Origin of the sequence: Novosphingobium sp. PP1Y, assembly GCF_000253255.1 — a bacterium.
Classification (GTDB): Bacteria; Pseudomonadota; Alphaproteobacteria; order Sphingomonadales; family Sphingomonadaceae; genus Novosphingobium.
In genome coordinates this window covers 805,607-863,277 of the sequence record NC_015583.1, presented here as the reverse complement: position 1 = coordinate 863,277, position 57,671 = coordinate 805,607, and the positions used below count along the sequence as shown (strand labels likewise).

The window sequence follows — 57,671 nt, the reverse complement described above, 5'->3', positions numbered from 1 at the left end:
AATCTGGAGACAGCCTGGCAGGCGGGCGAGACGCGGCCCACGCATCGGCGTCCCTATCGGCGAACCAAGCCCTATCCCAAAAGGCCGAGCATGCTCGATCCGTTCGAGGCGCAATCCGCGCGTGGATCGCGGCGGACCCGACGCTCTCGGCAGCCGCAGTGTTGCAGCGGCTTATGAGCGCCGATCCGTCACGCTTCACGAAGAAGAGCGAGCGAACGGTGCAATTAGCCGTGAAGGCGTGGCGCGCGGAAATCACCGGGCAGATCATCCTCAATGGTGACTGGATGAAGGGCTTCGCCCTATCTCCACCCGCCGCGGCGGGTGGAGATAGGGCGCACCTCGCAACCGCTCAGCCCGGTAACAATCTTCGGTGAGGCAACACGAGGGGTCAAATCCTCAGTTCGTTTGACAATTGACAAGCTTTGCCAATCTTTGCTATTTCAGGGCATGGAGGTTGCCATGGCTACGATGAACATCTCACTGCCCGATCCGATGAAGCAATGGGTGGAAGCGCAAGCTGATACTGGTCGGTATAGCAATGCCAGCGACTATGTGCGCGATCTTATCCGCCGTGACCAGGAACGCGCCGACAAGATTGCCGCCATGCAGCGCCTTGTCGACGACGCCCGAGCTGGCGGTCTGAGCGATGAGACGATGGCGGATATCCGGGCGCGAGCGATCAGCCAGGCAGGCCTGCAAGCCGTAGCCATCCGGTGAAGGCCGCGGCGGCCGTGGCTAGGTCGCCTTTGGTTTGGCGATGCGCTTTGCTGCGGCGTTGCGCCTGGCGGCGATACGCGCGAGTGATGCCTCGATCGGCAAGGTGTCGAGTTCGCCGGGGTCGTAGCCATCGAGCCAGTCGTTGATTTCGGCATGCTGCTCGTGCGTGGGATCGGACCTGATCTCCAGCATGTCGTAGAATCCCGAGATGCCTCCGCAATCCTCGGGAGGACAGTCGCGCTGGCCGTCGATGAAGCGCGGATAAGCGAGAGCCGGGTCACCCTGTCGATCATCGCTCAGGGTGAGCGTGTGCTGCCGGTCGTCACCAAAGTCGTAGGAATACGCAATCGTGGTCGTGCCGGGAGCGAGAACATCGCGCAGGCGGACGCGCGCGGCAATCTTGCGCGGAGCGGTTCCCCAGTCGTCTTCCATCGGGAGGCCATAAGTCTGACCGTCAATGCGCATCTCCCAGAGATGGTAATCGAACCATCCCATCGCGGCCTGGACGATGTCGTGCAGAACCTTGAGAGTGACCGAGGTCGGCACTTCGACCAATCGCCAAATCGGCGGGTTGCTGTCCTTAAGCTCAATGCGCAGCGTTGCGATCTGCAGAAAACTGTCGATGGCCGTGGGCCTGTCTGTCGATCGGGCGGTCATGCCACCTGCGATAGCACTCCGGGCCGGACTTGCCAGTTCCAGGGAAGCAGTTCGTCGAGTCGGTTGACGGGATGCTCGGCAATGCGGGCCAGGACATCGGCCAGCCAGGCTTGCGGATCGATGTCGTTGAGCCGGGCGGTCTGGATCAACGAGTAGAGTACGGCGGCGCGCTGTCCGCCGCGATCGGAGCCGCAGAACAGCCATGCCTTGCGCCCAAGGGCCATCGCCCGTTCATTCTGCCCATGTCGGCGAAGAGCGGGAAGTTCACTATCTTTGGCATCCCTATTTTGGGCGGAAAGTCAGCGTTCGGCGGGTAGAGGAACGAGCGACCGGCAGGTTCCTTAGGGTGGAAGGCCCGTCTGGCATTGTCGTTTCAATGCCGGAGTGGATGGTGGATCCCGTCGCCTGCGCCGAGATGAGAATCGGCCCGCCCCAAGTTGATGTCGCGGCGCTGACCGAGCTGAACGGGCTGGTCACCGCGGTGGCTGCTTCACCAAACTCCCAACGCGATGATGGAGTCGCATGGGAGGAAGTCGATGAACAAGCACGACAGGCCCGCACCGGCCTCGGGCAGACAGATGAGCCTGATATTCGAGCCCCGCAGGGTGGACGGGATGAACGATGCGGAACGGGCGAAGGCCGTAATCACGCTCGCTCAAATCCTGATGCAGGCCGCCGGCCTCGTCGTCGAGGAGTTCGGCGATGACCGACGCTAATCTGATCCCGGCGCAGCTGCTGAAGCGCAAGGCCGTCGTCTATGTGCGTCAATCGACACAATCCCAGGTCATGGCCAACCTGGAAAGCCAGCGACGGCAATACGACCTCGTCGACGTTGCGCGTCAGCACGGCTTCACCGATATCGAAGTCATCGACGATGATCTCGGACGATCCGCGAGCGGAACCGTTGCGCGGCCCGGCTTCGATCGTTTGGTCGCATCGTTGTGCGCGGGCAAGGTGGGTGCCGTGTTGTGCCTTGATGCGTCCAGGCTCGCGCGAAATGGTCGCGACTGGCACCATCTGCTGGAACTGTGCGGGCTCGTTGAAGCCCGTGTCATCGATCATGATGGCGTGTACAATCCTTGCCAGCCCAACGACCGCCTGCTCCTGGGAATGAAGGGGAGCATCAGCGAGTTCGAGCTCGGCGTTCTCAGGACGCGAATGCTCGATGCAGCAAAGTCGAAGGCGCGCCGCGGCGAATTGCGCTTGTCTGTCCCGTTCGGCTACATTTGGCACCGCGAAGCGGGCTTGGACCTCGATCCCGATCTACGCCTGCAAGAGGTAATCAGGCTCATCTTTGCGCGCTTCCGAGAGCTGGGCAGTGCGCGTCAGGTGCTGTTGTCGATGAAGGCCGATCAAATCCACTTCCCGCGACCGTCGGACGAAGGCCGCATGACCAGCTTCACATGGTTGCCGATCCGCTATCGCAACGTCATCGCCGTTCTCAAAAACCCCTTCTACGCAGGCGTTTACGTTTACGGAAAAAGCGAGAAGCGAACCTCCATTGTCGATGGGCGAGCCCGGCGGAGCTACGGGCACGGCAAGCCGGTGGGGACCTGGGAAGTCTTCATCAAGGATCACCATGAGGGGTACATCAGCTGGGAAGAATACGAGCGCAACCAGAAGCAGCTGGCACTCAACAACTATGGCAGCGCCGGCGGTGTGAAATCCGGCCGAGGAGGCCGAGCGCTACTCTCGGGCATCATGACGTGCCGACGGTGTGGACGGCGACTGACGGTCACCTATACCGGAAACCCGCAGAGCCGACCGGTGTATCGCTGCGACAAACCAAACCTGATGATGGGCTTGCCCCGATGCATGACCTTCGGCGGTCCACGGGTGGATGCAGCAGTTGCGCGCGAACTGCTACGCGCGGTAGAACCCTTGGCGATCGAGGCCGCGTTAGAGGCGGAGCGGATGCACAGGGAACGACAAGAAGAGCAGCGCCAGATTCTCGACCTGGAACTCCAGCAGGCGCGTTACGAGGCCCGCCTTGCCGAGCGCCGCTACGCTGCCTGTGATCCCGATAATCGCCTGATAGCGGCGCAGCTGGAGAAAAACTGGGAAACCGCATTGCGGCGCATCCGTGATCTGGAGGCGCGCCAGCCCGCAGAAAACCCGTCAACCATCGAGGTCGATCAGGGTGCGTTCGCCAATCTGGCGGAAAACCTGTCGGCGGCGTGGAACGCTCCGGATGTGACGATGCGCGCTCGCCAGCAACTGCTACGCACATTGATCGCCGACATCGTCGTCGATGTCGATGATGCCGTGCGTGACGTCGTGCTCACAATCCATTGGCGGGGCGGTCAGCACTCGGAACTGCGGGTTCGCAAGCCGAAAGCCGGCGAGCACGGTTGTGCAACAGCGGAGGATGCGCTGGAGGTGATGCGCAGCATGGCGGGCCGTTGGTCCGACGAGCATATCGCCGCGACGCTCAATCGGATGGGCTTGCCTACAGGCCAGGGCAAAACCTGGACGGCGCACCGGGTCTACTCTGTTCGGCGCGTGCGAGGGATCGATGCCTACCGGTCTGCGGTGAAAGACGGCGAATGGCTCACCATGACTGAGGCGGCCAAAGCGCTTGGCACCTCAAGCCATACGGTAAGACTTCTCATCAAAACCGGCGTGCTTCCGGCGGTGCAGGTCGTACCGCGCGCGCCGCATCAAATCCGCTCCGCCGATCTGATGTCGGAAGCGGTAAAATCTGCGATGGCCCGAAAGGGTCGCCCGTGTCGCGTTGTTGACGCGGATATGCTTCCAATGTTTACAGATACTTGAATATGGAGTGCATAATGAAACACGCTTCGGCAACGCAGCGCAGTGCCCGTTCGGCGGCGTTGTTGGTGATGCAGATCCGACCATCGCCGAGGAACCTCGTGAAGGCATCCCAGCGTCGGAGCATGTAGTTTATCGCCTTGGCCAGATCGTGGCTGCGCGAGAGCTTCGCGAGCTGGGCGGCGAGCCAGGCGTGCAGATCCGCGATCAGCGGGGCGCTGCGGTCCTGCCGGACGGCGAGGCGTTCCGCTGCTGCCTTGCCACTGATGCCACGCTCGATCTCGAACAGGGCATCGAGGCGCTGCACGGCTTCCAGCGCGATCGGATAGATCATGCCGGTGCGCTCACCGCGGCTCTTCCGGCGCGCGGCGGCCTCGACGTCGGCGAGTTCAAAGAACTTGCGCCGTGCGTGTGCGAAGCAGCCGGCCTCGATCACGGGCGCAGGCTGACGGCCGGGCGCGTAGAGCTCGTTGTAGCCGCCATAAGCATCGGCCTGCAGAAGCCCTGCCCAGGACGCCAGATGCGCCCGAGGATGCTCGCCGCGCCGGTCGCGGGAATAGTGGAACAGGGCTGCGGGCGGATCGCTGCCGGCAAAGGGCCGGTCATCGCGAACGTAGACCCAGAGCCGCGCGGTATCGGTCTTGCCCTTGGCAAGGACCGGCACGGTCGTATCGTCGCCATGCAAACGCCGTGCAGCCAGGACATGGGCCTCGATCCGTCGGTAGAGCGGCATCAGCGCGAAGGCCGCCGCGCCTACCTGATCGGCCAGCGTCGAAGTGCTGAGTGCCACGCCTTCGCGGGCAAAGCGCTCGGCCTGGCGGTTAAGGGGCTGGTGCTGGCCATACTTCTCGAACAGCAGCATGGCGAGGAAACTGGGCCCAGCCCATCCGCGCGGTACCACATGGAACGGCGCCGGGGGCTGCGTGATCTCCTCGCAATCCCGGCACGAAAACTTCTCGCGCACCGTCTGGATCACCTTCCACTGGCGCGGGATCACTTCGAGCGTCTCGGTCACATCCTCGCCGAGCTTCGACAGGCGCGCGCCGCCGCAGGACGGGCACGAACACGGCGCGGGAATGACGACGCGCTCGCGCGGGAGATGTTCGGGGAACGGCTTGCGGCTCGGCCGCTTGCGCGCGAAGGCGGCGACATGGGCTGTCCTGGCGGCGGCAACTTCGGCGGCCAGATCATCCTCGCAGGCATCGGCCTCGAGGTCTTCCAGCTGAAGCTCAAGCTGGTCGAGAAGCCGACGGCTGCGCTCGGCGCTGGCGCCATATTGCTCGCGGCGCAGCTTGGCGATTTGCAGCTTGAGGTGGGCGATCATCGCCTCGGTCGCGCTCTCGCGGGCCATGGCATTGGCGAGGCGCGCTTCGGCATCATCGGCGCGTTCGAGCGCGGCGGACAGCAGCGCCTTGAGCGCTTCGGCGTCGTCCGGGAGGGGCGATGCGGCGGTGTCCATGACGAGCATGGAATCACAGATCGGCGCAGCATTGAAGCCGAAAATGCGCCGGAAGGCGAAGAAAGTGGCCGGCCTATCCGGCGCTCTGCGGGCGCCAGGAATACTGCGGGTTACGCTAGTCGATCCCCTCCAGCAGGCAGGACAATTGCGCGTTGGTCAGCGAGACGATCCCGTCCTTCGCCGAGGGCCACACGAAGCGTCCCTTCTCGAGCCGCTTGGAATGAAGGGATATGCCGATACCGTCGTGCCAGATGATCTTGATCAGCGATCCCGTCCGTCCGCGAAACACGAACAGGTCGCCCCCGTGTGGGTCGCGCTTCAGGCCCTGCTGGACCTGCAAGGCCAGCCCCTGCATCCCTTTGCGCATGTCCGTGTGCCCCATGGCGATCCACACCCGCGCGCCCGTTAGTATCACCGCAGCGCCTTCAAGGTCGCGCTGACCAGTGCGGCGGGCGCTCCGGCCGAAATGCGAACGCTCCGGCCTTCGCCCAGTTCGACGGTGATCACGGGACAGCGATCACAGCCGTCCACCTTCTCATCCTTGGCGAGGACCGCCTGGGCAAAGGTTGCCTCCACCATCGGAAGGGATGCCCCTTCGGCCTGTTCGCGTCGCAGATTACGCCGCCAGGTGTAGATCAGGCTGGTCGAGACGTCCCGCCGCCGGGCTACGTCCGCGACACATGCGCCCGGCGCGAAAGCCTCGGCCAAGATCTGGAACCGTTCCTCGTCCCGCCACCGACGCCGCCGCTCCGGCCCCGTCATTACCGTGATCTGCCCCATGCTGCGCTCCTAAGCTCGCTCATACGAGCGCTCTTAAGACCGGTCGTTCACTAACCGGACAAGGCGGGGCTCACCGGATGGGTACTGCAAGCCTGACTGTGCCACGTTTTCACTTAACACGCGCCGCAGCCGACGATCTGACAGCCATTTTTCTGGAAGGCATCGAGCAGTTTGGCTTGCCGCAGGCTGACGGTTATCACGAAGGGCTGAGTGCGATTTTCGCGTTTCTCGCAGACTATCCCCATGCCGCGCGCTTGCGAGAGGAAATCTCGCCGCCAGTTCGCGTGCATCCCTACAAGGCCCACCTGGTGATTTATGATGTAGGAAATGAGGGCGAGGTCATCATTCTACGCGTCCGGCATGGTCGGGAAGATTGGACATCATCGAATTACGACGGTTAGCCGTGAAAAGGTCCGCGCTGGCGGCCAATCCGCAGAGATTCTCGCCACACTTAGCGTTTCTCATGCCGACCAACTCTCGCCGTTCCGCTGCGCTCTCTGGAACGTCAGCTTACACCTGACCGCAGACCATAGGCAGCGAGGAGTTGCAGGATCGCATGGTCCCGTAACCCTGCCGGTGACTTGTCCTTCTCGGCACTCTCCAGCACGGCGATGATCTGCCCGCGGTCCAGGACCGAAGGTACGCCTTCATATGCATAAAGCGTCGGTGCCAGGACATGCCCGGACAGATCCGTCGTAACGCGACCTGTGACATGGAGGTAGCGCAGTAACGCGCGAAGCCGCTCTGCGACAGACTTCAGCGAGCAGCGCCTCAATTTCGGCGCGCGCAAATCCATGTAGTGGTCAATGTCAGTCACGCTCAGAACCGCCAAACCGTCGAGCCCATGATCGATCTGCCAGGCAAGGAAGTTCCGGGCTTCCCACATCAGCGCTGCAACGCTGGAACAAGCCAACCCGCGTTCCTCACGCAGCCAGATTTCGTATTCGGCGCAGATTGAAAATCGGACCTCATCGGCCTCGCAGGCTGGCTTGATGGCTGGCGGCCATTGGCCGTGAACAAGCCGCAACAGTGCGTGAATTCCGGAGCGTGGGACCTCGTGCCAGCGCGCGCTGGGACCTCGACCACGCTGCTTTTCGAACTGGACGATTGCGTGCCGCAGATATTGTTCCACATGCAAGTCGATCACGTCCGCGACCGTGATGCCCCGCTGCCCCAGATAATCGAGAAATCCAGACGCGTAGGCGCAGTAGTTCCTCACCACCACCGGGCTGTATCGCTGACCGATAAGCGACGACTTGAGTGCGGCGATTAGTTCATGATGGTTATCCGACATTGGCGGCTCCTCTGCTGGTCGATTGACCCGCAGAGGTTCGGCTCCAAATAATGCGAAGCAAGCCGATCCAAAAACGGTGAAAATCCGCCAATCAGGCCGCGTTCCTCCGCATTATGGGAACCTCGTGATTAGTCATATTATGGCGAGGTGAGCATAACTTGACGAAAGGCTTCACGTAAGCAGGCGGGATGAGCCGCACCTCATGGCCCACCTTGCCGATCTCGCGGCCCCAGAAATGGGCGCCGCCACAGGCTTCCATGGCGACGACGCAGCGCGGCAGCTGACCGAAAAACGCCAGCACCTGGTCTCTCCTCAGCCTTTTGCGCAGAACCGCTCGGCCCGCGCCGTCAGCCCCATGTACCTGAAACACGTGCTTTGCCAGATCGAGTCCGACCGTGATAATCTCTAACATGACCGCTCTCCTTTGTGGATCGTTGCAGACCCACCTTGGCACAGAGATGCCGTCGGGGGGCGGTCACATCATCAGAGCCTTCCCCTTGCCCCTCTCCCCAACCTCACAGTGCAAACGAACAAAAAAATGGCGGGCACGACAGGAATGTCGTACCCGCCATTTGAGGGTGGGAGGGAGAAACTAGAATTTGATCCCCGCGCGCACTCCGTACGTCCGTGGGTCGGCAACGGTGATATAGGCAAACGATCCGGTCGACGCCGACGTCACCACGATGCTGTTTTCCAGGTTTTTGGCAAAGGCCTGAAGATACCAGCGATTGTCCGGTGCGTTGTAGGCGACTTGCACGTCCGTCTTGGTATAGGACGGAACGCGGAACTGATTGGCCGTGCCGAGCGCGGCGATCTGATAACTGTCCGAAACCCGCGTGCGAGCACCGAGCTGGATATTGCCGCCATTCGCAAGATTGATCTGATGTGTATATCCGGCCGCGACAACCCATTCGGGCGAACGGTCGAGCGCTCGGCCAGCCCAGTCGTCGGTCGGGGTAAGCAGGAACTCGGTAAAGCGCGCATCGAGCCAGGCGACGCTAAGATCTAGTTTACCTCCGTCATAAGGTTCGATGACGGACTCCGCTTCGACACCGTCGACTTTCGCCTTTCCGGCGTTGGTAGTTACGCGGCAAGGCCCCCCGCAAAGCTGGGTCAGCTGGCTGAGCTGGATGTTGGTATAGTCGTAGTGGAAAGCCGAAAGGTTGAGGCGGACCCGGTTGTCGGCAAAGCGGGTCTTGAGACCCACCTCGTACGCGGTCAGCTCTTCAGGCTGGTAGTAGAGCGCGTCGCGTGTCTGGGCGCAACCGGGGGCGGTACCCACTTCGCAACCGTCGTTGAAGCCACCGGCCTTGTAACCAGTCGAGACGACCGCATAGAGCAATGAACGACTGTCGAGGTCATAATCGAGGCCTGCGCGCCAAGTAACCTTCGAGAACGTCCCCTGCGCATTGTTTGGGGCCAGCGTGTCGCCCGCCTGGTCGCACGCGGGGGTCTGACAGGTGACCGAGAAGCCGACGCGCGACTTTTCATCATGCGAATAGCGAACGCCGCCAGTGACCCGAAGCGTGTCGGTCAGGCTGTAAGTCGCCTGTCCGAACAGCGCCTTCGATTCGGCGATAGTCGGATCCTGCGGGAAGCCGCGGGTATAGCCCCTGGTCCCCGGCGTGGGTGACGTGAAGCCGAAGATGTAATACCCGATGGCCGACTTTTCCTTGAAATAATAAACCCCGGCCTGCACCTTCAGCGGACCGGCGTTGCCGGCAGAAAAGCGGAGTTCATGGCTCGTCTGCCAATAGCTTCCATCGAAATCGTTCGCGGCGGTACCGGCGCTGCGAACGATGACGAAGCCCTGCTCGTCGCGGTCGAATTCGCGATACGAACCGAGGTAATTCACCGTGACCGGGCCGAGATCGTACTCGAAGTCGCCTAAGACGCCCCAGGTACTGTTCCGGCGATCGAGCGAACCCGAAAACGGCAGGCCGAACGTCATAAGGTCGTCGGCGCTCTTGTCCGCACCGTTGTAGATCGGGGTCGATCCGGAAGTCGCGTAGTTGGAGTAGAAGTTCGAGACGGGAAGGATATTTGCGGTCTGGCCGCGCATCCGCGAGTAATCACCGCGGAGCAGCAGCGACCCGTTGCCGAAGTTGAACAAAGCCGACAAACGACCCGACAGGTTGTTCTTGTAGGGATCAAGGGAGGCATCGAACGCCGGACCGGCGATCATCGTGCTGTCACGATAGTCGTAGTTCGCCGCCGCGCGCACGGCGATGTTGTCACTGACGGGCAGGTTGACAACGCCAGTCAGCTGGCGCGTGTCGTAATTGCCGTAAGTCGCGTCGACCGAACCCGAAAAGCCCGACACGCTCGGCTTGTTGGCAATGATGTTGACCAAACCGGCGGTGGTGTTGCGACCAAACAGGGTTCCCTGCGGACCGCGTAACACTTCAACCCGCGCAATGTCGAAGAAGCTTACTTCCTGAACCTGCGGACGGGCGATGTAGATACCGTCGACCATAAAGGCGGCCGACGGATCGCCCTTTTCGGTGCCGTCAGAACTCGAAACGCCGCGAATCGTGATCTGCAGTCCGTTGGCGCGATCGATCGAGAGGTTGGGAACCTGCTCTGCAAGCGTCGTAGGGTTGGAAATACCGGCAGCAGTCAATTGCTCGCCGCTGACGGCGCTCAGCGCGACAGGCGTCTTTGAGGCCAGTGATTGCGATCGGGTCGCAGTTACAATGATGTCGCCGCTGGCTTCGTAGTTATCGTCTTCGACGGCATCTTGGGCATAGGCGGCGTTAATGGTTCCGGTCGCAATAGCGATCGCGATTGCCACTGCCGATGTACGGATATGATTCATCTGGCTCATCCCTCATGTATTGTTAAGCCGGAGTGATCAAGGAAGTGATCGGGCGACTTTGAGCTTAGCAAACGACAAAAGCCCTTCACCCGACAAATGCTGCCTTTTAACTTCCAAAATGTAACGCTTGAGGATCGCGGCCTTCGGCGATGAGCAAGGTCCCTTCCGTCGCGATAAATCGGTCCTTGCGCCGGTCAGGCGAACATCGGCCCACTGTCGGTTTCGTAAGCGAGAACGTCGGCCAAGAACTCTAGCGAAGTCCGAACTTCCGCGCGGCTCAGCACGCCGCCAAGCGAGATGCGCACGGCCTCCGGCGGAGAATCGCCGACGACGAATGCGTCGCTTACAACAATGCCGATGTCGGATGCGCGCATCCTCGCAGCGAAGGCGGCGCGCTGCCACGGCTCGGGCAGAGCCATCCACAAATGAAAGGCTTCGGGGTGCGAGCGAACATGCTGCCGCGGCAGTATTTCCGCGACCAGCCGTTGGCGAAAGGCGCATTCCTTGCGGATCGCTTCGATCACCATTCGCGCGGTGCCGTCCTCGATCCATGTCGTCGAGACCGCTGTTGTCAATGGCGAGGCCATGACCGCCAAGGTCCGCAGGAGGTTGGCCACCGGCCAGAGCCGCCGCTGATCGGGCGCGACCAGATAGGCGATGCGCAATCCCGCCCCGACGCACTTCGACAGGCTTGCGACGTAGTAGGTGATGTCGGGGGCCAATTGCGCGAAAGCGGGCGGTGGTCGCCGCAGCAGCGCGGAATAGGCATCGTCCTCGATGATCGCGACGTCGTGCCGACGGGCTATTTCGATGACCTTGACCCGCCGTTCCTCGGGCATCGTCGAAGTGGTCGGGTTCAGGAGCGTTGGGTTGAGGTACAGCACCTTGGGGCGATGTTCCACACACAGAGTCTCAAATGCGTCGGGCTCGATCCCCTCGTCGTCGAGCGGAACGCCCACGAGCCTCAATCCCAGCTGGCCTGCAACGGCCTTGATGCCCGGATAGGTCAGTGCCTCGCAGAACAGGATGTCGCCCGGCGCAGTCAGGCTTCGCAGGATGGCGTGAAAGGCGATGTGCGTGCCCGGGCAGATGACAAGCCGCTCGGGATCGACATTGACACGGCGCTCTGCCAGCAGCCTGACCGCCGATTCGCGCTGGACCCAGGTGCCACCGAACGCTTGGTATCGCATCAACGTGGGTAGGTCCCTCGTAGCCTTCAACATGGCGGACTGCATACGGTCGACCAACTCGCTGTTTTCCGGCTCGGGCGCGAGGTTCATGGTCAGGTCGGCAACCGAGGGACGTGCCGCAGGCTTGCGGCGACGGGGTTGCCCAACGACGAAAGTGCCCTGCCCGACCCGCGATTCCACCAGGCCACGCTTCTGTGCCTCCACATAGCCGCGTGCGACCGTCGTGAAGTTTATGCCCATCCGCTCGGCCAGTTCGCGCTGCGGAGGAAGCCGCTCAGAAATGAGCAGCTTTCCTTCACGCACGTCGGAGGCGATGGCCTCTGCTATTGCACGGTAATAAGGCTTCCCGAAGGCCTCGATGTCGGGCGTCCACTTATCTGACATGCTTTCTCCCCTGACGCACGATACGCTGCAGTCAAAATGCAGTCAATGCGCCATTTTGCCACAAATTGCGATGATCCTGCACGCTTGGTCTTCGCATCAAAACCGACCAATCCACCCAATTTCCCCGCTATATTCTCAATTCATCGTGAAAAAATAACAGATTGTCCTGCAACATGGCGATAATTGAATGCATTTTTATGTTTTAAGAAAAACAGTCAATTGACAACATATCGCGCTACAATCACTTTTTGATGGAGCCGACAATGAGTCGGTCGATCCAGCAAAAAGGACCGATCCATGCCCAAGATTACCGCCCCCGCCCACCAGACCGGCGACTTCCTCGTCGACTACGAGGAAAAGGTTTTCGAGGACGTCAAGGCCGAGCCCGGCGAGAAGGCGCTCGTCACGTTCCACACCGTCGCGTTCGAGGGCTCGATCGGCCTCGTCAACCTGCTCCAGGCGACCCGCCTGCAGCGTAAGGGCTTTGAAACCAGCGTCCTGCTCTACGGCCCCGGCGTCACCCTCGGCCTGCAACGAGGCTTCCCCAAGCTCGGCGACGAAGCCTTCCCCGGCCACCTAGCGATGAACAACCAGATCGAGAAGTTCATGAAAGAAGGTGGCAAGGTCTATGCCTGCCGCTTCGGCCTCCAGGCGCTCTACGGACACGGCGAAGGCTCGCTGATCCCCGGTATCACGCCGATCGCACCGCAGGACGTGCTCGACCTCATCCTTCTGCATCGCCGCGACAACGCCTTCATCCTCGACACCTGGACCCTTTGAGGAGGCCGGGTCGATGGAGGACAACGGATACGACAAGCGGGTCGTGCGCGTCGCCGCGGTGCAGGTCGCACCGGTGCTCGACCGCGCGGGCGGAACGCTCGAACGCGTGCTCAACGCCATCGCCGAAGGCGCGGACAAGGGCGTACAGTTCATGGTCTTTCCCGAGACTTTCCTGCCCTACTATCCGTACTTTTCCTTCATCGACCCGCCCTACCGGATGGGCGCGAAGCACCTCGAACTCTACGACCAGGCCGTCACCGTGCCCGGTCCGGTCACCCAGGCCCTTTCGGCCGCGGCGCGCCGCCATGCCATGGTGCTCGTCGTCGGCGTGAACGAACGCGATGGCGGATCGCTCTACAACACGCAATTGATCTTCGATGCCGACGGCACGCTAGCGCTCAAGCGGCGCAAGATCACGCCCACCTATCACGAACGGATGGTGTGGGGTCAGGGTGACGGTTCGGGGCTTCGCGCCGTCGACACCGCTGCAGGCCGCATCGGCGCGCTCGCCTGCTGGGAACACTACAATCCCCTCGCCCGCTATGCACTGATGGCCGATGGCGAGCAGATCCACGCCAGCCAGTTTCCCGGATCGCTCGTCGGCCCGCTGTTCCGAGACCAGATCGAGGCGGCGATCCGTCACCATGCGGCCGAGAGCGCCTGCTTCGTCGTCAACGCTACCGGCTGGCTGACCGAAGAGCAGCGCACCGCGATCGATCCGAGCGGCCAGCATCACAAGGCGCTCGCCGGCGGTTGCAACACAGCCATCATCTCGCCCGAAGGTCAGCATGTCGTTCCCCCGATGACAAAGGGCGAAGGCCTGCTCATCGCCGATTGCGACCTTTCGCTGGTGATGAAGCGCAAGCGGATGATGGATTCGGTAGGTCACTACAGTCGCCCCGAACTGCTCCGCCTCCAGATCGAAGACCGCCCCTTCCCCGCTCTCAACCGCGCCCAAGCTCACCCGTTCACGGAGACCCAGGATGGCCCAAAAGATGACCGATGCGACAACCGCGGCGATGATCGCACAGTTGCAGTCCTCCGGAATCCGGCTGGCTGATCCCCGCTCGGGTGCGTCGAGCCGCCGCGGCGGGGCGGGTCCGTCGGATCACAAGGCCATCACCATCGACGGCGTGACCGTGATGGTCCCCGTCCACACCGCGACCGCCTTCGACAGCCCGTTCGAAGCCAGCCGTCCCGATGCCGACGGCAACGCGACGCTGACCTGCGAGGGCCGCGCGCTGGGCACCATCGCCTTTCCCCCGCAGCCCCAGTTTTACGCGCTCGAAACCGCTGACGGCGTGCCCTATTCGCAGATCGCCACGCTTCATGGGCGCGACGTGCTCGCCACTACGGTCCTGCAGACCTGCATCCGCTACCAGAGCCGCACCAAGACCTGCCAGTTCTGCTCGATCGGCCAGTCTCTCGCCGCCGGGCGCACGATCGCGCAAAAGACCCCGGCCCAGCTTGCCGAAGTTGCCCGCGCGGCGGTGGAACTCGATGGCGTCAAGCACATGGTGATGACCACCGGCACCCCGCCTACGCCCGATCGCGGTGCCGCGGTCCTGGTCGAAAGCGCGCGCGCCATTCGCGCCGCGGTAGACCTGCCGATCCAGGCCCAGTGCGAACCGCCAGACCACGATGGATGGTTCACGACGATGCGCGATGCGGGGATCGACACGCTCGGCATGCACCTCGAAGTGGTGACCCCCGAAGTGCGAGCCCGGATCATGCCCGGCAAGGCCAGCGTGCCGATCGAACGCTACATGGAAGCCTTCCGCGCCGCCGTGCCCGTCTTCGGCCGGGGCCAGGTCTCCACCTATATCCTCGCCGGTCTTGGCGACACGCGCGAAGCGCTGCTCAAGATCTCGCAAGAGCTGATCGATATCGGCGTCTATCCCTTCATCGTGCCCTTCGTACCGATTTCGGGCACCCCGCTCGAAAGCCATCCTTCGCCCGCGCCCGCCTTCATGAGCTCGGTTCTGGAGCCGCTGGCCCGGATGCTGGCCGAAGGGGGACTGGCGGCAGAAAAAGTCAAGGCTGGTTGCGCTCGATGCGGGGCCTGCTCAGCCCTCTCGACCTTCGAGAAGCTGAAGCAGCCGGCAGGGCAGGTGGCGTGATGGAGCTTGTCGCCCCGCCGCCCTATCTCTCTGCCGACTACATCGTGCGGTTTGCCACACAGGAATGGGAACTTGCCGGTGCGGCAGCACTGCGCCACGCCGTCTTCTGCGAGGAACAGGGCCTGTTCGCGCTTCACGACCGTGACGACATCGACGAGCAGGCCTTGCCGATCATCGCCCTTTCGATGATCGGCGGACAGCCTGACGAGGTTATCGGCACAGTACGCATCCACAACCCCGAACCGGGCATCTGGTGGGGCTCGCGCCTTGCGGTCACCGCCTCGCACCGCAGGGTAGGCATGATCGGCCCGGCGCTTATCCGCCTTGCCGTATCGACGGCCCATGCCCGCGGTTGCGTCCGCTTTTTCGCGCAAGTCCAGGCCCGCAACGAGCTGCTTTTCCGCCGCATGAAGTGGCAACACCTCGACCAGATCGAGTTGCACGGCAGTCCCCATGTACTGATGCAGGCTGACCTTGCCCACTACCCGCCCATCGCCGACGGCGTTGCCGGGCTGCGGGCCGAAGTGCGCCGGGCAGCATGACCGACATCGTCGACCTCGCCGCACAGATCCGCGCCAGCCGCGGCCTGTCGCACAAGGCAGATATCGCGCCCGTCATGGCCGCACTCGGCATCGGCAGCGACGACACGGTTCCCGTGGGTGACGATGCCGCCGCCATCCCCGATGGCGAAGGTCACCTGCTGCTGGCCATCGAAGGCTTTGTCGAGGACTTCATTGCCGCCGATCCGTGGTTCGCCGGATATTGCGGCGTTATGGTCAACGTCAGCGACATCCTCGCCATGGGCGGGCGGCCGATCGCCGTCGTCGACGCCTTCTGGGCCAAGGACGAGGCCACCGCAATCCCGATGCTGTCAGGCATGCGAGCGGCCGCGCAACGCTATGGCGTTCCGGTGGTCGGCGGACATTCAAATCTCAAGGCGAACGGCGGCCAGCTTGCTGTCGCCATCCTGGGCCGAACGGAGCAGGTGGTTACGAGCTTCGGCGCACGCCCCGGCGATAACCTGCTGATCGCGACCGACATGGCTGGTCGCTTCCGCGAACCGTTCCCTTGGTGGGATGCCAGCACCAACGCCGGCGACGCGCACTTGCGCGAACTCATGCCCGTCATGCCCGATCTTGCCGCACAGGGCCGCCTGACCGCGGCGAAGGACATCAGCATGGCCGGCCCCATCGGCACTGCGATCATGCTAGCTGAAGCATCACGAGTCGGCCTTTCGATCGACCTCGACGCTGTGCCGCGGCCTGCCGGCATCGACTGGGATCGTTGGGCCAGCGCCTTCCCCAGTTTCGGCTTTGTCATGACCGCGCGGCCCGAAAACGTCGCCGCCGTTGTCGGCCGCTTCGCCGCTGCGGGGGTCGCTTGCGCCCCATGCGGCACCGTCACCGCAAGCCCTGACGTGTCGATTACCTCGCAAGGGGAACGTGCGCTCGTCTGGTCTGCCGCAGAACGCCTGATCGGCTGCCATTCCGTCCCGGAGACTTTCCATGCCTGAAATGATGTTTCGCGTCCGCTGGCCGGACGGCGAGCTCGCGACCTGCTTTTCACCATCCACGATAGTCGCCCAGCGCCTGATCGCGATGCACGACTATCCCGTTTCAGAGTTCACGCAAGTCGCGCGCGCCGCGCTCGAGGAAGCCAACGTCCGCGTCCGCGCCCGGTTCGGCATGGGCTGCGCCCACGCCATCGCGCAGATCGAACAGATCGAACTGCGCGCCGCCGAATTCGCTTCCGATCCCGACGCGACCGTCCGCGTCGAGGGCTTCGACCAATAACCCTTGCCAGCCAGGAAATTGCCATGACCAGAACCACCGAAGAAACGCTTTCCGCGCCGCCCGTCGCTCATCTTCCGGTTATCGTTGTCGGAGCGGGCCAGGCCGGGCTGTCGACCAGCTATCTGCTCAAGCAGCAGGGCATCGATCATCTCGTCCTCGAGAAGAACCGTGTCGGCCACAGCTGGGCGAACGAGCGGTGGGACAGTTTCTGCCTCGTGACGCCCAACCGCCAGTGCAACCTGCCAGGCTACAGCTACGGGCGCGAGTTCGGCGGCACGGATCCGCACGGCTTCATGCTTAAGGACGATATCGTGAAATTCGTGCGCAACTACGCCGAATTCGTGGACCCACCGCTCCGCGAAAGCGTGGCAGTCAGGTCGGTCCACCCGCTCGACGGCGGCGGCTATACGGTGGCGACCAGCGATGGCAGCTATACCGCCGACTATGTCGTTATTGCCATCAGTGGTTACCACACGCCGATCATCCCGCGCGCCGGACAGGGCCTGCCCGATGGCATAACCCAGATCCAGTCGCTCGATTACCGCAACCCCCAAGACCTGCCCGAGGGCGAGATCCTCGTCGTCGGATCGGGGCAGTCGGGCTGCCAGATCGCAGAGGACCTGATGCTGGCGGGGCGCAAGGTGCACCTGGCCGTGGGCGATGCACCCCGCGCGCCGCGCATGTACCGGGGCCGCGATGCGACCGACTGGTTGGAGGAGATGGGCCACTACGACATGCCGATCGACGAGCACCCGTCGAGTGAAAAGGTCCGCCAGAATGAGAACCACTATCTGACCGGACGTGACGGCGGGCGCGAGATCGACCTGCGCGATTTCGCGCTGCGCGGGATGAAGCTATACGGCATGCTTGCCGGTATCGAGGACGGGGTGGTGCGCTTCCAGCCCGACCTCACCCACCACCTCGATGCCGCGGACGCGACCTACCTACGCATCCGTGGAACGATCGATGCCTATATCGAACGCGAAGGCATCGATGCGCCCGAGGCCGCTCCGTACACGCCCTGCTGGTCGCCGGAGGAAGAGCCGTCCGAACTTGATCTTGCAGCGTCCAACATCTCGACGGTGATCTGGTGCACCGGCTTTCGCATGGACTTCGGCTTTATCGAAGCGCCGGTATTCGACGACCGCGGCTATCCCAGCCACGAGCGCGGGGTGGCCAGTGCCGATGGGCTCTATTTCCTCGGTCTGCCCTGGCTCTACACTTGGGGATCGGGCCGCTTTGCCGGGGTCGCGCGCGATGCCGCGCATGTCGTGGACCACATCGCAGTTTCGCTGCAGTCGGAACTTTCCCGGTCAGCCGTCGCCTGAAGAACTTGCCGCCTATGTACCTTCTCGAACAGCCCATGAGCGGCACGGACGCGGATGCAGCCGAAGCCCTCACATGGCCATCGCTCCTGCCGGTAGTCACCGGAATGCCGCAGTTGTGTCGTGCAGGGCTGTCCGAGAACTGGCTGTTCAAGGCCTGCGGGCATCGCCACTGGCTGGCGTTGTCGGCGGCCTACGGCCTCAGCTCGCCCGATTTTCGCGGCACGGACGGTCAGCGGCTCTACCCCGCCTTCACATCCATCGATCTGGTCGCACAGGGCGCGGGCCTTGGCGCGGTGGGAGAGAATGTCCGCATCGATTTCGCCTTGAGGCTCGAGCGTATCGGCCGCACGCGCTTTCGCAGCACGATCGCGGTCAGCGCCGACGGCCATCCGCTGGCCCAACTGACGATGGATTCGGCATTCGTGCACAGGGCGATCGCGGGGGCAAACAATTCGGCCACCCGAAGCGGTGTCGCGTTGCCGTGTCGGCTGCGCCTGCCCGCAGCCCACACTACAAAGCCTTTCCGTATCCATGCATGGGAAATGATGCTGGGATTCGCGAGAACGGATCGCCTCGTTCTGGCCAGCGTCACGCTCGACCCCGTTCCGCACGAGGATTTCAACGGTGCAGATTTCCTCTACTTCTCTGCCTTCCAGGCGATGCTTGACCGAGCCGAATGGACATGGTTCCGCACGACGGAAGGATTGCCGACCTCCTGTCGGCGCAGTATCTTCTATCTCGGCAATGCTGAACTTGGTGACCGGATCCAGCTTCACTTGTGCGGCCTTCGCGAACATGGCGGCGCCTCGCGCGATCACTGGGTGGAAATCCAGCGCGAGAGCGACGGCAAACTGATCGGGGTGGCGTTTAGCATGCGAAAAATGAACGCCGATCTACGCTAACCATGTCCTTCAGCGGCACGGCTCTGTTGCGAAGATTGACTGCAGCCGAAGGAGGTTTCTGCCTCTCGGCGATCAACCGGCTGCAACGAAGTGCTGGTTGAGCAGTTCCATGGTTTCGGCCAGGGCGCAGGGCCTTGCCCAGAAAGCGTTCGCAGCTTTGGCACTGCGCGTCGGCGAAAGGTAGAAATCGATCGTGTCGCCCCGCTTGTCGACCGCCCCGTACAGGTAGATCCACTCGCCCCAAACCTTGATGTAGGTTTCATCCAGGCGCCAACTCGGATCGAAGCCGCGCCGTCAGAGCCAGCACAGACGCTTTTCCATTTCTGGCGCATAGCGCTGAACCCAGCGATAGATCGTCGTATGATCGACCTCAACGCCGCGTTCCGCCAGTATTTCCTCAAGATCGCGGTAGCTGACCGGATAGCGACAATATCAACGAACCGCCTATAGGATCACCTCGCCCTCAAAGTGCCGCCACTTGAATCCGGCATCAGTCCTTCCGTTCCATCTCCGGCACGCCATTCTCATACTTCAGAATTTTTGCAACAGAGCCGAAGACCGCATCTGAGCCCGAAATCAACAATGCCATCACAATCACATCGCGGGTGCCCCCCACGCAGAATGAAATGCGCCGCGTCACTATCGTACAGTAGGCAGATCTACCTCAATGAAGACAGCCGGTTCGCTCCCGGTATTCAACAAAGCATGGCCGCTTTCGAACGCACGATACGCCTGTCCTGCAGTCAAAGTGCGAGGTTCGCTTCCATCGTCGCGAAATTCGATCAGTGCACCGGAAAGGATATAGGCAACCGAAGGTCGCTCCAGGTGACCATGCATTGGTAGGCCGCCTCCGGGGGCAAGCGTAATCTTGCGCATCCGTAATTCACGGTCTTTGGACATGTCGAAATCCTTGGGCAAGTCCACGGCGGCAATTACCGAGTTGGACAATCCCGTACGTTCTTTCGGCGGCACAAGCGTTTCCGCGGAAAGACAAGAACTAGCGCTCAACCCACCAAGGGCAAGCAGGAACATTTTCGACTTGTCTATCATCATCTTGATGCCTCCGGAGGCTTGGTACTGATGGTTTGATAGGAAAAAAATGGCAGGCAGGTCACTTTACAATTGTGGTGATTTGCCTTGCTCTTTTGTACTGCTTGGCGTCGCTTAGATAGTTTCTGACTGGGCGCACGTGGCGCTCAGCCACTCGCGAAACAGCCTTACTTTGCGTTCTTCCGTTCGCGTTGCGGGTACTACGAAATAATAGGCCTCATCGGTTTCCGCGATGACATTTGATGGCGCGACCAAGCGCCCCTGTTCGATGTCAGCTTCGACAAAATCAGTTTGCGCCATGGCGAAGCCAATGCCTTCTATTGCGGCCTGATAAGCCATGCTTGAATTTTCAAAACGTAGTTCCTGACTGCCATCTGAGACCTCGCAGCCGGCGGCTTCAAGCCAAAATGACCAGTCCCTTTTTCGAGCAAGTGAGTGAAGCAGAACGCCCCGGCGCAACGCTTCCTCGAACGAGCTGCCTCCCAGTCGTTCGAGTAGGGCCGGCGCGCAGACAGGCGTAAGTCTTACCCCGAGCAATCGGGTGGCCTTCAGTTCCGGCCAGTCGCCCTTACCTACTCTTACAGCGGCGTCGATGGACTCAATATCGAACGAGACCGGCTTAACCGATGCCGTGATCTGCACGTCCAACCCGGGATAGAGCTTGCGGAAACTGGGCATGCGCGGAATCAGCCAACGCAGTGCCATGGTCGTATAAGCTTGGATATTCAGCATTTCGCGCGGCCGCTTTGCGCGTAGCCCTGCGGTTGCCTTGTCGATCAGATCAAACGCAGGAGTAATGTCCTTTAAATAACGTTCTCCCATCGGGGTCAACTTGATTGCACGATGATGACGCTCGAACAGGATTACGCCGGTCGTATTCTCCAACAGCTTAACCTGACGGCTCACTGCCGCTGGTGTCACGTGCAACTCGCTTGCGGCCGCAGAGAGGCTGAGATGCCGCCCCGCTGCTTCGAACGCCTTCAGAGGGTTGAGTGGAGGAAGTCGGCGCAAGTACAAATCTCCAACTTGAGGTGAAGGGTAGCGTAGCGTCTCTTCGAGACTAGTTATGCATTACAAAAAGTCAAACATCTCGAGCAAATTATCGAGTGAGCTCTGAGGCCGGTACGATATGATCACAGCGTCACCTTCTCCTTCCGATAGGAGCGGTTGCGTACCTTTGCCGAACCATTTGCGATGGAGATTCAAACGACTGATATGGCTTGTCGATCGGTCTATGTCCCGTTTAATCGCGCAACGGTGCTCCGAATTACGGCACCCCTACTGGTAACCATGTTGATGGTAGGGCCTGCCTCCGGCGCAGATCGTCGGTCGCAGCCAGAGATCGCGGGTGGTGGCGTACCGGTACTCAAGATTGACGGATTGCGGTTCCGCGATCTGGACCGGGACGGTCATCTATCACCTTTCGAGGATTGGCGCATTCCGCCGGAGCGTCGCGCGCACGATTTGGTCCGTCGCATGACCCTTTCCGAGAAGGCAGGTGCGATGATGCATGATGCACTGCCGGTGAAGGATAATATCTACGATATGGAGGCCCTGCGCACGCTGGTGCTCCAAGACAAGATGTCCAGCTTTATTGGGCGGCTGGCTGCTGACGGGCGCATACTTGCGCAGCAGGCCAATGCCGCACAGGCGGTGGCGGAAAGCGCACGCATCGCCATTCCGCTGACCATTAGCACCGATCCGCGTAGCCATTTTCAGGTTACAGACGGGGCAAGCGTTGCCGCCGTTTCCATGTCGAAATGGCCCGAAACCACCGGCTTTGCCGCTATCGGCGATCCCGCCTTGGTGGAGCATTTCGCGTCGATCGCGCGACGTGAGTATCGCGCGGCAGGCTTCAACATGGTTCTTGCGCCGCAGGCTGATCTGGCGACCGAACCGCGATGGCCGCGCATCAACGGAACCTTTGGCGAGGACCCTGTGCGGGTGCGCGCCATGGTAGCGGCCTATGTCCGTGGTTTTCAGGGCGGTCCGCGCGGGCTGGCTTCGGGCGGAATACCTGCGGTGGTCAAGCATTGGGTGGGCTACGGCGCATCCGACAAGGGCTATGACGGGCACAGCCATTACGGCCGCTTCGCGACGCTGGACCGCCAAAGCCTGAAAATTCACGCCGATGCTTTCAAGGGCGCCTTTGCCGCAGGGGTCAGCGGCGTCATGCCCGCCTATTCGATTGTGCGCGTCGGGAACGAGAGTAATTCGCGCTTCCCGCCCGTGGGTGCTGCATTCAACCGGCATCTCATCACCGACCTGCTACGCAAGCGTTACGGCTTTCGGGGCATAGTGCTTTCAGATTGGGGCATTACCCGCGATTGCGGAGACCTGTGCCGTAACGGCTTTCCCGCCGGTGTCATGCCGACACGCGAAGGTTTCTCTACCGCCTGGGGCCAGGAGGATGCGCGTGCGGAAGAGCGCTTTGCTCGGGCCGTGGCGGCAGGGGTGGACCAGTTCGGCGGCGTTTCTGACAGCGGCCCCCTGGTATCGGCTGTATTGCAACACTTCATAAGCGAGGCCCGGATCGACAGGTCCGTCGAGCGAATTATGGCGCTGAAGTTTCGGACGGGCTTGTTCGAAAATCCCTATGTCGATCCGAATGAAGCCGATCGCCTGTCAGACGCATCGCAATTCCGTTCCGAAGGCCTGAGAGCGCAGGCGCGCGCGCTTACCATTTTGAAACGGGATCCAGCCAACATGCCTTTGCCGCGTGGGCGCAAGGTGTGGTCACTGGGACTGGCAGCGGACGTTGCGAGGGCGCATGGCCTGGTTCCCGTTGAACGACCGGAAGAGGCTGACTTCGGCATTGTCAGGCTTGCTGCACCCTGGAAGGGCGAGCATCCCCAATACTATTACGGTTCGCGTCAGCATGAAGGCAGCCTGGCGTTTCAGGGAAATGATCCTGTTTATGCCCGCCTGCGTGAGGCCGCAGAAAAAATCCCGGTCATCGCGGTCGTCTATCTGGACCGACCGGCGATACTGTCGCAGCTCGTTCCGCATGTATCCGGTCTTGTCGTCGATTTCGGCGCCAGTGACGAAGCTCTGCTTGACGGGCTTTCCGGTAAGGTCATGCCGGAGGGCCATCTACCCTTTGAACTTCCGTCCTCCGAAGCGGCGGTAGAGAACCAGCGGGGCGATCTGCCCCATGACAGTGCCATGCCGCTATTTCCGATCGGTTTCGGTCTTTCCCTGACCGGCACGGCTAACAATGAAAAGGTTACGCCATGACAGTATTCATGCCGCGCCTCATTGGTGCCGCGCTCGCCAGTGCGCTTCTGCTCGCTGCCCCGGTTCCCGCCGAAGCAAAGGGGACGTCTACGCTCGTGGCCGAGCGCGGGAATTTCTATGTAGGTGGGCGCGATGTGGAACGTGATAGTTCGATCGTGCGCATTCAGTCGATGTTCGTCGAATACATGATCCCCGCGCGGCGTACCAGGAAAACGCCGATCGTGCTTGTCCATGGTAATTACCAAAGCGGGGCGGGCTTTCTCTCCACGCCCGATGGGCGGTCGGGCTGGGCTGAACGGTTCTTGCGCGCGGGCTATGCCGTTTATATCGTGGATCAACCCATGCGGGGACGTTCGCCCTATCATCCCGAGACAGATGGTCCTGCTTCGGTGATGACGGCAGCGCAGCTGGAACGGCTGTTCACCGCGCCGGATCCCGCAACATCGGCCCCCCAGACAAAGCTGCACACGCAGTGGCCCGGGACGGGACGGGCAGGCGATCCGGTGTTCGAGCAGTTTCGGGCTTCCCAGCAGCCGTCGGTGCAAGGGCCGGCAGACAAGATCGACGCCATTGTGCGGTCGGCCGTGAATGACCTATTGCATAAAATTGGCCCGGCCGTGGTGCTGACCCATTCCCGCGCCGGTACTTTCGGCTGGGAAGCCGCCGACGATGCGCCGGAACTGGTAAAGGCCGTGATAGCCATAGAGCCCAATGGGCCGCCCTTCTTCAATCCGGACGGGGCCGACGGCAAGGAGCCGGCAACAAGGGCGCGGCCATGGGGCGTGACCTATGATCATATGACCTTCGATCCGCCGGTCGCTTCGCCGGATGAGATCCGGATCGAGCGGGAGAAAAAGGCGGACGGGCCCGACCTCCTGCCCTGTTGGTTGCAGAAGGATACCCCTCGCACGCTTCCACACCTTGCAAAGGTGCCGGTGCTGATAGTGGTAGGCGAGGCATCCTATCATGCCCCCTATGACCACTGCACTGCGCGCTTTCTGAAGCAGGCGGGCGTGCCCGTTACCTTCATGCGATTGGAAGACAAGGGCATCCGGGGGAACGGACACATGATGATGCTCGAGCGCAACAGCGATGCCATCGCGGACCAGCTTGTCGGGTGGCTGAACAAGACGGCGCATTGAGCCACGAGCGGCGATGTGACCTTCGGGAAGTGATTATTCGCCCATTGGAAATGGTGCGACAGGAGAGGAATTGACATGGCGGAAGCCTTTCTTTGTGATGCTGTGCGGACGCCTATCGGGCGCTATGGCGGCGGGCTTGCCACGGTGCGGGCAGATGATCTTGGCGCGGTTCCGCTGAAGGCGCTGATGGCCCGTAATCCTTCCATTGATCCGGCGCGGATCGATGACGTGTTTTATGGGTGCGCCAATCAGGCTGGCGAGGATAATCGCAACGTCGCCCGCATGAGCTTGCTGTTGGCCGGCCTGCCTGCCTCCGTTCCCGGCGTTACGGTCAACCGCCTGTGTGCGTCGGGCCTGGAGGCGGTGGGCGCAGCGGCCAGGGCCATCCGCGTGGGCGACATTGCGTTAGCAATTGCCGGGGGCGTCGAAAGTATGTCGCGGGCGCCGCTCGTGATGGGCAAGGCACTCGGCGCGTTCGACCGCGCACAGAAAATCGAAGATACGACCATGGGCTGGCGCTTCGTCAATCCGGCGCTTAATGCGCTTTACGGGACGGACACGATGCCGCGCACGGCCGAGACTGTCGCCAGCGAGTTCGCCATTTCGCGCGCCGATCAGGACAGCTTCGCCTTGCGCAGCCAGCAAAGGGCGGTTGCGGCCCGCGAAGCCGGAATTCTGGAGCAGGAAATAACCCCTGTCCTGGCGTCGGCAGGAAAGCACGGCGAAAAGGTGGAGATTGCCACTGACGAGGGGCCGCGCCCCGGATCCACGCTTGAAACGCTCGCCGGGCTCAAACCGCTCTTGGGACCGGAAGGAACGATTACAGCCGGCAATGCCTCCGGTATCAATGACGGTGCCGCCGCCATCATCTTGGCAAGTGAAGAGAGTGCGCGAGCCCACGGGCTGGTGCCGCGCGCCAGAATTCTTGGCATGGCGTCGGCAGGGGTTGAACCGCGTATAATGGGGATCGGCCCGGTGCCGGCCACGCGCCGACTGCTGGAGCGATTGGGTCTGCGGATCGAGGATTTCGACGCGATCGAGCTGAATGAGGCCTTTGCTAGCCAGGCACTGGCGGTCTTGCGTCAGCTTGGCTTGCCCGACGATGCGCCGCATGTGAACGCCAATGGCGGCGCGATCGCTTTGGGGCATCCGCTGGGCATGAGCGGCGCGCGCATTGTTATGGCTCTGCTCGGTCAGTTGGAACGTACCGGCGGCCGCCTAGGCCTGGCTACTCTGTGCGTCGGCGTCGGGCAGGGTCTCGCGCTGGCCGTGGAACGCACCTGATGACCACCCCGACCTCTTGCGAAGGAAACCCATGACCAGTCCCGTCACCGTTTCCACCCATAACGGTGTCCTCATCGTCAGCTGCGACAGCCCCCCCGTCAATGCCCTGGGCGCCGGAGTACGGGCAGGCCTGCTTGAAGGTCTAACGCTTGGACTTGATGATCCGGGGGTGGAGGCGATTATCTTCGCCTGCGCGGGGCGCACGTTCTTCGCGGGCGCGGACATTGCAGAGTTCGGCAAACCCATGAAGACGCCGTCGCTGTCCGATCTGGTGGTCTGCATCGATAATGCCCACAAACCCGTGATCGCCGCGATTCACGGTACGGCGCTGGGCGGCGGCTGCGAACTGGCGCTCGCCTGTCATTATCGTGTCGCCACGAGATCGGCGAAGATCGGCCTTCCGGAAGTAAGACTGGGGCTTGTGCCCGGAGCTGGCGGAACCCAACGCCTGCCGCGTCTAGTCGGCATCGCGATGGCGCTGGAGATGGCTGCTCTGGGTGAGCCCATGTCAGCTGCGCGGGCAAAGGACATCGGGCTGGTCGATGCGGTGACAGCTGATGGCGCGCTAGTGGAACATGCCCTAGGTCTTGCGCGGACCGTGGCGCGCCAGCGCCCCTTGCCTCGCGTCTCGGAACAAAGGGTCGTGCCGGATCCCGAAGCCATCGCGCAATTCCGCCACACCCACGCCCGCCGCATTGCCGGCCTTCATGCATCCACGATGGCGATCACCTGTATCGAAAAGGCGGCCGAGCTACCTTTCGCGGAAGGCCTTGCATTCGAACGCGCCACGTTCATGCGCTTGATGGCCGATCCACGATCGGCTGCCCAGCGCCATGTCTTCTTTGCCGAACGGCAGGCTGCGCGGATCGACGGTATCGGATCGGATATCGCTGCACGCTCTGTCGAAAGGGTCGGCATCATCGGTGCCGGCACGATGGGCAGCGGCATCGCTATCAATTTCCTTTCGGCAGGGCTCGCTGTGACGCTGCTCGAAACTTCCGCCGATGCGTTGAAGCGGGGGCAGGAACAGATTGCGAATACCTTCAGTAGTAATGTGGCAAAGGGGCGAATGACCGCGCGGCAGGCCGAACAGGCTCTAGCACTGCTCGACGTGAAGTTAGATTTCGATGCACTCGGCGCATGCGACCTGGTGATCGAGGCCGTGTTCGAGAACATGAACATCAAGAAGGACATTTTCGCCCGGCTAGATCACGTGGCGCGGGAGGGGGCGATCCTGGCTTCCAATACCTCCTATCTCGATCTGGATGAGATAGCCGCTACCACATCCCGGCCCAGCGACGTGGTTGGCCTGCATTTCTTCTCTCCCGCGCATATAATGAAACTGCTCGAAGTGGTTCGCGGCAATTGCACGGCGCCAGATGTGCTTGTCACCGCCATGGCGTTGGCACGGCGCATCGGCAAGGTCGCCGTGGTGGCTGGAGTGACTCCAGGCTTCATCGGCAACCGCCTGCTGCGCTGCAGGCAAAACGAGGCCATGAACCTGCTGCTTGAAGGTGCCACGCCCGAGCAGATTGACTGCGTTCACCGGAATTTCGGAATGCCGATGGGCCCCTTTCAAATGACGGACCTCGCGGGAGTGGATATCGGCTGGCACCGCGATCCCGCGCGGGTCGAAACCATCCGTGAGGCACTTTGCGCGGAGGGACGCTGGGGCCAGAAGACCGGCGCGGGTTTCTATGACTATGACGAGCGCCGCAAGCCGCACCCCTCGCCGCGCGTGGCAGAAATCCTGCAGGAATTCCGCAAGAAGCGCAAATCTTCCGAACGCGCGATCAGCGATGACGAAATCCTCGCGCGGACGCTGTTTCCCATGGTGAACGAGGGCGCCTTGCTCCTACTGGAAGGCAAGGCGCAGCGTGCGTCGGATATCGATGTGGCATGGGTGTACGGCTACGGCTGGCCAGCGTGGCGCGGCGGGCCGATGTTCTGGGCGCGGGAGCAGGGTTTCGAAAAGATCGCCGCCGCGCTGGAGATGTATGGCTTTGTTGTCGCGCCTAACCTGCGGGACGTTCTCGAGACGCCATGACGGGCGACGGTTCTGGCCGCATCGGATTACAAAAAGTCAGCCTTGGTGACAGGATAAATTGCGTGAAAGTCGAACCACGCTGCTGCATCTCGAAATAGAACGGTCTGCGCGAAATCGGCCGTCGGCAAGATTCCATAATATAATGTGGAGAGTGGTTCATGATAGAAGTGGCATCGATGGCAGGAAGGAATGGGGCAGTCCTGCCTGAGGAGGACCACTCCAGACAGAGTCGAAGAGCCGCGGTCGGTAGCGTCGTTGGTAGCGCTATAGAATGGTACGATTTTATTCTCTATAGTATTGCTGCAGGACTTGTTTTTCCTAAGGTCTTCTTTCCCGAATCAGATCCCTTTACCGCCCTGATAAATTCGTACGGCATCTTTGCGGTAGGTTTTCTCGCCAGGCCGGCGGGGGCGATAATTTTTGGCCATCTGGGTGACCGGCTGGGCCGTAAGGGAACTCTGGTGGGGACGCTGATCCTGATGGGGATCGGCACCTTTTCCGTCGCGTTTGTTCCGGGGCACGAAACGATCGGTGCGTGGGGCGCGGTAATCCTTGTCATTCTGCGCTTCGTGCAGGGCGTGGGAGTGGGAGGCGAGTGGGCTGGCGCGGTCCTTGTCTCGCTGGAATGGAGCAAGCCGCGCAGCCGTGGCCTTTCCGCCAGCTGGCCGCAGATTGGCGTTCCATTGGGCCTGGTTCTGGCAAATCTCGTTTTCGCCCTGGCCAGCTATCAAAGCGGCGATTCCTTTCTCGACCGGGGCTGGCGCTTGCCATTCCTGTTGAGTGGCGGACTGGTCCTGATCGGTCTGTACCTGCGCTTCGCGCTCGACGAGACGCCGGTGTTCCGCAAGATGGAGGAAGAAAAGAGAATTGAGAAAGCACCGGTAGTGCAGGCGGTGCGCAAGACCTGGCGCAAGATTCTGACGGTTTCCTTCCTGCGCATGGCTGAAATGTCCATGTTCCAGATCATGACCGTGTTCGTATACACGTATTGCACGCAGGTTCTGGGGTTTGAGCGTTCCTTCGTGCTGGTGGCGGTCATGACTGCCGCAATTCTCCAGGCTATTTCGATTCCCGTGTTCGGCGCGATGTCCGATCGTGTCGGCCGCAAGCGTATTTTCCGCGCCGGGGCCCTGGCTGCATTGCTGTTCGGTTTTGTCTATTTCACGGTCCTTGGCACCGGCCATCCCAGCGCCGTGTTCGTGGTTATCGCCCTGTCGCTGGTTCCCCATGCAATGATGTACGGGTCCGAAGCGGCGCTAGTGACGGAAAATTTCAGCAGCGAACTGCGCTACAGCGGTTCTTCCCTTGGCTATCAACTGGCCTCGCTGATTGGAGGGGGGCCCACGCCCTTCATCACGGCCAGCCTCTTCCATTTCGATCAATCTGGCTATGCGATTGCCGCCTATCTGGGGGCGACCTGCCTGGTCTCGCTCGCGGCGCTGTCGTTCCTGCGCGAGACGCGGGGCTCAGCCGATTGAACGCCTACATTACCCAGGAGTGATTCAATGAACGACCATCGGCCAGTGACAACCCTAACCGACGACGCGGCCATTCTTATGGACGTCGCAGAGGGTATTGCGACAATTACTCTCAACCGTCCGCACGTCCGCAATGCCATCGACGATGAAATGCGCGCGGATTTCGTAAAGGCGTTGGATCAGGTGGCGAAGGACGATGCCATCCGCGCGCTTGTGGTGACGGGAGCCGGGAAAGGCTTCTGCTCCGGCGGCGACGTCAAGAACATGAAAGCGCGTCTTTCCGCTCCAGCGGGCCAGATCGCAGGCAATGGCTGGCGCCGGCAACAGCGCACGCATCATGCCATGGCAGCGCTGCACACGCTTCCCAAGCCGACCATCGCGGCGGTAAACGGCGCTGCGATGGGCCTGGGCTGCGATCTGGCCTTGTGCTGCGACTTCATCATCGCTGCCGATGCGGCGATTTTCGCCATGACCTATGTCTTGCGCGGCCTGATTCCCGATGGCGGTGGCCTGTATTTCCTGCCGCGCAGGGTGGGGCTGAGCATGGCCAAGCAACTGATCTTCTCGGGCCGCCGGCTGGCTCCGGCTGAGGCGCTGGAAATCGGCATGATCGATCGCGTCACAAGTTCGGACCGCCTGCTGGACGATGCCCGCACTTGGGCGGCCGAGATTGGTGCGGGGGCGCCTACGGCGCTGGCCCTTTCCAAGTCGATCCTTGACCAGAGCATGGAGCTTACCATGGATCAGGTTTTCGCCATGGGCAGTCAGGCCCAGGCTATCTGCTATACGTCGTCGGAACACCTGACTTCGGTTTCCGAGTTCCTGGCCCGTTCCAGCGGGGAAGCCGCGCGATGAATGCCCTTGCGGCCTTGCTGCGGCCAAGAAGCGTCGCTGTGGTCGGGGCTTCGGCCGATCCCGGGAAGATGACCGGACGGCCAGTGCCCTATCTTGTCCGGCACGGGTTTCCCGGGACTATTTATCCGGTCAATCCGCGTGCTTCCGAAATTGGGGGGATCAAGGCCTGGCCGGATATCGCTTCCCTGCCGGAGGCGCCTGATGCTGCGATTATCCTGCTTGCCCCCGATGCGGCGATAGAAGCCGTGCGAGCCCTGTCGGCGCGGGGCACGAAAGCAGCGATCGTCCTGGCCAGCGGATTTGCGGAAGGTGGCGCTGAAGGGCAGGCCCGCCAGGCCGCGCTGCGTGAAGCAGCCGGAGCCATGCGCATCCTGGGGCCGAACACGATCGGCCTCGTCAATCTTTCCGATCGTGTCACGTTGTCCGCATCGGGTGCGCTTGAGGCCCCCGGTATGGCCGCTGGCGCTATCGGGCTCATTTCCCAGAGCGGTGGAATATTGGGCTCGCTTCTGTCCCGGGCCATAGACCGGGGCATCGGCTTTTCGAAGCTGATCGCCACCGGCAATGAAGCTGATCTGGATAGTGCCGATTTTATTGAAGCTCTTGTCGAGGATGACGCGACCCGCGTGATCGCCCTCTACATGGAGGGACTGCGCCGGCCCGATGCCTTTCGCCGCGCCGCACTGGCTGCGCGGGCAAAGGGAAAGCCGGTCGTGGTATTCAAGGTCGGTCGATCGGAACTTGGTGCAAAGGCCGCAGTCTCCCACACGGGCGCGCTGGCGGGGGAGGACCGGGTTTATGATGCGATGTTCCGCCAGCTGGGTGTCATTCGCGTAACGACGTTTTCCGACTTGCTGGATGTCCCCGCCGCGCTTGCGGCAAATCGGTGGGCGCCGGGGCGTAATGTCGCGGTCCTCACGTCGACGGGCGGCGCGGCAACGCTGCTCGCCGACGCCTGCGGCACGGCGGGTTTTGGCTTGCCCGATCCTGATGAGACGACCTCGTCGCAACTGATCGAAAAAGCGGAGGTGGAATCATCTGCCGCGTCGCATAATCCCGTCGACGTGACACTGGCAGGTTTGAAGACTGACCTGTTCCGCGAATCCATCCGCACCCTGCTGGCGAGCCCATCCTATGATGCGGTTGTTGTGGTGATTGGTTCTTCGGCGTTGGCCCAGCCGGATATCGTTGCTCAGGCCATGCTCGATGCGCAGTCGTCCAGCGACAAGCCCTTGCTTGCCTACGTCAGTCCTCATGCGCCGACAATTCTCCAGCGGCTTAACCAGGCGGGTATCCCTGCTTTTGCCAATCCCGAAAGCTGCTCCACCATTCTGGAGGCGCTGCAAGCTGGCTCGATGACGGAAACGGTCCGTTCGGCACGTCCTGCAGCGACGCTTCCCGATCTACCAGACGCCGGCGGAATGCTGGACGAGGCGCGGAGCAAAGCGCTATTCGCCGCATTTGGCGTAAACGGCGTGCCTGAGCAGGCCTGCGCCGACGCTAGTGGGGCCGAGACGGCTGCCCGCGCGATGGGTGGCATGGTCGTCCTGAAGCTGCTTGATGATCGCGTTGCCCACAAGAGCGAGCTGGGTGGCGTGCGCATTGGGCTGCAGGCAGATGAAATCGCCGAGGCCTGCACTGATATCGACGCCTCGCTTTCCCGCAAAGGGCTGGGCAAGGCGCAGGGCTTTCTGGTTCAGAGACTGGTTTCGGACGGCATCGAGATGATCCTGGGACTTCGCCGCGATCCGCAGTTCGGGCAGATGGTCTTGCTGGGCATGGGCGGCGTGACGGCCGAATTGCTGCGCGACAGCACGATCAGGGTACTCCCGATCAGTCGGAAGGATGCCAGAGCCATGGTCGGAGAGCTGCGTCTGGCGCCCTTGTTGACAGGCTTTCGTGGTTCCGAACCTCGCGATGTCGAGGCGTTGGTCGACGCGATTATGGCCTTTGCCTCCATGGGCGAAGCGCTTGATGAGCGGATCGTGGAGGCGGAAATCAATCCTCTCTTCGTGATGCCGCAAGGCGAGGGCGTGATAGCCGCCGATGGTCTTGCCGTCCTTGCACCGGCCTGACACTTGCTGATGCGGCCGGGCGGCAAAGCGCCGCCCGACCGCATCACGCTGATCTACGCTAATCTGGAAAGCCAGCAACGGGCCAACGAAAATGCCCTGCCCTAAATCCCGCTTTCGGCAGCCCTCCAGGGCAAGGTCATCATACAGATAATGGCGGAGAACATAGCAGTCCGAGTCACCGAGCGAGTTGCTGCAGCGACCGATTCGCCACCGATGATGTTCGCGATTGCAGACGCGCAAGCGTCATTCGTCTCGCGCATCCGCATCCTCGGTTACCTCAAAGGTTCTGAATGGCGAGGCAACTGATCTGAATGCATCTCGAAGATCGCCGGCCAAGACTGTGCCCCAATACCCCTTTCACGCAGGAAATGGGCGTCGGGCACTATGGGCATCGATTGCCTTTTCGACTCGCCCCGTCGCCAGGTCAGGCCAGAGCGCGCAATGCTTGCGCAATTTCAAATTTTTCGAAAATCATCCTGAACGCTTGAAACCAACGATCTTGAGCGACACACACGGGGAAAAAGGCTGCCAAAGATCCTCAATCAACCACATCAGACTTTCCATGCAGAAGCCCAAAAAAGGGTTTGAACATTTTAATATAAGCCACTGATCCACGAAAATTCACAAGCAAAATTGCCTAAACACCCTCAATACGGCGATTGAAAAAAATCCGATGTGCAGTAAAGTTCGACGGCACTTAAGCCTCATAATATTCTCTTCGAAACGCGTTTAGCGCGGCTTTTAACTTGCGCGCCAAATAATCTGATTCGCGTTCAATTTCTCATTGGGTTGATCAGGCTCACTATTAGTCGCAATTTTCTTTTCCTCTTCTTGGCAGCAGCGATGGCGGACAGGAGGCATCGGGCCTCCGTTCAATCAGTCCCGTGTTTGGGACCGAGGCCGGAAGATGCAGCGCCCATGTCCCGCCAAGTTCAGCCCGGAGCCTCAACAGTTGGTCACAAGCCGTGGCCAGTCCGCAATGCTCGGAGCGCCCGTAAAAGGGCCATATTTCGGCTTGGAATTAAGCGCTTACCAAACACCTCTGCGCACTCGAACTAAGAAGAATGACCGGCGGACCAAAGGCGATAGATCACATATTTCTCGTTCACGGTACTTGGGCGAGACCTAGTCATCTGGAACTGAAATAGATAGCATTGTATGCATGTCATGGGGATAGACATGGGGCGCAGGCAATGAGGGGAAGGCAGGCAGAGGCAGTTGTATTGAGCGAAGAGGAGCGAAGCTTTCTCGAAGCTCAGGTCCGCCGCCACAAGGCGCCTCGTTCGTTATCGGATCGCTGCCGAATGGTGCTGCTGTGTGCGCAAGGGCTTTAAAGTAAGGAAGTAGCCGAACGCCTTGGTGTCCACGAACACACGGTAGGAAAATGGCGCCGGCGGTTCGCGGCTGATGGCATTGAAGGGCTAACCGACGAATATCGTGCGGGGAGACCCCGCACAGCATCGGATGCGCAGGTAGCTCGGGTGATTGAGTCCAGACTGAACACCACGCCGAAGGACGCCACGCATTGGTCGATCCGCTCGATGGCAGCCGAGTCTGGGCTGTCGCACACCACAATTCGCCGGATCTGGGGGCGTTTGGCCTGCAGCCCCATCGGTCTGAAACATTCAAGCTTTCTACCGATCCACTGTTCGTGGACAAGGTGCAGGACATAGTTGGCCTTTACCTGTCGCCGCCGAACCGGGCGATCGTGCTGTGCGTGGATGAAAAGTCTCAGATCCAGGCGCTGGATCGCGAACAGCCGGTCCTGCCCATGGCGCCAGGGGTGCCCGAGCGGCGGACCCATACTTACGTCCGCAACGGCACGACTTCGCTGTTTGCGGCGCTCGACATCGCCACCGGCGCGGTGATCGGCAAGTGCTACAAAAGACACCGGGTCACCGAGTTTCTCGACTTCCTCAAGAAGATCGACGCCGCGATGCCCAAGGGCCCCGACCTGCACCTCGTGATGGACAACTATGCCACCCACAAGACCCCGAAGATCAAGGCCTGGCTGGCACGTCGCCCGCATTGGCATGTGCACTTCACACCCACATCAGCGTCCTGGATCAATCAGGTCGAGCGCTGGTTCGCCGAATTGACGCGCAAGCAATTGCAGCGCGGCGTTCACCGATCAACCGCGGAACTCGAGGCCGACATCACTGCTTTCATCGCGGCTCACAACGAAAATCCCAAGCCTTACAAATGGGTCAAGTCCGCCGACGATATCCTCGCCTCCGTCAAACGGTTCTGCCAAAAAACAATGAGCCGAACTTCGGATTCAGATGACTAGGACCAGCGGCCGTCGAACGCCGCGCCAATAGGCCGGACAGATGACCATACCCCGACAGATCAGATCATCAACTCCATTTAACCCTCGCAGCGCAGGAGCCATCCACAGATGACAGCACCGTTCAGAGCGATGGAATCACGATCTCAAGCACAGCGCTGCGCCTCTCGTCCCGTACCACCGTCAGCGCTTCCTTGATCGCAGCATCAACTTCGGTCGGCAGCGTCAGGCGCTTACCCCATGCTCCTCCGGCTGCGGCCGCAATGCCGACATAGTCGGGCGCGGGTTCGAAGCTGACGTCGATGTTCTCGGCTGCGGCCGCATAGCCCGACGGATGCACCGCGAGTGTCGACAGCTTCGGTGATTTCCACCCGCCGTTATTGAACACGACATGGAGAAACGGCGTGTCGTAGCGGCGCGCCATCCAGTGCACGCTAGTGGGCACTGAGAACATGAACGAGCCGTCTCCGGTCAGAGCGATCACGGTCTTGTCCGGCTGCGCAAGCTTTACGCCGATCGCCGCGCCGCCGTGCCAGCCGAGTGACCCGCCGCCGCTGGTAAACATCGATCCTGGACGGGTCGGTGCGAGATGGTTGAAGATCGCCTGATAATTCGAAATTCCCTCGTTCACGATCAGCGTGGTTTCGTCGACGTGCCGCCGCAGCCGCGAGAGAAAGAATTCAGAGGTCAGCGCCCTGCCCTCGCCCGCCGCCTCACGTGATTCGAGGACCTCGGCACGCTCGCCATGAAGCCGCATATAGTGCGCGGTCCGCTCGATCAGCGCGTCCTCGTCCACGGACTGCGTATCGAGCCAGGCGTGAAGCTGTGCGAGACAAGTGGCCGCATCGGCCTGGAACGCGGCAAGCGCGGGTATGTCGGCCAAGGGCATCTGCTGTTTGAGCGGATCAACGTCGATATGATAGATTTTCGCATCGCGCGCCGGGCGATTGACCGTCGGAATCCAGGGCACATCGCTGTCCATCACGAGGATCACGTCGGCCTCCGCCAGCGCGGCGTTCTGCACGGGTTCGTTCCACTGATTGCCCAGATAGAACGGATCGTTGTGCGGATAGTTCATCCAGGTTGGAACCGATTCCAGCACGCCGATCCCCATCCGGTGGCACAGCGCGGTCAAAGGCTCGACGGCATCCGGATTGCGTCCGAGATAGGTCGTCACCACCAGCGGGCGGCGGGCGGCCAGCAACGCGCGCCCGATCGTCTCGACACCTTCGGGCGGAAGCGCCGCCGGAATCAGCGGCTGGTGCCGCTCGATATCGTTGCCACGCGGCTCGACGGGGGCTTCCATGACCTCGCGCGCGCCCATCAGGTAGGAAGGGCCCTTGGGGTCGGTCCCGGCGAACTGCAACGCGCGGTGGACAAGATGCTTGACGTTGTGACCTGAGCGGATCTCGTTATCGTACTTGACGTAGCCGCGCACGATGCCGCGCTGGTCATGAACATCCTGTATCCATTGGATGAATTCGTTCCGGCTGCCGGTCATCTCTCCGTCCTGTGTGAACGGCGAGGCACCCGCGAAGATCAGCATCGGCGCCCGCCCCTTGGCCGCGTTGTGGACAGCTCCGGCTAGCGCCTGCGTGCCACATTCGACGTGCACGACGACCGCCTGCGGAACGCCGCTGGCCTGCCAGAACCCATGCGCCGCGCTCATGCCGACCATCTCGTTGGGGCAAGTGAAGATGCGCGGGATCGCACTTTCCTCGCTGCGGGCCCTGGCAATCGCCTCGACCATGGCGGGATGGTCACTGCCGAAGTTTGCGAAGATGCAGGAAACCCCGGCCTCGGTCAGGGCATCAAGAAACGCACTGCTCGTCGTATACATCTTCCGCTCCTGTAACTGCCGGAGATTGGCAAAACTAGCGCTCGCAGAATCCCTATTGCACGGCCCGGCCATCTCTGGCAACATAGTTTTATATCAAACTAGTTTTGGGTGTGATTCAAATGTCGGACGGAGATGCGAATCTGGTCAGCAACGTCCTCGTGCTCGGTGCGGGTGCGATGGGCTGCTATTTCGCGGCCCGACTGATTGAGGGTGGAACGCCGGTCACGCTGGTCGATATCGACGAGGCGCGGATCGGCACTCTCAATTCCTCCGGATTGACCGTCGTCGACGATCGTGGCACGCGAAACGTGCCGGTGAGGGCAAGTACCGCGGCCGCGCTGCACGTTCCTGCTAACCTCGTCATCGTTTTCACCAAGGGCATCCACACCGCCACGGCGATGCAACAGATTGCGCATCTGGTGGGGCCGGACACTTTCGCCCTGACCTTGCAGAACGGATTGGGCAACGCTCAGACCATTGCGGAAACGCTCAGCCGGGACCGGGTCATGTTCGGAGTGACCGACGTGCCCGCTGACCTCGTCCCGCCTACCGAAGTGCATTCCCAGGGCAAAGGCAAGATCACCTTCTGGAGCCTTGACGAAGCCGGGGCACCGCAGGCCCACGTGCTGCACGCTCTGTTCGAAGCGGCCGGAATGCAGGCCATGGCCGATCCGTCAGCCGAGATTGCCGTGTGGGAAAAGGTCGCCTTCAACGCCGCGCTCAACGCGCCTTCGGCCATATTGGAATGCCCGGTCGGCGGCCTCGATACCAACGATGGCCGTGCGATTGTCGAAACGGTGGTCGAAGAAACCGTGGCCGTCGCCCACGCCAGCAAAATCGCGGTTGATCCAGCGCGCATCATGGCCCGCGTCAATTACGCTCTTGCCACCCACCGCGAACACAAGCCGTCGATGCTGCAAGACATCCAGGCGAAGCGCCGGACCGAAATCGATCTCATCAATGGCGCTATCGTGGCTGCCGGCGAAGCCGTCGGCGTGTCGGCTCCGGTTACGGCCACGCTTGTCCACCTCGTCAGGGCCAAGGAAGGTTTCGCCCGGACTTAGACCATTTTCAGGGAGTTGCGCATGACCAAATCGGTCGAGGAAAAGCCGGGCTACGAGTTCAAGGCAATCGCCTTGCTGGCGCTGGGCTTCGGCCTGGTCGGGCTCGATCGCTGGCTTATCATGCCGCTGTCGCCTCAGATCATGCGCGATCTCGACCTTGACTACCAGGACATCGGCAACCTGGCGGCGATCCTTGGCCTCAGCTGGGGGCTCTTCGCAATCGTGATGGGTCGCCTTTCCGACAGGATCGGGCGGCGCAAGATCCTGATCCCCGCGATAGTCGCCTTCTCGCTGCTCTCGGGAGCGAGCGGCCTTGCGACGGGCCTCGGGATGCTGCTCCTAGCAAGATTGATGATGGGGGTAGCCGAGGGGGCCTATTGCCCGGCCAGCTATGCCGCCTCGATCGACGCCTCTCCGCCGCAGCGTCGCGGCCTGAACCTCGGTATCATCCAGGGATCGTTCGCGCTGTTCGGTCTGGCGCTCGGCCCGATCATCGCGACCCAGCTGGTGGAACTGGTGTCCTCGTGGCGCATAGTCTTCGGCTTAGTCGCAATACCTGGCCTGATCATCGCGGCGCTGATGTACGTCGTCCTGCGCGAACCGGCTCGCCCTGTCGTCTCCGACGAGCAGCCGAAGCCGCATGTTCCTTGGCTCGACCTGTTCCGTTACCACAATATCCGCATCGCCATGCCCGCCATCTTCTGCGCGATGAGCGGGCTGTTCGTGATTGGATCGCTGACTCCGGTGTTCCTGACCGACGTGATCGGCCTTTCCGGCACGCAGATGGGCTTCGTGATGTCGGGCTTGGGGTTCGGCGGCTTTCTCGGTCAGATTGCCGTTTGCGGCGCGTCTGATGTGCTGGGTCGGCGGGTCACGGCCATCACGGCATTCGTTCTGGCTGCGGCGTCGCTCGCCACCCTTACGCTCTATGCCCAGACGCCAGGTGCGCTTTTCATGCTGCTCTTCTCTTCAGCCTTCTTTTGCTGCGGGGCTATCGCGCTGCTCGCCGGGCCGCTTTCTGGAGAAGCAGTTCCCCCCGCGATCGCTTCGAGTGCGATGGGGCTCGTCATTGGGGCAGGAGAGATTTTCGGTGGCGGCGTCGCCCCCAGCGTGGCGGGCTTCATCGCTCAGCATGCGGGATTGCCGACCGCGTTCCTTACAATTGCCGCAGTCCTGACCTGTGGCGGGATATTGTCGCTGTTCTTCCAGGAAACAGCGCCGCGCGCGTTGGCGCGCCGCGCAGTCGGATCACCGGCCACGGCAGAAGTGGGGGCGCAATGATACCGCGTGTGCCATCCCGATGGTCAGTCCTTGGGGTCGAGCAGTTGCCAGGCGCGCGTCGGCTCTTGCGAGCCCGGACCCTCCAGTGCGCAGCGCGCACTCCTGTCGAGACAGACCTTGAACACGTCGCTGCGCGCGTAATGCCCTACCGGGTCGGCCGCAGCCTTTGCGAGCGCAATGATGCCGAGGTCGATATCGGCGTAAAGCAGCCCTTCCTCATCTGGACGCAACGATTGGCACAGACGCGAGCCATCCGGACCGAAGATCATCGAGGCTCCCCCACCGAGCGGAAGCAGGTCGCGGTGCATGTCCGTCTCGCAAAGCATATCCTGCTGGGCCTTCGTCATGACGCTGGTCGCCGCGATCACGAAGCAGCCGCCTTCGAGGGCGTAAACCTGCGAGACCGCGCTGTTCATCTCTGCTCCAAGGGCATAGGCCTTGCCTTGATACAGCGAGAAGCACGGCCAGGCGGCGATGTGGACCTGTTCATGCATGGCGTACATCGCATATTTGTTGAGCGGATGGACATGTTCCCAGCAGCACAACTGGCCGATCCGCCCCAGCCTGGTTTCATGAACGACAAAATCGCTGCCGTCGCCTTCACCGAAGACGGAACGTTCGACGTGCGTGGCCTTGAGCTTACGCCGCGGGGTCGCGGTTCGCGTATCCGGATCGAGAAAGAGCTGCGCGATATAGAGGCTACCGCCCGCGCGCTCGACATAACCCATCGACACGAAGATATCGTTGTCGATCGCGGCTTGCATAAGGCGCTGCGCCTCAACCCCATCGGCGGTCATCGCATTGTCGAAATAGCGCTGGACGAACTTCATGCCCCAGGCCGGCGCGTCGAGCCAGGCCCAGAAAGGATAGCCCGGAATCCAGCATTCTGGAAAAGCGACCAGGCTGGCCCCTTCACGCGCCGCCTATTCAATCAGCGCGATGGCCTTGTCCACGCTGCCCCGCAGATCGAGAAATTCCGGCGCCGCCTGAACGGCAGCCACTTTATAGGCAGTGATCTTGGTCATCTGGTCACCTCTCGATCTCGGTTTCAGGTGTGGTTTGCACATTCCAGTGGACCCTAGGGTTATCGCAAGGCGGAAAGCGCAGTCTTGTTCGTAGGGGTATAGTCGGTTGTTTTGAGTGGCACGAAATCCAATGCAGATAGTCGTTTTCGAAAGGATGTGGTCATGCAGCTAGCGGATAAGTGCTTCACTCAGCGTGATTGTTCGTCATTTTCCTACTGGCGCGAGGCCGTCTGCGAAACATTTGTCGACCTCGATTGCCGCCAACACAACAGCAGCAGTTTCAGAGGCCAGATCCAAAACCGCCAACTGCTCGACGTCTCTTTCGTGACCGTTTCCGCAACCCCGCACACGGTCGTGCGGGATGCGCAGCGCATCGCCCGCTCTAGCGATGATTTCTTCCTGCTCAGCATCATACACGAAGGCGAGATGGGTATCGAGCAGCGCGGTCGTATGACCCGCCTGCAACGGGGCGAGTTCGCCATTTACGACACGACCGAACCATACCGCATCATTCTCGATCAACCTTTTGTGCAGTCTGTCCTGCGGTTCGATCGCAAGGAAATAACCGACCGGGTGCTCAATCCTTCGTTGCTGACCTCCCGAGCTGTCGCCTGCGACAAGGGCATGGGAGCCATCACCTCGACCTATATCCGGCAGCTGGGCGCGCAACTGGAAGAAGTTTTCCCGATGAGCGGCCGGCAATTGCGAAACACCCTGCTCGACCTTGTGGCCGCCTCATTGAAAGATCTGGATGGAGAAAGCGCGCCTCCCGTCCGCGAAGGGCATCATTTTTTCCTCAACCGAGCGTTGAGTTTCGTCGAAGATAACCTACTGGACGAAACCCTGTCCTGTGAAAGCGTGGCCCAGGCGATGGGGGTTTCAAGCCGTTACCTGCGGAAACTGTTCGAAGGTCGCAAGCATACCCTGTCCGAGTGGATCTGGCACCGCAGGCTGGAGGAGAGCCTCAAGTCGTTGGGCGAGAGTCAGGGTGCCCAGCGATCGATCACCGCGATCGCCTATGACTTGGGGTTCAAGGATCCGGCCCACTTCAGCAAAGCCTTCAAGGTCAAATTCGGCATGACACCACGCGAGTACCGGCTGTGCGGCGCGACAGGACCAGCACACTGACCAAAAGCGTGATTCCGCTATGAACAAGCTTGGGAACCATCTCGAACAAGTCTTTCAGGCCGGCTCGATTCATACAAGCTAGCTGCAAGTTCTGCCCGGAGTGGGGAGAGCCGCAAAGAATCAGGGAGTTCGGGGAAGATGAAACAGCAACACAAGATAGCCATCGGCCGCACGTCGGTCGCCGCCCTGCTGCTCGGCAGCATGCTCGCAAGGATGCCTACGGCCATGGCGCAGGAGACCACGACGGCATCAGATGACAGTATCGGCGAAATCGTCGTCACCGTCACGAAGCGATCGGAAAACATGCAAAATGTGCCGATCGCCATTTCGGCGCTCAGCGGCACCGCCCTCGAACAAAAGGGTATCACGAGCGTCGGCCAGATCGGCGGCTATGTCCCGAACATCGACATCAAGAACACTGTCTCCTTTGCCGGTTCGTCGCAGATTCTGGTCGCCACCGTGCGCGGCATCGGCCAGAACGATTTCGCCTTCAACCTTGAACCGGGCGTCGGCGTCTATATCGATGGCGTGTACTATGCCCGGTCGCTGGGCGCGGTGGTCGATCTGCTCGACCTTGAACGCATCGAAGTCCTCAAAGGACCGCAGGGCGACCTGTTTGGGCGAAATACCATTGGTGGGGCGCTCAACATCGTGACCCGCGACCCAGCGAGGGACTTCCGCTATCAGCTTGAAGGGACGACCGGCAGCTTCAGCCGCACCTACGTGCGCGGATCGATCGACCTGCCGCTGATCGAGGACACTTTGCTCTCTCAGGCATCCTTCTCTTACAAGCACCGCGATGGTTACCAAAAAGCGGATTCCGTTCCCTGGTCTTCCTGGAACGATCACCGATCAGGGCATGTTCCGCAAGGTGGGAACACCTGGTGGGTCGGATACCCAGGGCGGAGAGAATGCCTTCAATGCCCGCTTCAAGTTAAAATTCATTGCCAGTGATACACTCGGCTTCCTGTTCTCGGCCGATTACACGCGCGCGCGGCAGGAAGCACGGCCCAGCACCCTGTTGTTCACGAAAGCTGGACCCAACGATGGCACGGTGGCGTCGGCCTATAACGGTTGCATCTTCGGCCAGGCCCCCACTTTCATTTGCAGCAATCGCGGCGTGGTCGGCACCAGTTTTTCCGGGGTCAACGTCGATGCCGATCCCAATAACAATCGCCTGCCAATCTCCGACGCGTTCGTCACCAGCGATATAGACAAGAGTTACGCGCGCGGCAGCAACTTCGACAATCTGACCTCTTGGGGACTGTCACTCACCACGAATCTCGAACTTTCCGACGGCGCCTCGTTAAAATTGATTACGGCCTATCGCTCGCTCGACTCGAAATTCGGCAGCGAAATCGCGGCAACGCCGATCATCCTCAACGACGCCTCGTTCGCAATGGACCAGAAACAGTTCTCGCAGGAATTTCAACTCAACCATGACAGCCTTGATGGTCGCCTGAAGGGTACTCTCGGCCTTTACTATTTCTCCGAAACCGGTGGCCTGCTGGATACGCCAGTCTTCGCTGAAGGTCTGATCCAGATCTACGGTCCAAACCGCTTTAGCAACAAGGCCTATGCCGCCTTTGCGCACGAACATTTTGACCTTACGGACAAGCTCGGACTGACCTTCGGCGTGCGATATACCAAGGAAAACAAGAAGTTTCGTGGTGATCAGCAGGATCTGAACGCGTTCTGGGCGCGCGCCGGGGCCGGCGTTGATCCGAATGTCGTCACCTCCCTGCCGCTGCCGTTCCTGCCCGACCAGAACGACCTTACCCGGCTTTACCCCTTCGGCCTGAACAAGCTGAGCTTCAGTAATGTCTCGATCAAGGCGGGCGCGGAATACAAGTTCTCCCCGGCTGTGATGGCCTATTACTCTTTCGCGCAGGGCTTCAAATCAGGCGGTTGGACCACCCGCCTTCTCTCACCTTCGACCTTGACCGCAAATGACCTGACTTTCCGCCCGGAAAAGGCGAACACGCACGAAATCGGCCTGAAGTCCAAGCTGCTGGACGGGCATCTGCGCCTTAATCTGGCGGCCTTTTCCACCGCATACAAGGATATCCAGATCACCGAAATCATCGCCATTTCCCCGGCGTTCAAGAACGCGGGAGAAGCAACGATCCGGGGTTTTGAAGCGGAATCCGAGGCCAGGTTTGGCGGCTTCGGCCTTACAGCCGGTATTGGCTATCTTGACGCCCACTACACCAAGATGTCACCCGGCGCGACAATTCCGGTGACCAACGACCTCGTCAACGCGCCGGAGTGGTCGGTCAGCCTTGGCGCCAATTACCGCCATGAGTTGGCGAACGGATCGGCATTCACCCTGAACGGCGATTACAATTACAAGAGCAGCACTTCGCCGGACGCTGAAAATTCGCCCTATCTCCGATCGGGCAACGTCGGACTGCTGAACGGCTCACTTGCTTTCGACGATGCCGATGACCGGTGGGGCGTCACTTTCGGGGTCAAGAATATCACTGACAAGCGGTTCGTGGTGGGCGGTTATGACCAGTCTGGCCCGAACGCCATTGGCTATGTGGGCGTCGGCTATTCGCCGCCGCGTCAGTGGTATCTTACCCTTCGCGTCAAGAACTGACTTATCCCCGTGCGCGCCGCCCCCAACCTTCGGTCGGCGCGCACAACCAGGACAAGAGCCGGGAAGCGAGGCTGAGGAAAGCAGAATGACCATTGAAGACATCAGGGCGCTGGTCGATGACCGGCCTTCAAATGGCTGGTTTAGTGTAAACCGCGCTGCATTCACCGACGAAGCCCTGTTCGAACAGGAGATCCGCCACGTTTTCGAAGGCGGATGGGTATTCCTGGGAATGGAAAGCCAGGCGCCGGACAAGCATAGCTATTTCACCGTCACCATTGGCCGCATCCCCATCGTCGTCATGCGGGACGGCGAGGGAAAGCTGGACGCCTTCGTCAATGCCTGTCCGCACAAGGGCGCATTGATCTGTCACCGCCGAGCCGGCAAGGGGCGGCTTCACGTCTGCCGCTACCACAGCTGGAGTTTCGACAGCGCGGGGCGCAACGTCGCGGTCAAGGGTATGAACGCAGGAGCCTATTCCGAAGAGTTCATTAGCCGAGATCGCAACCTGTCACGTCTGCCAGCCTTTGCGAACTATCGCGGCTTTCTGTTCGGCAGCCTCGTCCCGACCTGCCCGATCGAAGAGCATCTCGGCGAAGCGCGGCGCCTGCTGGACTTGTCGGCGGACCAAGGCGAGGACGGCCTCGAACTTGTTCCCGGAGAGATAGTCTTCACATTCGACGGGAACTGGAAATACCAGCTCGAAAACTGCTCCGACGCCTATCATTTTACCTCGGCCCATCCATCCTACATCCGCCTTCTGGACAAGCGCGCCAAGGAAAGGCGACCGGAATCGGTACGGTCGATCTGGGAAAAGGACAAGAACTGGAGCGAGGAAGCCGAGGGCGTAACCGGCGGCTCTTACAGCTTTGACGAAGGACATGTGCTCAATTGGGGGCTGATTGCCGTCAGCGATGCCGTTCCCCTGTTCGAGCGCGCCGAAATATTGGCCGAACGGTATGGCGCTGCCCGCAGGGACTGGATGTTCAACATGCGGAACCTGACCATTTTTCCGAACCTGCAACTTGCCGAAAACGCATCGAGCCAATTGCGTATCATCCGCCCGCTAGCGGCCAACAAGACCGAGATGCGCACGTTTTGCATCGCCCCGCGTGGAGAGAGCGCAGAAGCCCGCCGTCAGCGGATCCGCAATTACGAGGATTTCTTCAATCCGACCGGCATGGCGACGCCAGACGATACCGTAAGCTATGAAGATTGCCAGGCGGGGAATGCCAACCCCCTGCAAAGCTGGGCCTATGGATATTGCCGCGGCGCGACGGCCAGCGTGACGGGCGGAAATGCCTTTTCCGACCTCCTGGAAATGAACCCGGCGCGCAGCGTGCTCGGCGACGCCATGCTATGCGACGAAACGCTCTATCACAGCTATTATCGCGCATGGCTGGCGCGGATGGAAGCAGGCGCGGCCCAGGAGACACACGATGCTTGATCCGGCGCAGGTGACCGCGCTGATCACGCGCGAGGCGCTGCTGCTCGACCGCCGGCGCTGGCGCGAGTGGCTAGATCTCTATAGCGAGGACTGCGTCTTCTGGATGCCCGCCTGGCTCGATGAAGAGACGACCACAAGCGATCCGCACGCCGAGTTGTCGCACATCTACTACAAGGGGCGGCACAATCTGGAGGACCGCGTGTGGCGTGCCACTTCGGACCTATCGGTTGCATCGGACATTCTGCCGCGTGTCTGTCATCAGGTCACCAACATCATGGTCGAAGGGGCAGATAGCGCGACAGCAGCGTTCTGCTCGCACGTCTACGAACCCAAGCGTCAGCGGCAGCGCAGCCTGTTCGGGCGTTACGATTATCAGTTCGTCAACCAAGCCGGCGAGCTCAAGATTGCCGCCAAAACGATCACTCTGATGAATGACCGGATCGAAACGGTCGCCGATTTCTACATGGTCTGAAACGCCGGAAACCAGCCGGGGAAAGAGGATAGATTGACCTTTACACGCCTGAACCCGCTCACCGGGGAAATCGCTTCGTCGGCGCCAGCAATGAAGGCGATCGACGTTCCCAAGGTGACCGCACGCGCCGCATCGGCCTTTCCCGTCTGGGCGGCGATGGGCCCCAATGCCCGCCGCGCCGTGTTGATGAAAGCCGCCGCCGCGCTCGAAGCGCGCCAGGACGATTTTGTTGCCGCAATGATGAACGAAACCGGATCCACCGCGGGATGGGCCATGTTCAACCTTGGCCTTGCCGCAGGCATCGTGCGCGAGGCGGCTGCGCTGACGACGCATATCACTGGCGAGGTGATCCCGTCGGACAGGTCGGGCTGCATCGCCATGGCGCTCAAGGAACCGGTTGGCGTGATTCTGGGCATCGCGCCCTGGAATGCGCCGATCATTCTGGGCGTGCGCGCCATTGCGGTGCCCTTGGCCTGCGGGAACAGCGTGATCCTGAAGGCCAGCGAAGCTTGCCCGCGCACGCACATTTTGATTGTCGAGGCCTTCGCGGAAGCTGGCTTCCCGGAAGGTACCGTCAATCTCGTCACCAACGCCCCGGAAGATGCAGCCGAAGTGGTCGGCGCGCTGATCGATGCGCCGGAAGTGAAACGTATCAATTTCACGGGTTCGACCGGGGTCGGCAAAATCATCGCCAAACGCGCGGCCGAGCATTTGAAGCCTTGCCTGCTCGAACTTGGCGGCAAGGCGCCCTTGCTGGTACTCGAGGATACAGACCTTGACGAAGCGGTCAAAGCGGCGGCATTTGGTGCCTTCATGAACCAGGGCCAGATCTGCATGTCGACCGAACGGGTCATAGTGGTGGAAAACGTGGCCGATGCGTTCATAGAAAAGTTCACGGCCAAGGCCCGCGCTTTGCCCGTCGGCGACCCGCGCGAGGGCAAGACGCCCCTCGGCGCGGTGATCGACCGCAAGACCGTGGATCACGTGAACAGCCTGATCGACGACGCGGTGGCCAAGGGCGCCAGCGTGGCCGCAGGCGGAAAGGGTGACAGCGTGCTGATGCCGGCGACTGTCGTCACGGGCGTCACCTCGGAGATGGACCTCTACCGCGACGAAAGCTTCGGTCCGGTCGTCGCGTTGATCCGCGCCCGCGACGAGGAACAGGCAATCGAGCTAGCCAACGACAGCCAATATGGCCTGTCAGCGGCGGTCTTCACACGCGACACGGCGCGCGGATTGAGCGTTGCCCGGCGAATTCACTCCGGCATCTGCCATGTTAACGGTCCGACCGTGCATGACGAGGCGCAGATGCCTTTCGGCGGAGTAGGCGCTTCAGGCTATGGCCGTTTCGGTGGCAAGGCTGGTATCGACAGCTTCACCGAAACCCGCTGGATCACCGTCGAAACACAGCCGGGGCATTATCCCATCTGACCGGGGCGCACCTCTTGCTGCCTGTTGCAGCCCGGTCAATCTCGGATTGCAGCCGGACGGCTGGACATAGAACTGAACAGAGGACTCAGGCGAAAAATGTCGGCCAAGATCAAAGCATCAAAACAAACCGATCCAAGCGTGAAGGCGTGGGACGGATGGGAGTCCCTGTCGAGCGAATTCAAGGAAAGCATCGCGTTCAATCTGCGCCTTGCACAATCCGCGTCTTTTTCAGAATTCCGGCGCATTACCGAGGAAGACGGATTGAAGCCGGGCGACTACGCCGTGCTGCGAATGATCTGCGAAAACCCCGGCATCACGCCGTCGCAAATCAGCACGGCGAATAGCCGCGACAAGTCCACTCTCACGCCGCATCTGAAGAGCCTTGAACGACAGGGCCTGATCTCGCGCCGGAAGAGTACAGAAGATCGCCGGGTCCAGCATCTGTTCTTGACTCCAGTAGGCCAGGACAAGGTCGCCGTTCTCTCGGAACATGCAAAGAGTCACGACGCGGCTCTCGATGCTCTCATGACGACCGCCGAAAAACGGAAGCTGCTCACGCTGCTGGTCCGCATCGCGCGCTGGCAGGGGGCCTGAGACTGACGCTGGATATGGAGGCGGAAGGGTCCTGATCCTTCACTTGGCCTTCCGCCAGGGCCCTGGGAAGACGTCTTATCAGAGGTCCATTAGCGGCCGAGCCGCATTGCGTGGCAAGGTGTTCGTTTGCGTGGGCGTTCTTCCATGCGAAAGCTGTGGCCACGGGTTAAGGAAGGCGCCCTGACTGGAAATGCTTTCTGCTTGTGGCTATCTGAGATAAGGGCCAATCAAACACATCGGAGCCGATGAGACCGCCATGTGATACCGGCCGGAGGATAGTGGCAGCTTTGTTTGAACAGCGGTCAGTGAAGAGTTAGCTGCATGGACTGTCAGTCCGAACGATCTGTCGATGCCAGAAAATCCGTCCGCCAAGAAGACTACACCGCAGAAACCAAGTAACCTGGGGCCGATGAAAGAATTAAAGAAATCAGACAGCCAAAGGATCAAATCCAAACCGACCATTGTCGATGTGGCGGAGCTCGCCGGCGTGTCCTTCAAGACAGTTTCGCGGGTCATCAATAATCAGTCCTATGTCGGCGAGGCAACGCGGGCGCGGGTACTGGAGGCGATCGATGCACTGAATTTCGTCCCCAACATGGGGGCTCGTACAATTCGCGGCGGCCGCCACATGACAATTGCCCTGTTGTTTCCCGAACGAAAATCCCAATACCAGATGGAAGTTCAGGACGCTGCACTCGGTGCATGTCGGAGCGCTGGCTATCACCTGATCGCCGAATCGCTGGCCGCAGAAGTCCTGCAGAACAAGGGTCAGATCGCAGCGCAGCTTTCGGATCTACGCGTGTCGGGGTTTATCGTCATGCCGCCGGTCTGCGACAACCATGAGCTGATTGAGACCCTGCAAGAACTGAGCCTGCCCTACTCGCGGCTTGCTCCGGGCGAACATTTGAAAACCGGAGCGGAAGTGGTTGTTGACGATGCCGTAGCCGTCAGAACCATGGTGGATCATTTGTGGTCCCTGGGCCATCGCCGAATTGGTTTTATCGTCGGCAATGCAAGCCACACTTCGTCAAGAATCCGGCTTGGGGCATTTCTCGATCATTTTGCAAGGCTCGCGGGCACTGTCCCACTCGACATGGTTCGTCAGGGCGATTTCACATCAAGTTCCGGCTTCGAGGCTGCGGCTAGCTTGCTTGACCTGCCCAATCCGCCAACCGCGATATTTGCCTCGAACGATGAGATGGCAACGGGCGTCATATCCTGCGCCTTGGGGCGCGGGATTGCCGTTCCCGAAAAGCTATCGGTTTGCGGGTTCGACAACAGTCCGGTGGCCAGCCTGATCTGGCCATCCCTTACAACCATCAATCAACCGCTGACTGAAATGGTCCATGCCGCCGTGCAGCAGCTGATCAGGCCACGTTCGAACCGGCGGGTAGAGCTCGATCTGAGCCTGATCATCCGCCAATCAACTGGACCCGCGCCATAGCGAAACGCCACAATGTTCCCAAACTCAACGAATTTTGGTTGGCAAGGGCACCCGACTCAGCTACGCATGCTCCGGATCAGGAAGGCTGGGTCCAGGGTGATTTTTCAGGATCAAACGCGCGATACCATAGGAAAATTCACCTTCCGGGTCAGCGACATGTCCAGTCCAACTGTCGTCAGGCACGACCTTGTGGAAGAGAAGCGGTTTGGTCGATTCAGGAGCGATTTCGGCCGCGCAGACTCCCTTTTCGAAGACCGCAGCATAGCCAACTGCTGGCAAGAGTGTGACGGCACCAGATACCAGCGACGCATGGGCCGCCGCTGCATAACCTACCTCGGTTCTTTCCCACCACTGCGTTGTCGCATCGGTCCTGGGCAGCAACGGCCAGGCTGCGATGTGCAGATTGGGCAATTGCGCCATGACGGGGAAGACAGATTGCGGCCTCAAATGCTCGAAGCATTCGAGCAGGCTGACCCTGCCCAAGCGTGTGGTGGCAACATGAAGGTTGGCCCTCATTCCGTCATCGCTCCAACACTGTCGCTCGCTCCCTGAAGGGCGGATTTTGCGGCGAACCAGAACGGTCTCGCCGGCATTGCCGATCAGGGTCTGGCTCATGTAGGCGTAATCGCCTGCGATTTCGCTGAATCCGAAGCTCACATGGATGTGGTTCTCCCGCGCTGCCGCGGAAATCCGGAGCCAGTTCGCGTCGCCTACCGTCATGGAGTTTGCGACGTAGCCTGCCCAATTGCTTGCCCTCCAGTCGGTCTGGAAGTTGATATCCTTGGGATAGCCCGGCAGCCAAAGTTCCCCGCACGCCAGGAGTTGCGCGCCGTTAGCACTAGCCACGTGGATCAGTTCGACGAGCTTCTCGACGCCGGGGCCAATTCGCAGCGCTGCGTCCGCAGGCACATGCGCGAGAGCGATCAGATATGGCTCGCGAGATATGATGCCATGGCTTTCCGCACCGACACGCGACGCGGATGCCATTGCCGGAAAAGACACGGCGAGCCCGGCGGAAACGCCCTTGATCAATTCGCGCCGAGAAGTCCAATCCGCTTTGGCTTCATACCCCTCGCGCTTTTCCCTTTCCGTCATCATTCCTGTCTCCCAGGGCCTCTGAATACACTGCCCGCGCAGAGTCGCAGGGCCTCAAATAGAAAAGGGGCCCCAAACTGCCGCTCCCTTCCTTTATTATGCAAACCCGAAGAGCTCAGAACTTGAAACCGGCGCGTACGCCATAGGTCCGGGGCTGTTCAAACTGAACGTTGGCCAGACGCCCACCTTGGGCCTGGGAAACCGACAGCTTATTCTCGAGGTTCTTGAGGAACAGCTGAACGTAATAGCGCTTCTCCGGCGCATTGTAGGTAATGTTCAGGTCGGTCTTCGAATAGCCCGGTTGCTTGAATTGCGAAAGAGTACCAAGGTTTGTAATGACATAGCTCGAACTGATGAGAGAACGCACGCCAAACTCGATCTCGGCATCGTTACCCAGCATAACAGTATGGGTATACCCGAGGTTCGCGGTCCATTTCGGGGCGTGGTCGAGCTGCTTTCCGGCGAAGCTCAGCGGAGTCGCGGTGTTCGGGAAGGTGACGTCGGGGATGAAGTCGGCAAACCGTGCATTCAGATAATTCAGCCCGACCGAGAACATTCCGCCTACGTAAGGAGTGATGTTTGCTTCGAGTTCGACGCCATCAACCTTCGCCTTGGCCGCATTGCTGGTGCGATTACCAGGAACCGGAGCGGTAACGACCTGGCTAAGCTGCAGTCCGGAATAATCGTAGTGGAACACCGATCCATTCAGGCGAACAGCGTCACCCAGCTTCAGCTTTACACCAGCTTCATAGGCGGTCAGATTTTCGGGCTGATAATAGAGCGTCTCGGGCGTCAGGATGCAGCCGACTCCTCCAGAGGTGATGAGGCAGCCATCATTGAAACCGCCAGACTTGTAACCTGTTGAAATACTGGCAAAGATAAGACCGATCGGCGAGTCATAGTCGACGCCGACTTTCCAGGTGGTCTTGCTCCAGTTGTTCGCCGCGATATTCGTGTTGAGCGTGCACTGGAGCGCAGCGCACGGCGACAGGGCAACGGATGGATAACGGGTAACCGTCAAGCCGTTGCGGGACTTCTCGTCTTTGGTATGGCGGACCCCGCCGGTCAGATGGAGCTCGGGCGTAACGTCATAGGTCAACGTTCCGAAAACGCCCTTGGACGTCGACTGCGTGGGACCCTGAACGAAGCCGAAACCGATCGCGTTGGCACCGCCCGGACCATTTGCCTCGGGCGGGCCGAGGATCAGCGAGAGGTCGCTCTTCTCACGGAAGTAGTAGAGCCCGACCTGGCCATGCAGCGGATTGCCCTGTCCGAAGGCGGCGCGCAGTTCGTGCGACCGCTGGTTGAAACGCCCTCGATAGACCGCCGGGTTGCTGGTGAAGCTTCCGACAATATAATTGCGCAGGTCGTCGCGATGGGTTTCGCGGTAGGAACCGAGGTAGGTCAGCTCGAACAAGCCAAAATCATAGGAAAATTCGCCCATGATCCCGCCAAACTTGTAGTCACGCTGATCCGGTCCAGCGAGCGCAAAGGGATAAGTCAGATAATCCTTTGTGCTGCGACGGATGTGGGGCTGGTTCACGCCCTTGGCGACAGCCGTGTTGTAGGCATTGGCCAAGGGCAGGACGTTCAGCATGCTGCCGTTCGCATTCGAATAGTCCCCCCGCACCACGAATTTGAAGCGGTCGCCGAGCGTGCCGCCGAATGAGAGTCGCCCAGAAAAAATATCGCGAGCCGGCAGAAGAGTGCCGCCGCTGGTGTCGGCCAGCTTGATGACGTTGTCCATCCGTTCGTAGTTCACTGCTGCACGCAGGCCCAGCGAATCGCCAACCGGAATATTGATCATGGCTGTCGCGCCGCGCTGGCCATAGTTTCCGAAGTAGGCATCGCCCGAAGCCTCGAACTCCGCCTTGGGCCTCGCTGAAATCACGTTGATCACGCCGGCCGTTGTATTGCGGCCATAAAGTGTACCCTGCGGACCGCGCAGAACTTCAATGCGCTCGAGGTCGTAAAAGCTGCCGAGAATGTCGGAGGAGCGAGCAATATAGACCCCATCCAGCAGGAAGGCGGCCGAAGGATCGCCCTTTTCAGTCGTGTCAGCAGAGGTGACCCCGCGAATGGCTACTCGAGCGTTATCGCGATCGGTGCTGATCTGCAGGTTGGGCACTACCTGACCAAGCGAGCGGGCATCAACGATCCCTGCATCACGCAGACCATCCTGCGAAATCGCGGTCATCGCGACCGGTGTCTTCGACAGCCGCGATTCTGTCCTATTCGCGGTGACAATGATATCGCCCATGTCAGCGGCCTGGCCAGCGTCATCCTGTCGTGACGCATCCTGCGCAAGTGTCGGGACTGACGACAGGGCAAATATGATGGCCGTGCAGGCCAAAAGCGTAGATTTCACGATTTTCCTCCCCCAGATGTTAATGTCTGGAATTGTTGGATGTCATACTAGTTCATGTGAGTCAAGACAACATTGTCATACAGAGCCCGACGCTGATCACCCTGTCGCGCGCGCCCAGAAAATCGGATGCAAGGGGATCCTTCTGACACTAAAATGTCTAGTTAATCGGCTAAATCTCACCGGTTTCCGTTACCTGAGATCAGGCAAAGGCGTTTCTCCTCGCGGTCAAATGCGCTTGTCCACGTAGCAGAGCATTGACCATTATAAGTGTATTATGCCAATGTTGTCATATGGCAATGAGAGCGGGGTGATTCCGGCGCAGTCGGTGTCCGCCGAATGCGCCGGGAAGGGAGACTGCGTGGAAGCGAATCTAAATGAGATCACAGCGGCAAGCAGTTTTGCCGCCACAGCAGACAAGCGAGCAGCGGATCTGGTCCGGCAAATGTCGCTGGATGAGAAGCTTGCCATTGTACACGGCCCAATGGGGCGAACGCGCAAGGGCATCCCGGCGCCTGCGGAAGCCTTGGGTTCAGCCGGGTACGTTCCTGGCGTGCCGCGACTCGGCATTCCCGCCTTGCAAGAAACCGATGCCAGCGTTGGCGTGACCAACCCAGATGAATGCCGGCCAGGCGACGGCGCGACCGCCCTGCCCTCAACCATTTCGCTTGCTTCTGTCTGGGACCGCAAACTGGCCCGCGACTGCGGAAAGGTGCTGGGCAACGAGAGCCGAATGAAAGGCTTCAATGTCATGCTCGCCGGGGGCGTCAACCTTGCCCGCGAACCGCGCAATGGCCGCAACTTCGAGTATTTTGGCGAAGATCCTCTGCTCAGCGGCATTCTAGCGGGTGAGAGTATCCGCGGAATTCAGGATGAAAACATCATTTCGACAGTCAAGCACTACGCGCTCAACAATCAAGAAACCGGACGCTTCAGCGCCGACGTCCGGATAAGCGAAGCCTCGGCCCGGGAAAGTGACCTCCTCGCTTTCGAACTGGCTATCGAAGTCGGTCAGCCAGGTTCGGTGATGTGTGCCTACAATCTGGTCAATGGGAGCTTCTGCAGCGAGAGTGATTGGCTGCTCAATACGGTGCTCAAGAGCGACTGGAAATATCCCGGCTGGGTCATGTCGGACTGGGGATCGGTTCGCAGCGTCGACGCAGCCATGGCCGGACTGGACCAGCAATCAGGCGATCAGCTGGACGCAGAAGTCTTTTTCGATGTCCCTCTGCGCGCAAAGGTGGAAAGCGACCCGGCATGGGCGGCGCGACTGGACGACATGGTCCATCGCATAGTCCGTTCCCTGTTCTCCGTCGGACTGATGGACCGGCCTGCCGAACCTGGTCCCATCGACTATGCGGCGCATGCGGATATTTCCCGGCGCACCGCGGAACAGGGCATCGTGATGCTGCGCAATCAAGACGGGGCTCTGCCATTGGGCAGACCCGGCGCGATCGCGGTAATTGGCGGGATGGCGGAGTTTGGCGTGCTGGCTGGAGGAGGCTCGTCCTATGTGACTGCAATCGACGGACCCGGTATCCAGATTCCCGCGATGGGCGTCTCTGCGGTGGGTGTGCCGCGCACGATGATCTACCACCCCTCCTCGCCCTATGCTGCACTACGCACCGCGTTGCCGGAAGCCGACTTCCATCTCAACGATGGCGCCTATCCTGCCGCCGCAGCAGAGATCGCAAGTCGCTCTGACGTGGCTATCGTCTTTGCCACCCAGTGGACGACTGAGTCCGTGGATGTACCGGACCTATCGCTGCCCAATGGGCAGGACGAGCTGATCCGGGCCGTGGCCAAAGCAAATCCGCATACCATCGTCGTGCTCGAAACCGGCGGACCTGTACTGATGCCTTGGCTCAACGATGTCGCTGCAGTGATCGAGGCGTGGTATTCAGGGAACCGCGGGGGGGAGGCAATCGCCAATGTCCTGCTCGGCAAGGTCAGTCCTTCCGGGCGCCTGCCCATCACCTTTCCGGCATCTGTCGACCAGTTGCCGCGACCCAGGCTATTCGGCCTTGGCCAGTCGGCCTTCGATGCGGCCAACGCCAAGGACGTTTTTCCATTGCCCTATGAAGAAGGCGCTAATGTCGGATATCGCTGGTTCGCCCGCAATGGGCACCAACCGCTTTTTCCGTTCGGCTTTGGCCTGACCTATACCGCTTTCGCATATTCGGAACTTGCTCTTGCATGGGACGGCGAATCTGCGACGGCAAGCTTCACCGTGACCAATACCGGAGCGAACGCAGGATGTGACGTGCCGCAGCTTTATCTCACCCATATCGACGGGGATGTCGATCAGCGTCTCTGCGGCTGGGACAAGTTCGAACTTGCAGCTGGCGAACGCCGTGACTGCACGGTTCGCGTTGACCCCCGCTTGATCGCCCGTTTCGATCCGGACCTGCGTGGCTGGCGTATCGATGAAGGCGAATATCGGTTCGCGGTAGGCAAGGACGCGCTGGACCTGGCACTTGGTGCGACGCTGACGATAGACCAGGGACGGACGTTCGCATGACTCTTGCAACCGCACAGCTCACCCTGCCTCGCAAGCTGGGATACTCGGTCGGCAACTTCGGCCTGAACATCTACTGGCAGAGTCTCACGTACTTCCTGCTCTTTTTCTACACTGACATCCTGGGCCTGAGTGGGGCGACCGCTGGCGCGATCTATATGACTGCATCAATCTTCGATGCAGTGATCGATCCCATAGCTGGTGCTTTGATGGACCGGACCCGGACCCGCTGGGGACGGTATCGACCCTGGATCGCGGTCGGTGCCGCGCCGCTCGCCCTGTCGTTCACGCTGCTCTACCTCGCTCCGGATCTAGAAGGCCGTGTTCTGGTCGTTGCCGTTACAGCAAGCCATTTATTGTTTCGGGTTTGTTATACGACGGTCGCCGTGCCCTTTTCCTCGCTTACCGCGCGACTGAGCCGCGACCAAGCAGTGCGGACACAGCTTACCGCCTTGAATGTGCTGTTCGCCTCTGCCGCGGGGCCGGTGGTCGCGCTGTGCACCCAACCGCTAGTGGCCATGGCTGGCGGCGCGTCCAACAACGGCTTCTTCTGGGCGGCTGTCCTGGGGGGCATCGTTGCCACAGCAACCTTCATTCTCGTTGCCGCGGTTACTCGCGAGCCTGACGACGACGCTGCCGAGTTGCAGCGTGACCACCCGCCCAAATCGTTTGCCTCCTTTGCCTCGATTAGCGGAAACCGCGCCTTCATGTTGCTGATCGGCGGCCTCCTGTTTGCGACACTCAACACAACGGTGATCAGCAAGTCGCTGATTTACTATTTCAAGTACGTCGTCGGCAACGAAGAGGAATCCCGCGCGGCGCTGACCTTTGCGACCACGGCTGCTTTCGTATTGGTTCCAGCTTGGGCCTGGGTAGCGCGGCGTCTCGGCAAGCGGTGGCTTTGGATCAGCGCGACTCTCGTCGGCTTGTCCGGAGTAGCGTTCATGGCACTGGCCCAGCCGACCGCCTCGATCCCCACCACGGCGACCTTTGCGGTGATGCAGACTGGGACTGTAGGTATTGCCGTGGCCTATTGGGCGATGCTCCCCGATACGGTCGAATATGGCGAATGGGCGAACGGAATCCGCCACGAATCGTTCCTTTTTGGGGTCTTCATGTTCGTCCAGAAGATTGGGCTGGGCCTGGCAGCGGGGCTCTTCGGCTCCCTGCTTTCCGTGGTCGGGTACGATCCGTACAGCGCATCCGGCGGTGGACTCGGCACAGCTCTACCGGTCATGATTGCGTTTTTGTGCGGTATCAGTCTTGTGGGGAGCGGCCTTTGCGCATTCTCTTCCCCGCTACGTCAAGGCATCCACGAGCAGATCACTGCGGAACTGGCTCAGCGCAAGCTTGTCTGACCAATGCTGCATCCCGTGGTGCTTGGCCCATACAAGCAGCAAAGCGTCCCGTCTTGGCGAGATACCGGACCTCGCGCGCGGCCAACGGCGACTCCGTGCCGGCAAGGGCAGACGCTGCCGATCGCCAAGGATCGTGAATAGCACTTGATGTCATTTCATCGTACATTGCAAGGGAACGGTAGAAATCGTCGGAATCGAGCATCCTGCCACTAGGTAGTCAAAACGGACGACCGCAACCCGGGACATTGATCGATCAATGAAAATGACCGAATGCTGCGGCTTTTGACGGCCAAACGTAGGGCTCGCGGAGGGAGCAGCACGATGAATGAAAGGCCGCCTTTGACGATCCTAAATGGGCCGTTCAACGACCGCAATGTTGGCAACCTAGTCGGAGCTTCCTGGTGTACTCAGTTCAAGATATCGGCAGAAGGCATTCGCGAGTTGCATCTGTCGAGGAGTGCGGCATTCAGCCTCGACAACTTGGCCGGTTCGAAAAACCTCTGGTGCTGAGTGCGGATATGTGATTCCATTTTTCCGCGATTTTTTGGAGTTTGCGGAATGAGTCAGCCGGGATTTATCGAGGTGGATGAACGGCTTGCGCGGCTGAGCGGTCTCGGCGACCAGCTCGAGGCATTTTCCCGCGCGGTAGATTTTGAACAGTTCCGTCCCGATTTGGAGAAGGCGCTGGCCTATGCGGACGGAGCAAAGGGTGGCCGCCCGCCGCTTGACCCTGTTTTGATGTTCAAAGTTCTGGTGATACAGACGATCAATACACTGTCGGACGAACGCACCGATTATCTCATCAACGACCGACTGTCTTTCATGCGCTTCCTGGGCCTGGGCCTCTCAGACCGGGTTCCCGACGCCAAGACGATCTGGCTGTTCAGGGAACGGTTGACCAAGGCGGGAGCCATCAGCACTCTGTTCGCCCGATTTGACGCCATGCTGGGTCAGGCCGGTTATATTCCGATGTCGGGGCAGGTCATCGATGCATCTCTCCTTGCGGCTCCGCGTCAGCGCAATACCAATGCCGAAAAGGCGGACATCAAGGCTGGGCGTATCCCCGAGCATTGGAAGGACAAGTCCGCGAAGCTGAGCCATAAGGATCGCAACGCGCGTTGGACGCTGAAGTTCACCAAGGCAAAGCCCCGTGATGACGGTACGGTTCCGGCCATGGACCTCGCCATTTCGGCCTTTGGTTACAAGAACCATATCTCCATCGTCCGGCGATACAGGCTGATCAGGCGCTGGAAGGCGACCGACGCCAGCGCCCATGACGGGGCGCGGTTACGCGAAGGGCTGCTGGATCGCAGCAACACCGGCTCGGCTGTTTGGGCGGATACCGCCTATCGCTCGGCCGCCAACGAGCACTATATGGAGCGCCATGGCTTCGTCTCCAAGGTCCACCACAAGAAGCCACCGCATCGCGACATGCCGGTCCAGACAAAGCGGTCCAATGCAGGCAAATCCGTTATCCGCTCGCGCGTTGAGCATGTCTTTGCCGATCAGAAATCCCGCATGGGCCTGTTTGTCCGCACCGTCGGCATAAAAAGGGCCGAGA

At 60.7% G+C, this 57,671-nt stretch carries 46 protein-coding genes and 5 pseudogenes (2 of these 51 running past the window's edge); 35 read left to right on the top strand and 16 right to left on the bottom strand.

Annotated elements, in window-relative coordinates; genetic code table 11:
- The 3 genes from PP1Y_RS04795 to PP1Y_RS04790 all read left to right on the top strand — a co-directional run.
- A protein-coding gene (locus PP1Y_RS04795; protein ID WP_232512261.1) for a transposase family protein crosses the window boundary here: on the top strand, nucleotides 1-177 show its final stretch. It extends 1,191 nt beyond the left edge of the window; only the last 177 of its 1,368 coding nucleotides appear in the window; its start codon lies off the left edge, out of view; the stop codon is at nucleotides 175-177.
- Entirely contained in the window at nucleotides 174-374 is a 201-nt protein-coding gene (locus PP1Y_RS26325) for a hypothetical protein (RefSeq protein ID WP_232512260.1), read from the top strand. The genes PP1Y_RS04795 and PP1Y_RS26325 overlap by 4 nt, the downstream gene beginning before the upstream one ends.
- An 85-nt stretch (nucleotides 375-459) precedes the next feature.
- Nucleotides 460-717 carry a type II toxin-antitoxin system ParD family antitoxin gene (locus PP1Y_RS04790; protein WP_041558588.1) on the top strand — a complete coding sequence of 86 codons (258 nt, stop codon included), beginning with the start codon at nucleotides 460-462 and terminating at the stop codon, nucleotides 715-717.
- 18 nt (nucleotides 718-735) lie between these two features.
- On the opposite strand, the gene PP1Y_RS04785 is transcribed toward PP1Y_RS04790, so the two are convergent.
- Together PP1Y_RS04785 and PP1Y_RS04780 are read right to left on the bottom strand one after the other, a co-directional pair.
- Nucleotides 736-1,374: a plasmid pRiA4b ORF-3 family protein gene (locus PP1Y_RS04785; RefSeq protein WP_013836956.1), complete on the bottom strand. Its 639-nt coding sequence runs from the start codon at nucleotides 1,372-1,374 to the stop codon at nucleotides 736-738.
- Nucleotides 1,371-1,604: pseudogene (locus PP1Y_RS04780) on the bottom strand (transposase domain-containing protein); the annotation flags it as partial. The gene PP1Y_RS04785 and the pseudogene PP1Y_RS04780, both read right to left, overlap by 4 nt.
- Nucleotides 1,605-1,910: 306 nt before the next feature.
- Between PP1Y_RS04780 and PP1Y_RS04775 the strand changes: the two are divergent.
- On the top strand, nucleotides 1,911-2,090 hold the full coding sequence (locus PP1Y_RS04775; RefSeq protein ID WP_013833472.1) for a hypothetical protein: 180 nt from the start codon (nucleotides 1,911-1,913) through the stop codon (nucleotides 2,088-2,090).
- The gene (locus PP1Y_RS04770; RefSeq protein ID WP_013833473.1) at nucleotides 2,077-4,149 is read left to right on the top strand and encodes a recombinase family protein; all 2,073 of its coding nucleotides are present in this window, start codon (nucleotides 2,077-2,079) and stop codon (nucleotides 4,147-4,149) included. Before PP1Y_RS04775 ends, PP1Y_RS04770 begins: the two co-directional genes overlap by 14 nt.
- 28 nt (nucleotides 4,150-4,177) lie before the next feature.
- On the opposite strand, the pseudogene PP1Y_RS04765 reads toward PP1Y_RS04770, so the two are convergent.
- From PP1Y_RS04765 to PP1Y_RS04755, 3 genes and pseudogenes are all read right to left on the bottom strand, one after another.
- Nucleotides 4,178-5,605: pseudogene (locus PP1Y_RS04765) on the bottom strand (IS66 family transposase); the annotation flags it as partial.
- 115 nt (nucleotides 5,606-5,720) lie between these two features.
- Nucleotides 5,721-5,987 carry an IS66 family insertion sequence element accessory protein TnpB gene (gene tnpB / locus PP1Y_RS04760; protein ID WP_065762387.1) on the bottom strand — a complete coding sequence of 89 codons (267 nt, stop codon included), beginning with the start codon at nucleotides 5,985-5,987 and terminating at the stop codon, nucleotides 5,721-5,723.
- Between the two features lie 29 nt (nucleotides 5,988-6,016).
- Nucleotides 6,017-6,385: a transposase gene (locus PP1Y_RS04755; RefSeq protein ID WP_041558388.1), complete on the bottom strand. Its 369-nt coding sequence runs from the start codon at nucleotides 6,383-6,385 to the stop codon at nucleotides 6,017-6,019.
- Nucleotides 6,386-6,462: 77 nt separating this feature from the next.
- Here PP1Y_RS04755 and PP1Y_RS25235 point away from each other — a divergent pair, with 77 nt between their 5' ends.
- A complete protein-coding gene (locus PP1Y_RS25235; RefSeq protein ID WP_013836954.1) occupies nucleotides 6,463-6,786 on the top strand; it encodes a type II toxin-antitoxin system RelE/ParE family toxin in 324 nt (107 codons plus the stop codon).
- 104 nt (nucleotides 6,787-6,890) lie between these two features.
- On the opposite strand, the gene PP1Y_RS04750 is transcribed toward PP1Y_RS25235, so the two are convergent.
- From PP1Y_RS04750 to PP1Y_RS04735, 4 genes and pseudogenes are all read right to left on the bottom strand, one after another.
- Nucleotides 6,891-7,679, bottom strand: a complete 789-nt coding sequence (locus PP1Y_RS04750; protein WP_013836953.1) for an integrase — start codon at nucleotides 7,677-7,679, stop codon at nucleotides 6,891-6,893.
- A gap of 157 nt (nucleotides 7,680-7,836) precedes the next feature.
- A pseudogene (locus tag PP1Y_RS04745) lies at nucleotides 7,837-8,091 on the bottom strand (IS110 family transposase); the annotation flags it as partial.
- Between the two features lie 180 nt (nucleotides 8,092-8,271).
- Complete coding sequence (locus tag PP1Y_RS04740) at nucleotides 8,272-10,497, bottom strand: TonB-dependent receptor (RefSeq protein WP_013836952.1); 2,226 nt, start codon at nucleotides 10,495-10,497, stop codon at nucleotides 8,272-8,274.
- Between the two features lie 194 nt (nucleotides 10,498-10,691).
- Nucleotides 10,692-12,071, bottom strand: coding sequence for a PLP-dependent aminotransferase family protein (locus PP1Y_RS04735; protein ID WP_013836951.1), 1,380 nt, complete (start codon nucleotides 12,069-12,071; stop codon nucleotides 10,692-10,694).
- Nucleotides 12,072-12,368: 297 nt separating this feature from the next.
- Here PP1Y_RS04735 and PP1Y_RS04730 point away from each other — a divergent pair, with 297 nt between their 5' ends.
- The 8 genes from PP1Y_RS04730 to PP1Y_RS04695 are packed head-to-tail and all read left to right on the top strand — an operon-like array spanning nucleotide 12,369 to nucleotide 18,994.
- Entirely contained in the window at nucleotides 12,369-12,851 is a 483-nt protein-coding gene (locus PP1Y_RS04730) for an MSMEG_0572/Sll0783 family nitrogen starvation response protein (protein ID WP_013836950.1), read from the top strand.
- A 13-nt stretch (nucleotides 12,852-12,864) separates the two neighbouring features.
- Nucleotides 12,865-13,911, top strand: a complete 1,047-nt coding sequence (locus PP1Y_RS04725) for a Nit6803 family nitrilase (RefSeq protein WP_013836949.1) — start codon at nucleotides 12,865-12,867, stop codon at nucleotides 13,909-13,911.
- Nucleotides 13,835-14,971 (top strand): MSMEG_0568 family radical SAM protein, encoded by a 1,137-nt coding sequence (locus tag PP1Y_RS04720; protein ID WP_232512258.1) that lies wholly within the window; start codon nucleotides 13,835-13,837, stop codon nucleotides 14,969-14,971. Before PP1Y_RS04725 ends, PP1Y_RS04720 begins: the two co-directional genes overlap by 77 nt.
- Nucleotides 14,971-15,513 (top strand): MSMEG_0567/Sll0786 family nitrogen starvation N-acetyltransferase, encoded by a 543-nt coding sequence (locus tag PP1Y_RS04715; RefSeq protein ID WP_013836947.1) that lies wholly within the window; start codon nucleotides 14,971-14,973, stop codon nucleotides 15,511-15,513. The genes PP1Y_RS04720 and PP1Y_RS04715 overlap by 1 nt, the downstream gene beginning before the upstream one ends.
- A complete protein-coding gene (locus tag PP1Y_RS04710) occupies nucleotides 15,510-16,484 on the top strand; it encodes a sll0787 family AIR synthase-like protein (protein ID WP_013836946.1) in 975 nt (324 codons plus the stop codon). Before PP1Y_RS04715 ends, PP1Y_RS04710 begins: the two co-directional genes overlap by 4 nt.
- The gene (locus PP1Y_RS04705; protein ID WP_041558385.1) at nucleotides 16,477-16,764 is read left to right on the top strand and encodes an MSMEG_0570 family nitrogen starvation response protein; all 288 of its coding nucleotides are present in this window, start codon (nucleotides 16,477-16,479) and stop codon (nucleotides 16,762-16,764) included. Before PP1Y_RS04710 ends, PP1Y_RS04705 begins: the two co-directional genes overlap by 8 nt.
- A 23-nt stretch (nucleotides 16,765-16,787) precedes the next feature.
- Complete coding sequence (locus tag PP1Y_RS04700) at nucleotides 16,788-18,092, top strand: MSMEG_0569 family flavin-dependent oxidoreductase (protein WP_013836945.1); 1,305 nt, start codon at nucleotides 16,788-16,790, stop codon at nucleotides 18,090-18,092.
- A 14-nt stretch (nucleotides 18,093-18,106) separates the two neighbouring features.
- The gene (locus PP1Y_RS04695) at nucleotides 18,107-18,994 is read left to right on the top strand and encodes a Pnap_2097 family protein (RefSeq protein WP_051009956.1); all 888 of its coding nucleotides are present in this window, start codon (nucleotides 18,107-18,109) and stop codon (nucleotides 18,992-18,994) included.
- Nucleotides 18,995-19,118: 124 nt separating this feature from the next.
- Here the strand turns inward: PP1Y_RS04695 and PP1Y_RS25230 are convergent.
- From PP1Y_RS25230 to gcvA, 3 genes and pseudogenes are all read right to left on the bottom strand, one after another.
- A pseudogene (locus PP1Y_RS25230) lies at nucleotides 19,119-19,516 on the bottom strand (IS6 family transposase); the annotation flags it as partial.
- A gap of 117 nt (nucleotides 19,517-19,633) precedes the next feature.
- Nucleotides 19,634-20,047, bottom strand: a complete 414-nt coding sequence (locus PP1Y_RS04690) for a cupin domain-containing protein (RefSeq protein ID WP_148274840.1) — start codon at nucleotides 20,045-20,047, stop codon at nucleotides 19,634-19,636.
- A 111-nt stretch (nucleotides 20,048-20,158) separates the two neighbouring features.
- On the bottom strand, nucleotides 20,159-21,055 hold the full coding sequence (gcvA, locus tag PP1Y_RS04685) for a transcriptional regulator GcvA (protein WP_013836940.1): 897 nt from the start codon (nucleotides 21,053-21,055) through the stop codon (nucleotides 20,159-20,161).
- 156 nt (nucleotides 21,056-21,211) lie between these two features.
- On the opposite strand from gcvA, the gene PP1Y_RS04680 reads away from it, so the two are divergent.
- The 8 genes and pseudogenes from PP1Y_RS04680 (at nucleotide 21,212) to PP1Y_RS04645 (ending at nucleotide 34,452) form a co-directional block, all read left to right on the top strand.
- On the top strand, nucleotides 21,212-23,281 hold the full coding sequence (locus tag PP1Y_RS04680) for a glycoside hydrolase family 3 N-terminal domain-containing protein (protein ID WP_232512256.1): 2,070 nt from the start codon (nucleotides 21,212-21,214) through the stop codon (nucleotides 23,279-23,281).
- Nucleotides 23,278-24,423: an alpha/beta hydrolase gene (locus PP1Y_RS04675; protein ID WP_051009954.1), complete on the top strand. Its 1,146-nt coding sequence runs from the start codon at nucleotides 23,278-23,280 to the stop codon at nucleotides 24,421-24,423. Before PP1Y_RS04680 ends, PP1Y_RS04675 begins: the two co-directional genes overlap by 4 nt.
- 75 nt (nucleotides 24,424-24,498) lie before the next feature.
- The gene (gene pcaF, locus PP1Y_RS04670) at nucleotides 24,499-25,707 is read left to right on the top strand and encodes a 3-oxoadipyl-CoA thiolase (RefSeq protein ID WP_013836936.1); all 1,209 of its coding nucleotides are present in this window, start codon (nucleotides 24,499-24,501) and stop codon (nucleotides 25,705-25,707) included.
- A gap of 31 nt (nucleotides 25,708-25,738) precedes the next feature.
- Entirely contained in the window at nucleotides 25,739-27,754 is a 2,016-nt protein-coding gene (locus PP1Y_RS04665) for a 3-hydroxyacyl-CoA dehydrogenase NAD-binding domain-containing protein (protein WP_013836935.1), read from the top strand.
- A gap of 158 nt (nucleotides 27,755-27,912) precedes the next feature.
- Nucleotides 27,913-29,232, top strand: coding sequence for an MFS transporter (locus PP1Y_RS04660; protein ID WP_148274838.1), 1,320 nt, complete (start codon nucleotides 27,913-27,915; stop codon nucleotides 29,230-29,232).
- Nucleotides 29,233-29,259: 27 nt separating this feature from the next.
- A complete protein-coding gene (locus tag PP1Y_RS04655) occupies nucleotides 29,260-30,087 on the top strand; it encodes an enoyl-CoA hydratase/isomerase family protein (RefSeq protein WP_148274837.1) in 828 nt (275 codons plus the stop codon).
- Nucleotides 30,084-32,162 carry an acetate--CoA ligase family protein gene (locus PP1Y_RS04650; protein WP_013836932.1) on the top strand — a complete coding sequence of 693 codons (2,079 nt, stop codon included), beginning with the start codon at nucleotides 30,084-30,086 and terminating at the stop codon, nucleotides 32,160-32,162. Before PP1Y_RS04655 ends, PP1Y_RS04650 begins: the two co-directional genes overlap by 4 nt.
- Before the next feature lie 1,193 nt (nucleotides 32,163-33,355).
- Nucleotides 33,356-34,452 (top strand): annotated as a pseudogene (locus PP1Y_RS04645) (IS630 family transposase).
- A gap of 121 nt (nucleotides 34,453-34,573) precedes the next feature.
- Here PP1Y_RS04645 and PP1Y_RS04640 read toward each other — a convergent pair.
- On the bottom strand, nucleotides 34,574-36,289 hold the full coding sequence (locus tag PP1Y_RS04640; protein ID WP_013836928.1) for a thiamine pyrophosphate-requiring protein: 1,716 nt from the start codon (nucleotides 36,287-36,289) through the stop codon (nucleotides 34,574-34,576).
- A gap of 119 nt (nucleotides 36,290-36,408) precedes the next feature.
- Between PP1Y_RS04640 and PP1Y_RS04635 the strand changes: the two genes are divergently transcribed.
- Together PP1Y_RS04635 and PP1Y_RS04630 are read left to right on the top strand one after the other, a co-directional pair.
- On the top strand, nucleotides 36,409-37,353 hold the full coding sequence (locus PP1Y_RS04635) for a ketopantoate reductase family protein (protein WP_013836927.1): 945 nt from the start codon (nucleotides 36,409-36,411) through the stop codon (nucleotides 37,351-37,353).
- Nucleotides 37,354-37,374: 21 nt separating this feature from the next.
- Nucleotides 37,375-38,634, top strand: coding sequence for an MFS transporter (locus PP1Y_RS04630; protein WP_013836926.1), 1,260 nt, complete (start codon nucleotides 37,375-37,377; stop codon nucleotides 38,632-38,634).
- 23 nt (nucleotides 38,635-38,657) lie between these two features.
- Here PP1Y_RS04630 and PP1Y_RS04625 read toward each other — a convergent pair whose 3' ends face one another.
- Nucleotides 38,658-39,512, bottom strand: a complete 855-nt coding sequence (locus PP1Y_RS04625; RefSeq protein WP_232512372.1) for a carbon-nitrogen hydrolase family protein — start codon at nucleotides 39,510-39,512, stop codon at nucleotides 38,658-38,660.
- 309 nt (nucleotides 39,513-39,821) lie between these two features.
- On the opposite strand from PP1Y_RS04625, the gene PP1Y_RS04620 reads away from it, so the two are divergent.
- The 8 genes from PP1Y_RS04620 to PP1Y_RS04590 all read left to right on the top strand — a co-directional run bounded on the left by PP1Y_RS04620 (nucleotide 39,822) and on the right by PP1Y_RS04590 (nucleotide 48,774).
- Entirely contained in the window at nucleotides 39,822-40,787 is a 966-nt protein-coding gene (locus PP1Y_RS04620) for a helix-turn-helix domain-containing protein (protein ID WP_013836923.1), read from the top strand.
- Between the two features lie 138 nt (nucleotides 40,788-40,925).
- The gene (locus PP1Y_RS26320; RefSeq protein WP_051009953.1) at nucleotides 40,926-41,741 is read left to right on the top strand and encodes a TonB-dependent receptor; all 816 of its coding nucleotides are present in this window, start codon (nucleotides 40,926-40,928) and stop codon (nucleotides 41,739-41,741) included.
- Nucleotides 41,647-43,389 carry a TonB-dependent receptor gene (locus PP1Y_RS24835; protein WP_232512370.1) on the top strand — a complete coding sequence of 581 codons (1,743 nt, stop codon included), beginning with the start codon at nucleotides 41,647-41,649 and terminating at the stop codon, nucleotides 43,387-43,389. Before PP1Y_RS26320 ends, PP1Y_RS24835 begins: the two co-directional genes overlap by 95 nt.
- Before the next feature lie 85 nt (nucleotides 43,390-43,474).
- The gene (locus tag PP1Y_RS04610) at nucleotides 43,475-44,833 is read left to right on the top strand and encodes an SRPBCC family protein (protein WP_013836920.1); all 1,359 of its coding nucleotides are present in this window, start codon (nucleotides 43,475-43,477) and stop codon (nucleotides 44,831-44,833) included.
- Nucleotides 44,826-45,305 carry an aromatic-ring-hydroxylating dioxygenase subunit beta gene (locus PP1Y_RS04605; protein ID WP_013836919.1) on the top strand — a complete coding sequence of 160 codons (480 nt, stop codon included), beginning with the start codon at nucleotides 44,826-44,828 and terminating at the stop codon, nucleotides 45,303-45,305. The genes PP1Y_RS04610 and PP1Y_RS04605 overlap by 8 nt, the downstream gene beginning before the upstream one ends.
- A 90-nt stretch (nucleotides 45,306-45,395) precedes the next feature.
- Nucleotides 45,396-46,736, top strand: a complete 1,341-nt coding sequence (locus tag PP1Y_RS04600; protein WP_232512369.1) for an aldehyde dehydrogenase — start codon at nucleotides 45,396-45,398, stop codon at nucleotides 46,734-46,736.
- 96 nt (nucleotides 46,737-46,832) lie between these two features.
- A complete protein-coding gene (locus PP1Y_RS04595; RefSeq protein ID WP_013836917.1) occupies nucleotides 46,833-47,330 on the top strand; it encodes a MarR family winged helix-turn-helix transcriptional regulator in 498 nt (165 codons plus the stop codon).
- A 349-nt stretch (nucleotides 47,331-47,679) separates the two neighbouring features.
- Nucleotides 47,680-48,774, top strand: a complete 1,095-nt coding sequence (locus PP1Y_RS04590) for a LacI family DNA-binding transcriptional regulator (RefSeq protein ID WP_148274836.1) — start codon at nucleotides 47,680-47,682, stop codon at nucleotides 48,772-48,774.
- Nucleotides 48,775-48,834: 60 nt separating this feature from the next.
- On the opposite strand, the gene PP1Y_RS24585 is transcribed toward PP1Y_RS04590, so the two are convergent.
- Both PP1Y_RS24585 and PP1Y_RS04580 read right to left on the bottom strand, forming a co-directional pair.
- Nucleotides 48,835-49,872 carry a nitrilase-related carbon-nitrogen hydrolase gene (locus PP1Y_RS24585; RefSeq protein WP_051009949.1) on the bottom strand — a complete coding sequence of 346 codons (1,038 nt, stop codon included), beginning with the start codon at nucleotides 49,870-49,872 and terminating at the stop codon, nucleotides 48,835-48,837.
- A 112-nt stretch (nucleotides 49,873-49,984) separates the two neighbouring features.
- On the bottom strand, nucleotides 49,985-52,237 hold the full coding sequence (locus tag PP1Y_RS04580) for a TonB-dependent receptor (protein WP_148274835.1): 2,253 nt from the start codon (nucleotides 52,235-52,237) through the stop codon (nucleotides 49,985-49,987).
- 274 nt (nucleotides 52,238-52,511) lie between these two features.
- On the opposite strand from PP1Y_RS04580, the gene PP1Y_RS04575 reads away from it, so the two are divergent.
- The 3 genes from PP1Y_RS04575 to PP1Y_RS04565 all read left to right on the top strand — a co-directional run.
- Entirely contained in the window at nucleotides 52,512-54,755 is a 2,244-nt protein-coding gene (locus tag PP1Y_RS04575; RefSeq protein ID WP_148274834.1) for a glycoside hydrolase family 3 C-terminal domain-containing protein, read from the top strand.
- Nucleotides 54,752-56,110, top strand: coding sequence for an MFS transporter (locus tag PP1Y_RS04570; protein WP_013836912.1), 1,359 nt, complete (start codon nucleotides 54,752-54,754; stop codon nucleotides 56,108-56,110). The genes PP1Y_RS04575 and PP1Y_RS04570 overlap by 4 nt, the downstream gene beginning before the upstream one ends.
- Before the next feature lie 558 nt (nucleotides 56,111-56,668).
- Nucleotides 56,669-57,671: the 5' portion of an IS5 family transposase gene (locus PP1Y_RS04565; protein ID WP_013836911.1), read on the top strand. 74 nt of this gene lie beyond the right edge of the window; 1,003 of the gene's 1,077 nt are visible here — the first part of the coding sequence; the start codon lies at nucleotides 56,669-56,671; its stop codon lies off the right edge, out of view.

Coding starts and splice junctions, on each gene's coding strand:
- PP1Y_RS04725 (WP_013836949.1), top strand. CDS start 12,865: ATGGAGGACAACGGATACGACAAGCGGGTCGTGCGCGTCGCCGCGGTG.
- PP1Y_RS04595 (WP_013836917.1), top strand. CDS start 46,833: ATGTCGGCCAAGATCAAAGCATCAAAACAAACCGATCCAAGCGTGAAG.
- PP1Y_RS04710 (WP_013836946.1), top strand. CDS start 15,510: ATGACCGACATCGTCGACCTCGCCGCACAGATCCGCGCCAGCCGCGGC.
- PP1Y_RS04740 (WP_013836952.1), bottom strand. CDS start 10,497: ATGAATCATATCCGTACATCGGCAGTGGCAATCGCGATCGCTATTGCG.
- PP1Y_RS04575 (WP_148274834.1), top strand. CDS start 52,512: ATGCCAATGTTGTCATATGGCAATGAGAGCGGGGTGATTCCGGCGCAG.
- PP1Y_RS04705 (WP_041558385.1), top strand. CDS start 16,477: ATGCCTGAAATGATGTTTCGCGTCCGCTGGCCGGACGGCGAGCTCGCG.
- PP1Y_RS04635 (WP_013836927.1), top strand. CDS start 36,409: ATGTCGGACGGAGATGCGAATCTGGTCAGCAACGTCCTCGTGCTCGGT.
- PP1Y_RS04600 (WP_232512369.1), top strand. CDS start 45,396: ATGAAGGCGATCGACGTTCCCAAGGTGACCGCACGCGCCGCATCGGCC.
- PP1Y_RS04660 (WP_148274838.1), top strand. CDS start 27,913: ATGATAGAAGTGGCATCGATGGCAGGAAGGAATGGGGCAGTCCTGCCT.
- PP1Y_RS04610 (WP_013836920.1), top strand. CDS start 43,475: ATGACCATTGAAGACATCAGGGCGCTGGTCGATGACCGGCCTTCAAAT.
- PP1Y_RS24585 (WP_051009949.1), bottom strand. CDS start 49,872: ATGATGACGGAAAGGGAAAAGCGCGAGGGGTATGAAGCCAAAGCGGAT.
- PP1Y_RS04590 (WP_148274836.1), top strand. CDS start 47,680: ATGCCAGAAAATCCGTCCGCCAAGAAGACTACACCGCAGAAACCAAGT.
- pcaF (WP_013836936.1), top strand. CDS start 24,499: ATGGCGGAAGCCTTTCTTTGTGATGCTGTGCGGACGCCTATCGGGCGC.
- PP1Y_RS26320 (WP_051009953.1), top strand. CDS start 40,926: ATGAAACAGCAACACAAGATAGCCATCGGCCGCACGTCGGTCGCCGCC.
- PP1Y_RS04785 (WP_013836956.1), bottom strand. CDS start 1,374: ATGACCGCCCGATCGACAGACAGGCCCACGGCCATCGACAGTTTTCTG.
- PP1Y_RS04730 (WP_013836950.1), top strand. CDS start 12,369: ATGCCCAAGATTACCGCCCCCGCCCACCAGACCGGCGACTTCCTCGTC.
- PP1Y_RS04620 (WP_013836923.1), top strand. CDS start 39,822: ATGCAGCTAGCGGATAAGTGCTTCACTCAGCGTGATTGTTCGTCATTT.
- PP1Y_RS24835 (WP_232512370.1), top strand. CDS start 41,647: ATGTTCCGCAAGGTGGGAACACCTGGTGGGTCGGATACCCAGGGCGGA.
- PP1Y_RS26325 (WP_232512260.1), top strand. CDS start 174: ATGAGCGCCGATCCGTCACGCTTCACGAAGAAGAGCGAGCGAACGGTG.
- PP1Y_RS04695 (WP_051009956.1), top strand. CDS start 18,107: ATGTACCTTCTCGAACAGCCCATGAGCGGCACGGACGCGGATGCAGCC.
- tnpB (WP_065762387.1), bottom strand. CDS start 5,987: ATGGGGCACACGGACATGCGCAAAGGGATGCAGGGGCTGGCCTTGCAG.
- PP1Y_RS04750 (WP_013836953.1), bottom strand. CDS start 7,679: ATGTCGGATAACCATCATGAACTAATCGCCGCACTCAAGTCGTCGCTT.
- PP1Y_RS04790 (WP_041558588.1), top strand. CDS start 460: ATGGCTACGATGAACATCTCACTGCCCGATCCGATGAAGCAATGGGTG.
- PP1Y_RS04755 (WP_041558388.1), bottom strand. CDS start 6,385: ATGGGGCAGATCACGGTAATGACGGGGCCGGAGCGGCGGCGTCGGTGG.
- PP1Y_RS04720 (WP_232512258.1), top strand. CDS start 13,835: ATGGCCCAAAAGATGACCGATGCGACAACCGCGGCGATGATCGCACAG.
- PP1Y_RS04605 (WP_013836919.1), top strand. CDS start 44,826: ATGCTTGATCCGGCGCAGGTGACCGCGCTGATCACGCGCGAGGCGCTG.
- PP1Y_RS04775 (WP_013833472.1), top strand. CDS start 1,911: ATGAACAAGCACGACAGGCCCGCACCGGCCTCGGGCAGACAGATGAGC.
- PP1Y_RS04735 (WP_013836951.1), bottom strand. CDS start 12,071: ATGTCAGATAAGTGGACGCCCGACATCGAGGCCTTCGGGAAGCCTTAT.
- PP1Y_RS25235 (WP_013836954.1), top strand. CDS start 6,463: ATGGGTACTGCAAGCCTGACTGTGCCACGTTTTCACTTAACACGCGCC.
- PP1Y_RS04675 (WP_051009954.1), top strand. CDS start 23,278: ATGACAGTATTCATGCCGCGCCTCATTGGTGCCGCGCTCGCCAGTGCG.
- PP1Y_RS04570 (WP_013836912.1), top strand. CDS start 54,752: ATGACTCTTGCAACCGCACAGCTCACCCTGCCTCGCAAGCTGGGATAC.
- PP1Y_RS04690 (WP_148274840.1), bottom strand. CDS start 20,047: ATGATGATAGACAAGTCGAAAATGTTCCTGCTTGCCCTTGGTGGGTTG.
- PP1Y_RS04770 (WP_013833473.1), top strand. CDS start 2,077: ATGACCGACGCTAATCTGATCCCGGCGCAGCTGCTGAAGCGCAAGGCC.
- PP1Y_RS04700 (WP_013836945.1), top strand. CDS start 16,788: ATGACCAGAACCACCGAAGAAACGCTTTCCGCGCCGCCCGTCGCTCAT.
- PP1Y_RS04630 (WP_013836926.1), top strand. CDS start 37,375: ATGACCAAATCGGTCGAGGAAAAGCCGGGCTACGAGTTCAAGGCAATC.
- PP1Y_RS04650 (WP_013836932.1), top strand. CDS start 30,084: ATGAATGCCCTTGCGGCCTTGCTGCGGCCAAGAAGCGTCGCTGTGGTC.
- PP1Y_RS04640 (WP_013836928.1), bottom strand. CDS start 36,289: ATGTATACGACGAGCAGTGCGTTTCTTGATGCCCTGACCGAGGCCGGG.
- PP1Y_RS04655 (WP_148274837.1), top strand. CDS start 29,260: ATGAACGACCATCGGCCAGTGACAACCCTAACCGACGACGCGGCCATT.
- PP1Y_RS04715 (WP_013836947.1), top strand. CDS start 14,971: ATGGAGCTTGTCGCCCCGCCGCCCTATCTCTCTGCCGACTACATCGTG.
- PP1Y_RS04665 (WP_013836935.1), top strand. CDS start 25,739: ATGACCAGTCCCGTCACCGTTTCCACCCATAACGGTGTCCTCATCGTC.